This is a genomic window from Enterococcus sp. DIV0170, from assembly GCF_051710765.1.
Classification (GTDB): Bacteria; Bacillota; Bacilli; order Lactobacillales; family Enterococcaceae; genus Enterococcus_A; species Enterococcus_A raffinosus.
Genome location: NZ_JBIOLG010000001.1, coordinates 1 through 57,671 on the forward strand (window position 1 = coordinate 1; position 57,671 = coordinate 57,671).

Below are 57,671 nucleotides of genomic sequence, written 5' to 3' on the forward strand. Positions count from 1 at the left end.
TTGACCTCATTGGACAATTTCTGGCAGGAATTGAAGGACAGCTATAAAAATGACCTCAATCCTGCCAGTTATGATGCCTGGGTAGGCACAGCTAAACCCTTAGCTTTAACAAATAATCAACTAACAATTGAAGTTACTAGTGATCTACATAAGCGTTATTGGGAAAAACATTTAGCCGCGAAAATCGTCGAAATTGGGTTTAAAGTGACAGGGGATGAAATAATGCCTTTGTTTGTTACACCAGATGAAGCACCGCCCGTCAGCATTGTGGAAAAAGAGGAGACACCCAAGTTAGATACAACAAAGCGTGCCATGCTTAATCCAAAATACACCTTTGATACCTTTGTCATCGGAAAAGGAAACCAAATGGCTCATGCAGCGGCCTTGGTTGTAGCAGAAGAACCTGGTTCTATCTATAATCCGCTCTTTTTCTATGGTGGCGTTGGTTTAGGTAAAACACATTTGATGCATGCCATCGGGCACCAGATGTTAGCAATCAATCCCGACGCAAAAGTAAAATACGTTTCTAGTGAAACTTTTGCTAATGACTTTATCAATTCCATAAAAAATAAAACGTCGGAAGAATTTAGACAAGAATATCGAAAAGTAGATTTGCTATTAGTAGATGATATTCAATTCTTTGCGGATAAAGAGGCGACACAAGAGGAGTTTTTCCATACTTTTGAGAACCTATATAATGACAACAAACAAATCGTTCTAACTAGTGATCGTCTGCCCAATGAGATCCCTAAATTACAAGAACGTTTAGTGTCGCGTTTTGCTTGGGGGTTGTCGGTGGATATTACTCCGCCAGACTTGGAGACACGTACTGCAATTTTGAGGAAAAAAGCTCAAGCGGAAAACCTTGAAATTCCAGATGATACCTTGAGTTACATTGCCGGACAAATTGATTCAAATATCCGTGAACTGGAAGGAGCATTGGTTCGTGTTCAGGCTTTTGCAACAATGAATAGCGCAGATATTACTACCAGTATCGCAGCAGATGCCTTAAAAAGTTTAAAAGGCACGAGCAATGCACAACTTTCTATTGGAAAGATCCAAGACGAAGTGGCTAAATTCTATCATATCCAAGTAAAAGACTTGAAAGGGAAAAAACGTGTGAAAGCAATTGTAGTTCCCCGACAAATTGCTATGTACTTAGCTAGAGAAATGACTGAAAGCTCGTTACCAAAAATTGGCGCAGAATTTGGTGGAAAAGATCATACAACCGTGATCCATGCCCATGAAAAAATCAGCCAATTGATGAAAAATGACAGCAGTATCCAACAAGAAATAGCAGAGATCAAAAATCTACTTCTTGGCTAGCCTGTGGAAAGAACGAAAAAGAGAAGTTTGTTTTTCCACACCTTATCCACAAGTGGAAAACTTGAATTACCAAGCTTTTTTCTTTGTTTTCCACATGATTAACAAGACCTACTACTTTTATTACTTAATTAACTAAAATAAATAAAAAGAATAAACTGCTGATCAAAACAAAAAACGTCTTCTTTAGAAGATCGGTATCCTGTAAAATAAATTTATCGAAAAAAATAAAAAAGGAGTTCTATCATGAAATTTACGATTAATCGCGCTCGCTTTATTCAAGAGTTACAAACCGTACAACGGGCCATTTCCACTAAAACAACCATTCCTATCTTAACTGGCGTAAAAATAGAATTAAACAATGAAGGATTGAATTTAACTGGGAGTAATGCGGATATCTCGATTGAAACTTTCCTAGCTACTGATGATGAAAAGGCAGAGCTGCAAATTGCGGAATTAGGAACAATTGTTTTACAGGCTCGCTTTTTTAGCGAGATTATTCGTCGATTGCCTGAAAAAACATTTACTTTAGAAGTCCAAGACAATTATCAAGTGCTAATCACATCTGGAGCTGCTCATTTCACTGTCAATGGATTAGATGCTGACAATTATCCACATCTTCCTGTCGTAGAAGAACAAAATCAATTAAAATTACCTGTCCACATGTTGACAAAATTAATTGGTGAAACTGTTTTTTCTGTTTCTCAGCATGAAAGTCGCCCAATTTTAACTGGCGTACATTTCACCATGTCTAATGGCCAATTATTAGCTGTTGCTACGGATTCTCACCGTTTGAGTCAGCGTGTTGTCCCTGTGGAAAATGCAAATAAAGATTTTGATATTGTTATTCCTGGTAAAAGTTTAGTTGAATTGTCCCGTTCGTTATCGGATGAAGAAGCAGAAGTTGAAATCAGTATTATGGAAAACCAAGTATTGTTCAAAACACCGACAATGTATTTCTATTCTCGACTACTAGAGGGAAATTATCCTGATACAAATCGTTTAATCCCAACGAGCTTCAATACAGAGATCACATTCTCTGTGCCAACATTTTTAGCGGCTATCGAACGGGCATCATTACTTTCTCATGAAGGACGTAATAATATTGTACGATTGGCAATTGCGGATAATTCAGTAGTTCTTTATGGAAATTCTCCAGAAATCGGTAAAGTGGAAGAAGAGTTGGTTTACGAAAAGGTAAGTGGAGACCCCTTGGAAATCTCGTTCAATCCTGATTATATGAAAGATGCTTTGCGTGCTTTTGGTGATATGAGTATTAAGATTCAATTTATTTCAGCCATTCGTCCATTTACTTTGGAACCGAGTGAAGGGGATGTTTCCTTTATTCAATTAATCACTCCAGTAAGAACAAACTAGAAAAAAATAGTGAGTTTCACAAATTTTTTGAAAAATATGAAAAAAACATGTAAAAAACAGAACTCCAGTAAAAGGTCTTAAAATCGATTTTAAGACCTTTTACTTTTTTTTGAGTGAATTAATTAAAACAGCATAAAACTTCTTAAAACGAAAAATACAATGAGTTAATTTGTTTTATCTATTAAAAAAGGGTATAATAAAGAGGTGTTTCTAGCATGAAAATGAGGGATGAATGTGAAACAAAAAATTTTTTTAGAAACAGAGTTCATGACACTTGGTCAGTTATTGAAAGAGATCAATCTTATCTCTAGTGGTGGACAAGCCAAGTGGTTTCTAGCGGAAGAAACAGTATTTGTAGATGGTGAGTTGGAAAACCGCCGCGGCCGAAAGCTCTATCCAGGAATGATGATTGAAATTCCTGAGGTAGGAACTTTTTTTATGGTCAAAAATAAGGAAGAACAAGATGCGGCTGAATAAGCTTGAGTTAAGAAATTATAGAAACTATCAAGAACTTGTCTTGGAATTTCCCAACCGTTTGAATGTCTTTCTAGGAGAGAATGCGCAAGGAAAAACCAATCTTTTGGAAAGTATTTATGTTTTAGCATTGACCCGCAGTCATCGAACCAGCAGCGAACAAGAACTAATTGGTTGGCAGGATGACTTTGCTCAGATTAAAGGACGGATTGAACGAGGAACTAGCGGTTTAGAATTAGAATTATTGCTGACCAAAAAAGGCCGTAAATCGAAAGTCAATCACATTGAACAAAAAAAATTGAGCAGTTACATAGGTCAATTAAATGTCATTTTATTTGCACCAGAGGATCTTTCTTTAGTGAAGGGGAGTCCGCAAATCAGAAGACGATTTATTGATATGGAGTTAGGCCAAATTAATCCAGTCTATCTCTATGATTTGGCTCAATATCAGCAGACGCTAAAGCAGCGTAATCTTTACTTAAAACAATTATCTGAAAAGAAACAGACCGATGAAATATATCTGGATATCTTAACAGAACAATTAGTTGATTTTGGCAGTAAAGTTTTAGCGAATCGTTTGCAATTTGTCAAAAAACTAGAATATTGGTCTAACGATCTTCACAGCAAGATTACAAATCAAAAAGAAAACCTTGCGATAGAGTACGATGCTAGTATTTCGTTAAAAAGTGAAGACGTTGAAGAGATACGAAAGGTGTTTCTAGATGAGCTGCAGAAAAATCGTAAGCGAGAAATCTTTAAAGGCAATACATTTTTAGGGCCTCATCGAGATGACTTGATATTCAAGGTTAATCAGCAAAATGTACAGACTTATGGCTCACAGGGACAGCAACGTACTACGGCATTAAGTGTCAAATTGGCTGAGATCGATTTGATGAAAGAAGAAACAGGAGAATATCCGATTTTACTATTAGATGACGTCATGAGTGAACTGGATGATAGTCGCCAGATACATTTGTTAGAGACAATTGAAAACAAAGTACAAACGTTTTTAACAACGACGACGTTGAATCATGTTAAAGGAAAAATGACGGTTCATCCGGATATTTTTTATGTCCATCAAGGACAGATAGAAAGGAAAGAAACGTAGATGACAGAAGAGGAAAAGAGTTTACTAGAACGTGCGCAAGAGTACGATGCCAGTCAGATCCAGGTACTGGAAGGGTTAGAAGCCGTTCGGAAACGCCCAGGAATGTATATTGGCTCGACAAGCACGGAAGGGTTGCATCACCTGGTATGGGAGATTGTAGATAATTCCATTGATGAAGCGTTAGCTGGCTTTGCGTCACATATTCATGTGGTGATTGAAGAAGATAATAGTATCACTGTCAGTGACGATGGTCGTGGGATTCCAGTAGATATTCAAGCGAAAACTGGACGTCCAGCGGTTGAAACTGTTTATACAATCCTGCATGCTGGTGGGAAATTCGGCGGTGGCGGATACAAGGTATCTGGAGGGCTTCACGGTGTAGGAGCTTCCGTTGTTAATGCTTTGTCTACAAGCTTAGATGTACGTGTCTTCAAAAACGGTAAAATCTATTTCCAAGAATACCGTCGAGGTGCGGTTGTAGATGATCTTAAAGTGATAGGAGAAACCGAAAAGCATGGAACAACGGTTCACTTTATCCCAGATCCTGAGATTTTTACTGAATCAACGATTTTCAATTTTGATAAATTAGCAACACGTGTACGAGAGTTAGCTTTCTTAAATCGCGGATTAAAAATTTCAATTGAAGATAAACGTGAAGAAACGCCTGTTTTACGCGAATATCATTATGAGGGCGGAATCAAGAGCTACGTTGAGCATTTAAATCACAGTAAAGCTGTAATTTTCGATGAGCCTGTTTATGTAGAAGGCGAGCAGCAAGATATTACGGTTGAAGTTGCGATGCAGTATACAGATGGCTATCACACTAATATCTTAAGTTTCGCTAATAACATCCATACCTATGAAGGTGGTACGCATGAGTTTGGATTCAAAACCGCTCTGACAAGAGTAATAAATGATTATGCTCGTAAACAAAAAATAATGAAAGACAATGACGAAAATCTTTCTGGTGAAGATGTCCGTGAGGGATTAACAGCTGTAATCTCTATTAAACATCCAGAACCACAGTTCGAAGGGCAAACAAAAACAAAACTTGGTAATTCTGAGGTTCGAACAGTTACTGATCGCTTGTTCTCAGAGAATTTTATGAAGTTCTTGATGGAAAATCCATCTGTTGGGCGACGAATTGTGGAAAAAGGCATGTTAGCTGCTAAAGCACGTCTAGCTGCTAAGCGGGCTCGTGAAGTAACACGCCGAAAAGGTGCATTGGAAATAAGTAATTTACCAGGTAAATTAGCCGATTGTTCAAGTAATGATCCAGAAAAATGCGAATTGTTCATTGTCGAAGGGGACTCCGCTGGTGGTTCTGCGAAGCAAGGACGCAGTCGAGAATTTCAAGCAATTTTACCAATTCGCGGGAAAATTTTGAATGTTGAAAAAGCATCAATGGATAAAATTTTAGCGAATGAAGAAATCCGTTCGTTGTTTACAGCAATGGGTACTGGATTTGGCGCAGATTTTGATGTTTCAAAAGCTCGCTATCACAAATTAGTCATTATGACCGATGCCGATGTCGACGGTGCGCATATTCGAACATTGCTATTAACCTTGTTCTATCGTTATATGCGTCCGATCGTGGAAGCTGGTTACGTTTATATTGCTCAGCCGCCATTGTATGGGATTAAGCAAGGTAAAAATATCACTTATATTCAACCAGGCAAAAATGCCGAAGAAGAATTGGTCCAAAAAATATCAGAATTACCTGCGACACCAAAACCAAACGTTCAACGTTACAAAGGTTTAGGTGAAATGGATGATCATCAACTATGGGAAACAACAATGGATCCAGAAAATCGACTGATGTTGCAGGTCAGTGTCGATGACGCGATCGAGGCCGATCAAGTTTTTGAAATGCTGATGGGAGATCGAGTAGAACCACGTCGCGCGTTTATCGAAGAAAATGCGCATTATGTTAAGAACTTGGATATTTAGTAAGGAGGATCAATTTGGAAGATCGCAGAGAAAATATACAAGCCGTCAATCTAACCAGTGAAATGAAAGACTCCTTCATTGATTATGCAATGAGTGTTATTGTAGCTCGGGCTTTACCAGATGTACGGGATGGATTGAAACCCGTTCATCGTCGAATTTTATATGGAATGAATGAATTAGGGGTTACACCAGATAAACCCCATAAAAAATCTGCTCGTATCGTTGGGGATGTAATGGGTAAGTATCATCCTCACGGCGATAGTGCGATTTATGAATCAATGGTGCGGATGGCTCAAAGTTTCAGCTACCGCAATATGTTAGTCGATGGTCATGGAAACTTTGGTTCTGTCGATGGTGACGGCGCTGCAGCAATGCGTTATACTGAAGCACGTTTAAGCAAGATTGCGATGGAAATGTTACGAGATATCAATAAGGATACTGTTGATTTTCAAGGAAACTATGATGATAGTGAGCAAGAACCGATCGTTTTACCAGCACGTTTCCCGAATTTACTAGTTAACGGAGCAACTGGTATCGCAGTAGGGATGGCAACAAATATTCCACCTCATAATTTGCGGGAAGTCACAGCAGGCATCGAGTTATTAATGGAAAATCCTGAAGCAACCACGCAAGAGTTGATGGAATGCATCCCAGGACCAGATTTTCCAACGGGCGGCTTGGTTATGGGGAAATCAGGTATTCGTCGTGCTTATGAAACGGGTAAAGGATCGATCACGGTACGCGCGAAAATCGAAATTGAAGAACAAAAGAACGGCAAAGAACGTATTATTGTAACCGAGTTACCATACATGGTTAACAAGGCAAAACTGATTGAACGTATTTCTGAACTGCACCGGGATAAACGGATAGAAGGAATAACTGATCTGCGTGATGAATCTTCTCGTGAGGGGATGCGTATCATTATTGAAGTTCGACGAGATGTTAGTGCTTCTGTTATTTTGAATAACTTATACAAAATGACTTCTTTGCAAACTTCGTTCAGCTTCAACATGTTAGCAATTGAAAAAGGTGTTCCAAGAATTCTGAACTTAAAACAGATCTTGGAAAATTATATCGAACATCAAAAAAATGTAATCACTCGTAGAACTATTTTTGATAAGAAAAAAGCTGAAGCACGTGCACACATTTTAGAAGGACTGCGAATTGCGTTAGATCACATTGATGAAATCATTGCGACTATTCGAAACTCAGCGTCAGATGATATTGCAAAAGCCACTTTAATTGAACGCTTTGAGTTATCTGATCGTCAAGCACAAGCAATCTTAGACATGCGTCTGCGCCGTTTAACAGGCTTAGAACGTGAGAAAATCGAAAATGAATATCAAGAGCTGCTGAAGACAATCAGCGACTTAGAAGACATTCTAGCGCGTCCTGAACGTGTAGAAGAAATTATACGTACTGAATTAGCAGAAGTTGCTGCTAAATTTGGTGATGATCGTCGAACGGAGTTATTAGTCGGTGAAGTTTTAAGTTTAGAAGATGAGGACTTGATCGAAGAAGAGGATGTTGTTATCACTCTAACCAATAATGGGTACATTAAACGAGTGGCTTCGACAGAGTTCCGTGCACAACGTCGTGGCGGGCGTGGTGTTCAAGGAATGGGAATTCACGATGATGATTTTGTAAAAACTTTGATTTCTTGTTCGACGCACGATACCTTACTATTCTTTACTAATAGTGGACGAGTATACCGTGCGAAAGGCTATGAAGTTCCTGAATATGGTCGTACTGCAAAAGGTATTCCAATTATCAACTTGTTAGGAATTGATTCAAATGAAACCATTCAAGCTGTGATCTCGGTTAATGGGCAAGCAGAGGACGGTCACTTCCTATTCTTCGTAACGAGAAAAGGGACCGTTAAGCGGACGACTGTCACAGCCTTTTCAAATATTCGTGCTAATGGCCTAATTGCAATTGGATTACGCGAAGGTGATGAATTGGTGAATGTGATGTCAACTGAAGGTGATGAAACCATTATTATTGGTACTCACGATGGCTACTCAGTAACATTTAAAGAAGAAGCTGTTCGCGATATGGGACGTACAGCAAGTGGTGTTCGTGGCATTCGCTTACGCGATGAGGATTATGTGATTGGCTCCGCTGTATTGAAAGAGGAGCAAGAAGTTCTGGTCATCACTGAAAAAGGATATGGTAAACGAACAAAGGCTACAGAGTATCCAGTTAAAGGCCGTGGTGGTAAAGGAATCAAAACAGCGAATGTAAAAGATAAAAATGGACCATTAGCTGGGTTAACTACTGTAAACGGCAATGAAGATATTTTACTGATCACTGACAAAGGGGTCATTATTCGCTTCAATGTCGGCGGTGTTTCACAAACAGGTCGAGCTACTCTAGGTGTACGTCTGATGAAGATGGAAGAAAATACGAAAGTTGTGACTATGGCAATCGTTGATACAGAGGACGAAGAAGCTGATGATGTAGAAACGACGAATAATATTGAAACATCTGAGGATATTACAAAGGATACAGAAGAATAAATTTTTAAAGACTGAGAGCAATCTCAGTCTTTTTTCGTAACTTTAGATAAAGAAAGATTTGATTTTTGTAGGACGATTATGTATAATGAATATTTGTGAGTAGTCTATATATTTTTAGATCGCTCTCCTTGCTCTTAAGAAAGTTAAGAGCCTTATAGTCCATAGGGAGGTGAAAATCAATGAGTCAAAACACGAAGTATGAAATCACATACATCATTCGTCCGAACATTGATGAAGAAGCAAAAACTGCTTTAGTAGAACGTTTCGATACAATCTTGAAAGATAATGGAGCAGAAATTATCGATTCAAAAGATTGGGAAAAACGCCGTTTCGCTTACGAAATGAACGGATTCCGTGAAGGCATCTACCATATCGTCAATGCAACTGCGCCAACAACAGCTAGTGCAGTTAACGAATTCGATCGTCTTGCAAAAATCAACGACGATATTATTCGTCACATGATCGTTAAGATTGAAGAATAATTGTTTCACGTGAAACAATTGACGAGAAGGGAGCTGGCTTTACTTTGATTAATAATGTTGTACTAGTTGGTCGTTTAACAAAGGATCCTGATTTACGCTATACAGCAAATGGGACAGGTGTTGCAACGTTTACTTTAGCAGTGAATCGTAATTTTACGAATCAAAGCGGTAACCGTGAAGCAGACTTTATCAACTGTGTGATTTGGCGGAAATCAGCTGAAACTTTAGCTAATTATGCGCGTAAGGGAACTCTTTTAGGTGTGACTGGCCGTATCCAAACACGAAATTATGAAAATCAGCAAGGACAACGGGTCTATGTGACAGAAGTTGTTGCTGAAAATTTCCAATTACTGGAATCTCGTACTGCAAGTGAACAACGTCAGCAGAATCCAAGTTCTGATGATAGCTTCCAAGGCGGGGGAAATAATTTTAACAACAATTATAATCAATCCTCTCAGTCAGCTAAGAACACTATGCCTGACTTCGATAGAGATTCTGATCCATTTAGTGGGTCCTCCATCGACATTTCAGATGATGATTTACCATTCTAATAATTGAATAGGAGGGAAACGGAATGGCACAACAAAGAAGAGGTCGCAAACGTCGTAAAGTAGACTATATTGCTGCTAATCATATCGAATATATCGATTATAAAGATATCGAATTACTAAAACGTTTCATTAGCGAACGTGGTAAAATTTTACCTCGTCGTGTAACTGGAACAAGCGCTAAAAACCAACGTAAATTAACGATCGCTATTAAACGCGCACGTATTATGGGCTTATTAGCATTCGTTTCTGAAGACTAAATTGTTATTTAAAAAGAAACTTCATTATTGGGGTTTCTTTTTTTTGGGCTCTTCGTCAATGAGTGTTGGTGAAGAAATTCAATAGAATAATCAAGTCATTCACACGGCTAGGCAGCTCTTCTGTCTAGCCGTGTTGTCGTTCTGGTCTTGTTCATTTGGGTGGTTTTCTTGAAATACTTTCCGCGATACAAAAAGATTCGTTCTCGGTAGTTTTGGAAGTTTCTAAAGCCATAGGCCATTCGTTTTAGTACTTTGATATGGTTGTTCAAACATTCCAGTGGCCCGTTGGAATAGGGAACCCGCAACGCGCGTTTGATTTCTGTTTGGTACTTTTTGAAGGTCGTAATCACTGGTTGGTAGTGTTCTGGTAACTCTTTGTAATTTTCCTTTAAAAGCTTCGTGAAATCAGGAACATCTCGTCTTCTGATAGCGGACAGAAAGTGCTGATAGACTTCGTAGCCTTGCTTTAAGGAGTCATCGTAAGACAACAGGCGATCGACGATTTCTGCTTCCGTTAGATGTGCCCGAAAAGAAGGTCGCCAGTAGCGGTGTCTCCCCTTCAATTCCCACGCATTCTTCTGAAGCAGTTTCCAGTATTTCTTTAAATGTTTTGATCGACTGTCGCCCTTTCTAAAGGACTTCATTATCTGAATTCGGTGATTGGTAAATGCTCGGCCAATGTGTTGACTGATATGAAAGCGATCGGCGACGATTCGGGCATTCGGAAAACAATCTTTCACCAATGTACGATAAGGTGTACAGAAATCTGAAACAACCAAGCGTACCTGTTCCCGTACCTTTCTGGGATAACGCAAGAAATAGTCGCGTAAAGGATCGAGTTGACGATTTTCCACAATGTCGATCAGTTGATGGGTTTTGCCATCCATCATGACAAAGCTCATAGCACCCGAGACATTTTTCACTGATTTGAATTCATCAAAACACAACACTTCTGGCAGTGGCTGGTTCAAAGAAATGGTTTTAGGCCGAAGGCTGCGAAGGATCCGAATAACCGTTGTTGGAGAAACGTGTTTCATGCGTGCAATCAAGGACATAGAAAGAGGCTCACTTAATAGTTCGAGAACGGCTTGTTTGACTCTGCGGGCAATGGAGCAGTGACGATCACTAACCGAATCTTCGGCTAAAAAAGTTTTTCCACAGTGTTTACACTTAAAGCGTTGCTTGTTTATCCGCAGAATCGTCTTGTAGTTACTGACGTCATTTAATAGGATAGAGACTTTCTTCCAGCCCCATTTAATGATCGTTTGATCATTTTCATAGCGGCAATGAAAGCATTCCTCTGGTCGATAGGTTAATGTGCCATCAAAAACAAAACAGGTCTCGTCCTTGATTCGCTCTTTGCGAAAGGCATTCTCATGAAAGGTAAGATTTAGGTCTAGAATATCTAGTAACTCTTTGGTAAACTCTGAATAGGACATCTTGAAACACTCCTTTGAATGGTTTTCGTCGACTTTATTCTAAAGGATTTCAAGGTGTCTGTTTGCGTTTATTAAAAAAAAGAAAAAGTGTTGGCAACAGAAGGTGTCACCAACACTAGATATTATAGAGCCTTTTTTTGTTTCACGTGAAACATTCTAGAAAGTCGCTTGCTAAAGGATAGTGTGATAAAATTACACTAGTTGAAACCAAGCTATAGCTATTTGAACTTTATTTAGATAGAAAGTTACTCGATAAATTAAATAGAAAATAGCTGCAAACGAATAAATTGGGAGAATATAGATGAAAAAGAATCCTAGTGTTAAATGGTCCTTCGTCTTTCTCTGTTTACTGATGATTCAATTAATTGCAATCTTCGTGCTACCCTTCACTTTTATAACGGCAGGAATTGTGATAATAATCGATCTTTTGTTATGGATTTATACAATCATTTTGCGTAATCGTATTGAGGTAACAAATCAACAAACAATTCAATATGCTTCTCGCCATGCTGAAGAAGCATTAGATTATGTTTCCGAGGATATGCCAGTAGGGATTATTACTTGGGATGAAAGCAATATGTTTACTTGGACAAATCCAGCAATAACAGAAAGTGTTCAGCAATTAACAAAAGCTGATCAACAGGATATGATTAATGAATTGCTTCAACGTGCAGAAAAAGGAAAAAGTATTTATAAGATAGGAAATATTCTTTATCATTTTGATCTGAATAAAGAAAAACGCGTTGTCTACTTAATAGACGTTACAAAGGAATATGTATTAGAGAATAAAGAAAAGTTGCAACAGGCAGTGGTTGGCATTCTTTCAGTAGATAATTATGATGATGTAATTGACCGTCGAGACGACAAAGAAATATCCAACTTGAATTCGTTTATTACAACAATTATTTCTGATTGGATGGACTCCTATCGAATTTTTTATAAGCGTGTAAATGCGGAACGTTTTTTCTTTTTTGCACGGTACGATGATTTGGAAAAGATGATAGAAAATAATTTTGATCTGTTAGAACATATTCGTGTCTCTGCTGAAAAACAAGACATGCTGATTACAATAAGTATGGGAATTAGTTACGGGACGGAGACTTTAGAAGTAATTGGCGATGAAGCGCAAAATAATTTGGATATCGCATTGGTAAGAGGCGGCGATCAAGTAGTTGTAAAGAATGCAGCGGAAGATCAAAAACCGATTTTTTATGGCGGAAATTCTGCTAGCGCCGCTAAACGAACAAGGGTGCGATCTAGAGCTATGTCGACAGCTTTAAAAAATGTATTCAATCAAACAGGAAATGTATTTGTAATGGGGCATCGTTTTCCTGATATGGATGCGATTGGTTCTGCTTTCGGTGTGGCTTGTTTGGCACGATATCACGATAAAAAAGTGCAGATTGTAATTAATGAAGAGGAGACCATTCCTGATGTGGAACGTTGTCTGGAAGAGATTCATAAAAATGGGGAGTTAGAGGATCTTTTAATTTCACCAGATTCAGCAAAAAAACAACGTAAGCCAGGAGATTTATTGGTCATGGTTGACTATCATCGCCCATCGTTATCGATTGATCAGGAGTTGTATGACCAATTTGAGAATATTGTGATTATTGACCATCATCGCAGAGGGGAAGAGTTCCCTGAGAAATCTTTATTAACCTACATTGAGTCTTCAGCATCCTCAGCATCTGAATTGGTCACAGAGTTGATTCAATTCGAAAGTAATGAACGGCAAAAAATGAGCAAAATGACCGCAACCTTATTACTTGCTGGGATTACGGTAGACACTAAAAACTTTGCCGTGAGGACGACTGCTAGAACATTTGATGTGGCTAGTTATTTAAAGACTTGTGGAGCAGATGCTTCTTTAGTACAATACTTATTGAGTACTGATATTCAATCTTATTTGGAAATTAGTAAATTAGTCGGTGAAAGTGATTATGTCAGAGATGATATCGTCGTTGCTACGGGAACTGACAATCAAGAGTACGACAGTGTAACGGCTGCTAAAACAGCGGATACGCTGTTATCGATGGTAGACATCAATGCGGCTTTTGTAATTATCAAACGAACGGATGGTGTAATAGCTATCAGTGCGCGTAGTTCCGGGACGATTAATGTCCAGACAGTAATGGAAGCTTTAGGCGGCGGCGGTCATTTTACAAATGCGGCCACGCAGCTGGACGGCAGTACCATTGCAGAAGCAAAGAAACAATTACTTGATGCCATTAATAAACAGTTGACGGAGGGGACAGAAGAATGAAAGTAATTTTTTTACAAGATGTTAAAGGTAAAGGAAAAAAGGGCGATATTAAAGAAGTCCCAACAGGTTATGCACAAAATTATTTACTAAAAAATAAATTAGCGAAAGAAGCAACCAAAAGCAGTATTTCTGAATTAAGCGGGCAAAAGAAAGCACAAGATAAGAAAGCGGCTGAGGTATTGGCAGAAGCTAAAAAACTAGCAGATTTTTTGGCAAAAGAAGACACGGTAGTAGAGATCAAAGCAAAAGGCGGCGAAGATGGCCGACTATTTGGCTCCATTCCTTCTAAACAAATTGCCGAAGGGTTAAAAAAGCAATATGATTTAAAAATCGACAAACGCAAAATTGAGCTAGAAAATCCGATTCGTACCTTAGGGTATACTAAGGTTCCGGTAAAGCTTCACACAGAGGTTGAAGGAATCATTAAGGTACATGTGATCGAAGAATAATTTTTTAAACGAATAATTACAAGAGAGTATGAGCGTTCTTGAAATTAAGAGAATTGCTTATACTCTTTGTTGTATTTAACGGGCAGATTTTGTAAAATAGATGGACGAAGAGGAGCGTAAAAAGACATGAGCGAAATGTTACAAGATCGTGTGCCACCCCAGAGCATTGAAGCCGAACAAGCAACTTTAGGCTCTATTTTTTTGGAGACTGATGCTTTGATCACGGCCATGGAGTACATAGTTCCAGAAGATTTTTATCGTCGCGGGCATCAACTGATTTTTCGTGGAATGATTCAGCTGAATGATCGTAATGAAGCGATTGATGTAGTGACGGTGAAGGAATTACTGGAACAGCAAAATCAGCTGGAAGACGCTGGTGGTTTAAGCTACCTATCCGAACTTGCTTTGAGCGTTCCGACGGCGGCTAACGTAGGGTATTATGCAAAAATTGTAGAAGAGAAATCTTTGCTGCGAAATCTTATCCAAACGGCTACAAATATTGTAACCCAAGGTTTTGAGCAAGGAGACGACGTACAGACGATTTTAGACGCTGCCGAACGGAATATCATGGAAGTGTCCGAACGTCGCAATAAGAGCGGTTTTTTGACCATCAGCGAGGTCCTGAATACCGCCATTGAAAATATCGATCAATTAGCTAGAAACGACGAAGAAATCACAGGATTGCCAACAGGATATGCAGCTTTAGATAAAATGACTGCCGGATTACAAGCCGAGGAATTGATTATCTTAGCAGCTCGTCCCGCAGTGGGTAAGACGGCCTTCGCTTTGAATATTGCTCAGAATGTTGGAACAAAGACAGATAAATCCGTTGCTATTTTTAGTTTGGAAATGGGTGCGGAGTCACTGGTTAATCGGATGCTTTGTGCAGAAGGGTCGATTGAAGCCAGTCATTTAAGAACGGGACAGCTATCTGAAGAAGAATGGCAGAACCTGATCGTTGCAATGGGAAGTCTTTCTCGAGCCAATATTTTTATTGATGACACACCAGGAATTAAGGTTTCTGAGATCCGAGCGAAATGTCACAAGCTGGCAAAAGAAAAAGGCAATCTTGGTCTGATTCTGATTGACTATTTGCAATTGATCGAAGGAACTGGACGAGAGAATCGACAACAAGAAGTATCAGAGATTTCGCGGCAATTGAAGAAGCTGGCAAAAGAATTAAAAGTACCGATCATTGCTTTATCACAGCTTTCTCGTGGCGTTGAACAACGTCAGGACAAACGACCAGTACTGAGTGATATTCGTGAATCTGGATCAATCGAGCAGGATGCTGACATCGTAGCCTTTTTATACCGTGATGATTATTATGAACGTGAAGGAGAAGAGGATGAAGAGTCAGCGGCAAACCGAAATGTCATTGAAGTTATCATCGAGAAAAACCGGAGTGGTGCTCGAGGAACGGTTGAATTGCTCTTCATCAAGCAGTACAATAAATTTTCATCTTTATCACCAAGAGAAGAATTTTGACGCAGGTCTTAAACTTGCGTCTTTTTTTGTCTTTTTTTAGGATTTCAAAAATAATGTTCGTGATTTGCTTGGATTTTGAAATCTTCATATTTTAATATTCGAATTTTCATTGAAGTATTGTGCTATTCTTGATACAATGATGCAGGATTAAATAAAATTAAACGAGGTGTTCAGATGTCATCTGTAGTAGTTGTAGGGACGCAGTGGGGCGATGAAGGTAAAGGAAAGATCACGGATTTTTTGAGTGAGAATGCAGAAGTCATTGCTCGTTACCAAGGTGGAGACAATGCAGGTCATACAATCAAATTTGACAATGAAACATATAAATTGCACTTGATTCCTTCTGGTATTTTTTATAAAGAAAAAACCAGTGTCATCGGAAATGGTGTGGTAGTCAATCCGAAGTCATTAGTAACGGAATTAGCTTATTTACATGAACGTGGAATAACAACAGACAATTTACGAATTTCTGATCGTGCCCATGTTATCTTGCCTTACCATATCAAATTGGATCAATTACAAGAAGACGCTAAAGGTGAAAATAAAATCGGTACAACAATCAAAGGGATTGGACCGGCTTACATGGACAAGGCAGCTCGTGTGGGGATCCGGGTAGCGGACCTTTTAGACAAAGAAATTTTTGAAGACCGCTTAAAAATCAATCTGGAAGAAAAGAACCGTCAATTTGTTAAGATGTTTGATGACGAAGCGATGAGTTTTGATGATATTTTTGAGGAATACTATGAGTATGGTCAACAAATTAAACAATACGTAACAGATACATCGGTTATCCTGAACGATGCGCTTGATCAAGGTAAACGGGTGTTATTTGAGGGTGCCCAAGGCGTTATGCTGGATATCGATCAAGGAACCTATCCATTTGTTACTTCTTCGAACCCAGTTGCCGGTGGGGTAACTATCGGTAGTGGTGTAGGACCTGCTAAAATCGACAAAGTTGTCGGTGTTTGTAAAGCCTATACTTCACGCGTAGGTGATGGACCTTTCCCAACTGAATTGTTTGATGAAGTTGGAGATCAGATTCGTGAAGTCGGTCGTGAATATGGAACGACTACTGGTCGTCCACGTCGTGTGGGCTGGTTTGACTCGGTTGTGATGCGTCATTCAAAACGTGTTTCTGGGATTACGAATCTTTCTTTAAACTCGATTGATGTCTTGAGCGGTCTGGATACAGTGAAAATTTGTACAGCGTATGAGCTGGACGGAGAACTAATTTACCATTATCCAGCAAGCCTAAAAGAATTAAATCGTTGTAAGCCCGTTTATGAAGAACTACCTGGTTGGAGCGAAGATATTACAGGCTGCCGTGATTTAGCTGATCTACCGGAAAATGCGCGTAATTATGTACGTCGCGTTTCTGAACTTGTGGGTGTGCGTATCTCGACCTTCTCCGTTGGACCAGATCGTACACAAACCAATATTATGGAGAGTGTTTGGGCTCAAATCTAACATATTATGAGACAAGCAACCAATTATCTAGTAGAATAGATTTACTAATAAGCGGGTGTTTGGAGGATTTTAAAATGTATCAGATTCTGACAGATTCATGTTGCGATGTGCCTTATGAATTACTAGATGAAAACAACGTTGATTTTATTTCGATGTACGTCACGATAGATGGGACAGAATTCGCCGATGATTTAGGGCGCAGTTTTAAAATTGATGATTTTTATCAACAAATCAAAGAAGGTGCGATGCCAACGACATCGCAGGTTAACGTTGGCCGTTATGTGGAATTTTTCCGCAGTTATGCTGAAAAAAATATTCCAATTTTGTATATCTGTTTTTCTTCTGGAATGAGCGGCTCTTATCAAAGCGCTATTCAGGCAGTGGAACTGTTGAAGGAAGACTTACCAGAAGCAGAGGTCTATGTAGTAGATTCCTTAGCTGCTAGCGGTGGCGAAGGATTGATGGTCTATGAAGCGGCTAAAAAGCAGCAGGCTGGGATGCCATTAGAAGAACTATATCATTGGCTAGAAGAAAATAAACTGACGTATCATCATTGGGTGACCGTCGATGATTTGAATCACCTGCAACGTGGCGGACGTATTTCTAAAACAAGTGCAGCGATTGGCGGTTTAATGAACATCAAACCAATTATCACAGTGGATGTTGATGGCAAGTTGCAAAATGTTGAAAAAGTTCGTGGACGTAAAAAAGCGTTGCAGCTAGTAGCTGATAAAATCAGTGAAGCAACAACAGATCCAGCAAATCAAACAATTTTTATCACAACGAGTGCCGATCAGGAAGGTGCAGAAGAAGTGAAGCGTCATTTAGAAGAAAGTATTCAGCCAAAAGAGGTCCGAATCTTTCCACTAGGAACGACGATCGCCAGTCATACTGGTTTGGGCTGTATCGCGGTCTTTACTCGTGGAGACAAACGAAATTAATAAAAAAGTGAGGAGATCTTTTTGATTTCCTCACTTTTTTATTGTTCATTTTGTTGACTAAACCCGCGAATCAATTCAATCAATTGCCCACGAATGGTTGAATCCAACACTTGATCCCGCTGGACAAGTGAGATTATAAACGTAGGCTGAGGCTGATCAGTGATTGGAATCATGACTAAATTATCTTCAGGCAAGATGGCTAGTTCAGCTAAAAATCCGATGCCGATTTGTTCACGAATCATCCCTTTTAAAATATTCAAGTTACTATTTTGATAAATAATTTGTGGGTCAAAATGAGCCTGCTGCGCCATTTTTTTAAAGGCGGTTGGATGAACATAGTGTTCATTTAATAATACAAAGGGTTCCTCTTTTAATTCAGAAAAAGCGATCTCTTTGCGTTTGGCTAATGGATGATGGGGACTAACGACAATCATGAATCTTTTTTCGATCAATATTTCACTAGTTAACTCATCATCTCGAATAGGTTGTGTTGACCCCAGCAGGGCAAGATCGATTTTGCCACGACGTAATAGGCTGTAAAGATCTCTTGAACCGCCATCCACTAAGTGAATATGACGCATCAAATTATTCTTAAAAAGATAAGAAGAAAGCTTAGGAAAGTAAAAATTTCCGATAATAGGCGGCAGCCCGAAGTCTAAAGTTTCCTCTTTTAAGCGGTCAATTTCAGTTACTGCGATAGTAACCTCTTTTAAAATGTTTGAAATATGACGAGAAAGGACGATCCCGGCTTGAGTGATGATCAATTGCTTGTGAGATTGATCTCGATAAACCAGTTCTGTTCCTAGTTCATCCTCTAATCTTTTTACTGCATAGGTAATGGTTGGTTGGCTCACATGGAAGTCGTTGGCGACCTTTGTAAAGCTCTTTTCTCGTACTAAACGTTGGAAATATTCTAAGTCTTTAAAGTTCATAACAATCTCCTCTTGTGAAATTAGATTATCATATAAATAAAATTTATCCTAAGCTTTTGTTTTGACTATAGTTGGCGAATGCGTGTAATGTGCTAACTGTAATCAATAAGGAGGAGAAAAGTATGAAAGGAATCGAAATTTTAAATAACCCATTTTTAAATAAAGGAACCGCATTTACAAAAGAAGAAAGAAAACAATATGGTTTAACAGGCATGTTGCCATCCAAAGTGCAAACCTTGGAAGAACAAGCGGATCAAGCTTATGGTCAATACCAAAGCAAAACAACGAACTTAGAAAAACGTCTCTTTTTGATGGAAATCTTTAATACGAACCGTACACTATTTTATAAATTAATGGGACAACACGTCGTGGAATTTATGCCAATTGTTTATGATCCAACTGTGGCGGATTCAATTGAACAATACAATGAACTCTTTGTTGAACCACAAAATGCCGCATTCATCTCAATTGATGATCCAGAAAGCATCAAAGAAAGCTTGAAGAATGCAGCTGCTGGCCGTGATATTCGCTTAATCGTTGTTACAGATGCTGAAGGAATCTTAGGTATCGGTGACTGGGGTGTTAACGGAGTAGACATCGCGATTGGCAAATTGATGGTTTACACTGCAGCCGCAGGAATCAATCCAGCACAAGTCTTGCCTGTATCCATTGATGCTGGAACGAATAACCAAGAATTACTAAATGATCCATTGTACTTAGGGAACAAACATGAACGTGTTTATGGGGATAAATATTACGAAGTGATCGATCAATTTGTCGAAGCTGTAGAAGAACTATTCCCTGAGGTATTACTTCACTGGGAAGACTTCGGTCGTTCAAATGCAGCGAACATCTTGGAAAAATACCAAGACAAAATCACGACCTTCAATGATGACATCCAAGGAACTGGGATTGTTGTGTTAGCAGGTGTTCTAGGTGCGTTGAACATCTCCCAAGAAGATTTAACCAAACAAACCGTAATGACTTTTGGTGCTGGAACTGCTGGTGTTGGAATTGCGAACCAATTGCTAGATGAAATGAAACGCCAAGGCTTGTCTGAAGAAGAAGCTCGGAAACACTTCTATATGGTTGATAAACAAGGTGTTTTATTTGAAGATACGGAAGATTTAACTCCAGGTCAAAAAGACTTTGTCCGTCAACGCAGTGAATTTTCAAATGCGGATGAATTGACGAACTTAACGGCGGCTGTTAAAGCGATCCATCCAACAATTATTATCGGTACTTCCACTCAACCAGGTGCCTTTACCGAAGAAATTGTCCGAGATTTAGCTGCTCATACAGAGCGTCCGATTATTTTCCCATTATCTAATCCAACGAAATTAGCCGAAGCAACGGCGGAAGACCTAATCAAATGGACAGATGGTAAAGCTCTGATCGGAACAGGGATTCCAGCAGATGACGTCAAATATAATGGTGTCACTTATCAAATCGGTCAAGCCAACAATGCACTGATGTACCCTGGTTTAGGACTTGGAATTATTGCTTCAACTGCGAAACGTGTGAATGGTGAAATGCTCTCCCAAGCGAGTCATGCACTAGGAGGAATCGTTGATACAAGCAAACCAGGAGCTGCTGTGTTACCACCTGTATCAAAATTAACTGAATTCTCTCAAACAATCGCTGAAGTAGTTGTGAAAAGCGTAGTTGATCAAAACTTAAACAAAGAAGAAATCAAAGACATCAAACAGGCTGTTGAAGAGATGAAATGGTATCCAGAATACCAACCGCTTGATGTTGATTAAAGTATTTATACAGTTAAAAAAATAGTCTTTACTTATGAAAAAGGGGGAAGAAAAGATGATTTTCTTTCAATCAATCCAAAGTGTTTTAAGCATCATTATTATGATTGCTTTAGGATATATCTTGAAAGGTCAGGGTTGGTTTGATGATAGCTTTGGAAAAAGTATTTCATCATTAATCACACGTGTGGCTTTACCAGCCTCCATCTTTGTATCCGTATTAAAAAATTTAACAAAAGAGAGCTTGTTCCAACTATCGGGTAGTTTAATCTACCCAGTTGGGGCAGTCATTATCTCTTATATCTTAGCTTATGCGTTAGTGAAAATTTTAAAGATTCGTCCGGGACGTCGTGGGATATTCATGAATGCGGTCGTCAATGCGAATACGATCTTCATTGGGTTACCTTTAAATATTGCTTTGTTCGGTGAAAAATCATTGCCTTACTTCTTGGTTTATTATGTGACAAACACCGTTTCTACTTGGGCGTTTGGGGTATTCTTAATCTCTAATGATGACCCAACGAAAGTAAAAGGCGAAAATAAAGCGAAATTAAACTGGAAGAAATTGTTGCCACCACCGTTACTTGGATTTATTGTCGCCATCATCTTCTTGTTGGTAGGCATTCCAGTACCAAGCTTTATCAATGCGACACTTGGCTATGTAGGTAGTATTGTAACGCCATTGTCCTTGCTTTATATTGGGATTGTTTTGTATGACGCTGGCTTGAAGAGTATTCGTTTTGATCGCGATACGATCGTAGCGTTATTAGGACGTTTCGTCTTGGCACCAGCAGTTTTAGTTGCTTTGATTGCTCTGGGATCAAATGCTTTTGGCGCAAGCTTAGCACCTTTATTGAAACAAACATTGATTGTACAATCTGCGACACCAATGTTAGCTGTTTTGCCAATCTTAGCAAATGAAGCTCATGGGGATGTCAAATACGCAACCAACTTGGTTACAACAAGTACCGTATTATTTGTGATTGTCGTTCCTATCTTGATGGAACTTGTACAATTTATTTAATAGAAAAAACCTTCGCGAGAAAAAATCGCGAAGGCTTTTTTTAATACAATTTACTTAATTGCTTTTGAACTTCTGGGTTTTCCAGGAATTCATCATAGGTTGTTTCCGCACGATCCACAACGCCATTTTCAGAGATAGCGATGATACGGTTGGCAATCGTTTGGATAAACTGATGGTCGTGAGAAGCAAATAGTAGCGATCCTTTGTAAGCGATCAGACCATCGTTCAATGCTGAAATCGATTCTAAGTCTAGGTGATTGGTTGGATCATCCATGACTAAGACGTTTGATTTTGACAGCATTAGCTTCGATAACATGCAGCGAACTTTTTCACCACCGGACAAGACATTGACAGGCTTCATTACTTCGTCACCTGAGAAAAGCATGCGCCCTAAGAAACTGCGTAAGAAGGTATTATCGTCCTCTTCTTTGCTGGCGTATTGGCGTAGCCAATCAAGAATCGGCATGTCACTGTCGAATTCTTTTGTCGTATCTTTTGGCAAGTAAGCCTGGCTAGTTGTTACACCCCAACGAATCGTTCCCGTATCAGGTTCAAGATCTCCCATGATGACTTTGAACAAGGTCGTTGTGATTAAGTCATTTTCAGCGATGAAGGCAACCTTATCATCACGATTCAAGGTAAAGGAGATATTGTCTAAAATTTTCTTGCCATCAATCGTTACACTGACATTGTCTACCTGTAGTAAATCATTCCCGATTTCTCGTTCAGGTTTGAATTGTACGAAAGGATACCGACGTGAAGAAGGCTGGATATCGTCTAATGTGATTTTATCCAACATCTTTTTACGAGAAGTTGCTTGCTTAGATTTTGACGCGTTAGCGCTGAAGCGAGCGATAAATTCTTGTAATTCTTTGATTTGTTCTTCTTTTTTCGCATTTTGTTGAGATTGTAATTTTGCTGCTAACTGGCTTGATTCTAACCAGAAATCGTAGTTTCCGACATATAATTTGATTTTACCGAAGTCTAAATCGGCCATGTGAGTACACACTTTGTTTAAGAAGTGGCGGTCATGGGAGACGACGATTACGGTATTTTCAAAGTTAATCAAGAATTCTTCTAACCAGTTGATGGATTGGATATCTAGTCCGTTCGTTGGTTCATCTAGTAATAGAACGTCAGGCTTTCCAAAAAGAGATTGTGCCAAAAGAACTTTGATCTTTTGCCCAGCAGTTAATTCACTCATTTTTTGCTGATGCAATTCTTCAGGAATGTTTAATCCCTGTAATAAAACAGCGGCTTCTGGTTCAGCTTCCCAACCATCAAGTTCTGCAAATTCACCTTCTAGTTCTGCTGCGCGAATACCATCTTCGTCAGAAAAATCTTCCTTCATATAAATGGCGTCTTTTTCTTGCATGACTTGGTATAAGCGTTCGTGTCCCATAATGACTGTTTCTAGAACATTATATTCTTCGAAATCAAAATGGTTCTGTTTTAAAACAGCCATCCGTTCATTTGGTCCTAGGGTAACAGAGCCAGTAGAAGGCTGAATATCGCCTGCTAAAATCTTAAGAAAGGTTGATTTTCCGGCACCATTGGCACCAATCAACCCGTAACAATTGCCGGGAGTGAATTTAATATTTACGTCATCAAATAGTTTACGATCAGGAAACTGTAAACTAACGTCACTTACTGTAATCAATGATTTTCCTCGCTTTATCAGTATTGGCGCAAGGCCTCTTTGCATTATATCGGGGAACATCTGAAGTTTCAAGTCAACCGTTAAGAATTTACTTGGGAATTAAAATAGGATAGACTTGGCAATGAAGGGATGTGTCAGTATGATCGGGATCATTATCGCGACCCACGACCATTTAGCGGACAGTCTGTTAAAGACAGCGGAGTCCATTCTAGGTGAGCAAAGCTGTGTGGAGACTTTAAATATCGAACCAGGGGCTACAGGGCTGCAAGAAAATATTGAGGACTATGCTAAAGAATTATTAACGAAAGTGGATGAACTTGTTTGGCTGGTGGATATGTTTGGCGGTACACCCTTTCGCTATGCCAGCTTCTGTGTGATGAGTGATTCACGTCAGTCTCTAGTGACGGGAGTGAATTTACCAATGGTCCTGCAGGCGTTGGTCAATCGAGAATTGCCAGCAGATGAACTGACCAAGCAATTAGAAAAAGAAGCAAAACAAACGATTCGCAGAATGTAAAAAAGGTTGTGCCAAAAATTTAGGCACAACCTTTTTTGTCTATTACTAGTCTGCTTTTCCAAAAAGGATCACACAAACAATATTCATTTGGTCTATTTTAGGATTTCACGCAATGTTGGCATATCGTGTACTTGATATTTTTCTTTGAAGGCATTGATTTGTTCGGCAGAGAATTTTTCTGGTTCAAGCTCTAATGCTTCCACTGGTAAAGGACGTTCATCCTTGATTTTAACATCAATAACAACGGGACGCTTGCTTGCTTTGGCCGCGGTGAAGGCGGGTTCTAATTGGCTATATTCAGTGATGGTAAACCCATCAGCGCCAAGTGCTTCCCCAACTTTACCAAAGTCAGCTCCTTCTAAGAAAACACCAAATTTTTGTTGTTCAGTATCTTCTTGTTCAGCTTCAATAAAACCAAAAGCATTATTTGAGAAGACCACGTTGATAATTGGTAAGTTGTATTTTACCTGAGTAATGATATCCTGCATCTGCATCGCAAAGCCACCATCACCGCTGAAGGTAAAGACTTGCTTCTCTGGATAAGTTAATTGTGCGGCAATTCCGCCTGGAACACCATTTCCCATTGTTGCGAACCAACCGGAAGTTGTAAATTGCTGTTCGCCATTCATTTCTAAGTGACGGATAGCGTTCAACGTAACATTTCCGACATCGGCAACATAGACGGCATCTTCTTCGGCAATTCGATTTACTTCCTTAAAGACAGGTTCTGCACGTAGGGGCATTGATTCATCATTATAGAAGCTCTTACGCCAAGCATGCCAGTTGCGAATGTTTTCTTGATTGGCTTTAAGCCATGCATCCGCTGGACGTGCGTTTCCTAGTTCGACCCAACGACGTAAAGCAGTCGCACCGTCACCTAAAACCGATTGATCGACTTGGTGACGACGACCAAATTTCGCCGCATCAATGTCGACTTGGATAAATTTCGCATCTGGGTTAAAGAAGTAACGGCCAAATGGAAAATCGCTGCCGACAAATACGATTAAATCGGCGTCAGCTAAAGCCTCATTTGCAGGTTTTGTTGCAACACGCGCCGCAAAGCCTAAGAAGTTTTCATAAAGATCAGGGACAATTCCTTTTGCTAAAACAGCTGCTGCAACAGGCATTGAAAAATGTTCAGCAAATGCTTTGATTGCATCAAAGCCACCGCGCACGCCTTGTCCAATATAAAGAACAGGTTGTTTCGCTGCTTCAATCAATGGTAAGGCTGCTTTGAGATCTGCTTCGTCGGGAAGTAGCACACCTGTTTTATGATTTTTGGCTGTTGCGATTTCTGTTTCTTCAATTTCTGCAAAACCAAGGTCAACAGGGATAGTAACAACTGCTACGCCTTTTTGTTGGTAAGCCGCTTTAATCGCTTCATCAATCACATGAGGCAAACTTTCCGCTGTCATCACCGTCCGATTGTAGACACTAACATCTGCAAACATCGGATTTTCATTTAATTCTTGGAAAGCATTATAGTTCATAGCAGTAGAGGCGACTTGTCCCAATAAAGCCAAAACAGGAACATGATCCATTTGCGCGTCATAAAGACCGTTGATCAAATGACTGGCACCAGGACCAGCAGAACCAAAGACAGCACCGACTTTACCAGTTAGTTTTGCATCAGCTGCGGCAGCGAGAGCGCCCGCTTCTTCGTGACGTACTTGAATATATTTAACGGATTCGCGTTCATGATACAAGGCATCCATTGTTGAGTTGAATGATCCACCGGGAATACCATAGATATGATCGATTCCCCAAGCTTCTAACACGTTGACCATTGCAACTCCTGCGTTAATTTTTGACATTTTTTTCACTCACTTTCTTTTTGTAAGTTTCCTACCCAAAAAGTATAACGCGTCTTAAAAAAACCAGCAAAGAAAGTGTCTCAAAAGAAGTTTACAGGCTCGCCTAAAACATGATAAAGTAATTTTGAACAAACGTTTTCAGGATACCCATTCATTTTAGGCAGATAAATTTTTTTCATCTCTTGAGGACAGATTCTTGAAATGGGTGCTACTAAAAGAAGAAAGAATAATTGTTGAAAGTAGGAGGTTCACATGGTTGAGTGGATATTAAGCTTAGCAGTATGGCAGCAAGCGTTAGTTGGGACGCTATTTACTTGGGGAATGACTGCTCTAGGTGCCGCATTGGTTTTTTTCTTTAAAAATATCAATCGAAATGTATTGAATCTGATGCTGGGCTTTGCCTCAGGCGTGATGATTGCGGCGAGTTTTTGGTCTTTATTAGATCCGGCCATAGAAGCTGCCAAGGAAAATGGCTCGATTCCCTGGCTAGTGGTTAGTCTTGGTTTTGGTTTGGGCGGATTGTTTCTCTATCTTGCGGACAAAACAATCCCGCATATGCATTTTGGACCAAACAAAGAAAAAGAGGGCTTTCCTAGTCATTTAAAGCGAACAATTTTATTAGTATTTTCGATTACTTTGCACAATATCCCAGAAGGATTAGCTGTTGGAGTTGCATTTGGTGCTGCTAATGAAGCCGCCAATCCAACTGCGGCAGTCTTGGCAGCAATATCAGTATCATTAGGTATTGGGATACAAAACTTTCCAGAAGGAGCGGCGGTGTCAATTCCTTTACGTCAGGAAGGGTTAAGTCGGACCAAATCATTTCTTTACGGCCAAGCTTCGGGTTTGGTCGAACCGATCGCCGCTGTAATTGGTGCATTACTAGTGACAAGTGTTGAACCACTATTGCCCTATGCACTATCTTTTGCTGCTGGGGCCATGATCTATGTCGTAGTAGAAGAGTTGATCCCAGAAGCACAAGCAACAACGGATAGCAAGCATCATTATGGTGTGTTTGGTGCGATGTCTGGATTTATTATTATGATGATTTTAGATGTAGCGTTGGGGTAATACCAAAAAAATCGTCGAAAGCTTAGCTTTCGACGATTTCTGTTTTTTTAATATGTCCGTCCACGACGTTTTGTCAACCAGTTGACTAAGAAGTAAGCAATCGCTAAAGGAATGGCGATTCTAAAGAATAAGCCAATTAATCCAGAAAGGATTGGACCAACGATACTTAAAATCAAACTAGCAACTAAGAAAAAGCCGACAACAGCTAAAATTCGTACAACCATAGGGTATTCTTTCATCATTTTAAATTCCTTCTTTCCATTTGTTTTAACTTAAATACAGTTTAGCAAACTATTTTCTCACTTACGTCCAACTTAAGACGTATTTATTGGCAAACGAGGCTCTTTTTTGGTTAAATAGGAGTCGAAGAAACTAATTTTTAGTAAGTATTGAATGGAGTTAAGAAAAATGCCAAAATCTCGAATTGAAGCTTTTACAGATGCGGTCATTGCTATTATTATGACTTTGCTGGTTTTAGAATTACATGAACCAAATGGACCGACTTGGTCTGCCTTTCTACATATGGAGCATAAATTTATTGTGTATCTGATCAGTTTTGTTAGTTTAGCGATTTATTGGAACAACCATCATCACCTTTTTCAATTAGTGCATAAAGTAGATGGCTGGGTTCTTTGGGCAAATAACTTTTTGATTTTGATGATGACCTTATTTCCCTATGTGACTGCTTGGGTCGGGGATTATCCTTTTTCATGGGCACCACAGGCGTTGTATGGTTTTGTCACGTTAGGTACTGATTTTGCCTATTACTTGTTAGTGCGAGCACTTGTAAGAGCAAATGGAAAAGATTCTAAGATTGGACAACTATTTAAACATTATCCGAAATTGTATTTATCTATAGGTTTAGCAATTGTGGCACTGATCCTAGGGAAATTGATTGCTCCAATTGCAGTATTGATTGTCAATGTCCTGATTTTATTAATGTGGTTCATTCCAGAAAAATCGATCGAAAAGACATTGTAAGAAAACATATTTCTCAAAAAGAGGCTATCTTTATAAAGATATATATATCCCTGTACCTGCGATTATTGATAAAGTCGCAGGTGTTTTTTTATTGTCATAGATTACGCTCGACCGATGATTGATCAGTGCGATGATCACCCCACAAAGAGCGGAGCGAGGACCTATCGAATCAGCTCGCTCAAGGTGCATCACCTCCTCTCCGGAGTGGAGGCTGACGACGCAAGCAAGAGACTTACACATAATTTATTTGAGAAGGGCAGAATTTAAGTGTGTAAATCACCATCTCGTGAACGGATGTCTGGATCGTCCTTGTTGCGATTCTTCCTTCGACGAAGCCAAGCAAAGAAGCCTTTTTGCGTAGCGTGTTGTTTTGGAACTACCGCAGGCGTGGCTAAAGTGGGTGAAGTTTCACTTACAGAATTCGTTTCTACTGACGGAATCGTCTTTTTTCCGATTTGTGGTGCAGGTATGATTAATGAAGGCGAGACGTTTTTCGTTTCTGCTGGTCCTTCGAGCTTTTCAGCAAGGGCAGTTCGGGATGCATCGAATAAATAGTTATAGCTGTTTTCGGTTTTAACAGCTGGAATTTTGGTTTCTTTCTCAATCTTTGGAAAAGGAACCATTTTTTCTTTATCGCAAGGGATTTCTTCTTTGGACTCCTTTTCTTTATCGAAAATCTCGGTTTCTGTGGTGGTGATGATCTTTGCGGTGACAACTTTATCAAATAGTTTTACGCCATTTTCTTCAAAAATATCCAACGTGGTTAAGAGTTCGCAAGCTTCTTTGATGACGGGGATTGGCAGATCACTCTTTAGATTGCTGTATTTCCAGTCGTGTGTTGCACCCAGACCGTTGGTAAATGTTGCCACTAAATCCTGTCTCATCATTCCATTTCCTTTCTCAAATTTTTTTGCGTAGAGTATCTTCTATCAAGGTTCTGTAGTTTCATCTGGACGGATTTTAGAAATCAAGGAACGGACAAGGGACACGGCTTTTTCACCAAAGTTACGGATAGGGAATGTTCTCAGTTTTAATGCTTGCCATTCAGGTGTCATGAAGTAATCCTGAAAATAATAAAAGAAGCGCTTCATGGTGCGAGTGGCTTTGGTGTTCATAAAAATCTCACGGACAAGATCCTTCAGAATGAAGGCAAACTCCTCCGCACCTAGCTGGTGCCGTACTTTTAAAGTGAGAATGTATTTGATGGTTAAACTGCTGTTTTGTGTACTGTAGTAGTAGTCTTTGATGCGTTTTTCTAAGGTTGTTGATTTTAAGTTGAACAATTGGCGGTACGAAAGAACTTGTTCATTCATGGGATGTCCTCCTTATTTTTAGTTGAGAAAGAGAGAAGTGAGTTTCCTTTCTCATATGTTTTCTTCAAAAATTACTCGGCCGATGACTATAAGATAAAGCATTTTAAAAATAAAAGCGAACCGCAAAATCGCACTTTACCCCTCAAATTCGAAGGTTTGAAACGAAGAATTAGGCTTTGTAGAATGTAAACAAGCTATGTTGAGGGGCAAATGGAAATTTCGCGGTTTGAAAAAAGAAGGTGAACTGTATTATAATAGAAAGTTTCATTGAAAATATATTTTTAAGGGTGGATAAACTTGTTTTTGTCTCTTTAAGTAAAAGAATCCAGTTCCATTTATCGAAAATCCTATGGTAAACTATTTTGAGAATGTCTATTGTCAATTTGAGGTGCGGTGCCTCTTATTTTTCAATGAATGAAGGAAAGGTCAAGGAGGGTATCTATGCTAGAAGCGATTATTTTCGATATGGATGGTGTATTAGTAGATTCAGAATATACGTATTTTCAAAGTAAATCACAGATCTTAAAAGAGGCCGGGCATGAAGTAGAAGAAAGCTATCATTTTCAGTTCATGGGAACGACTAGTGAGTATATGTGGGAACAAATGAAGCAAGAATTTTCACTGCCTTTATCTGTAGCAGCATATGTTCAGCGTATGACTGATTTGCGCCAAGCAATGATTAAACGCGATGGAATAAAGGTAATACCTCACGTACAGGAGTTCGTGAAGCGGTTGTATGATGGCGGCTTAACATTAGCCGTAGCGTCATCCTCCTCGTTAGCAGAGATCAAGGCAAATTTGACGGAAATAGGCTTGTCTGAGTATTTTTCAGAAGTCGTCAGTACAGAAGAGGTAACCCATTCAAAACCAGCCCCAGATGTTTATCTAGCCGCGGCAGAGCGAATAGGTATAAAGCCTGAAAATTGTTTAGGTATTGAAGACACGAAAAATGGTGCCGGAGCGGTTCATAATGCGGGAATGGTTTGTGTGGGTTTTGCTAATCCAGCTTTTCCTAAGCAAGACTTGGCCTTTGCGGATGTCGTGGTTTCGACATTTGCTGATTTGGATCCGAATGCACTGACTCAAATTTATCAAGAAGTGAGGGATCAGCGTGCCTAAAGCAGCGATTACCAGTAAAGCTTTTTTGATTGAGGGTGGGTGTAATGCCTGCGGTCTGCAAAATACGGAGAACTTCACTATTCATTTTGAAGATCAACGATCCTCTGTGCTGGATCAGTTTGATGTTCCATCACTTGTCCAGACGATCGCACAAAAAAATGGTTGGCGGGAGACTGCCATTCCAGTAGGGATCGGAGAAGAAGAGATTGTTTTGAAAAAGGATAATGATGTGATCCAACCGAAATATCTTGGGGACCAAATAATTTATCAAGCAGGCAATCAGCGAATTCAAGCAAAGCAACAGTATGATGACAATCAGGAATTATTTGAACAGGTAAACAATATTTTGGTTCAGCTGTTCAAAATTGACCCGTATGACATAAGAATAGCTGTTGAGTAAATCCTAGAGAAATGAAGTGCCCCCAATAGTCGGACTTTTTTCGGAGTAGAGAAATCTACTCCGTTTTTGTTTGTTAAAATTAGTGATTATGCTACTTTCTGTGTTGTTTCTTGTACCTGAATAGGGCTTTTCTAATGCATTTTCCATTTTTCTCTGAGCCGTAATTTTGCATTTTATTGAAAGCGTATTCTATGATGGGAAGATACAAGAGAGGTGGATGAGAATGGAAAAACAATTCGAAAATCAATTTATTGGCGGAGAATGGAAGGTGGGTAATGACTTAGAACACGTAAATGAGGACAAAAATCCCTACACGCAAGAGACGATCCTGAGCATACAAGGTGCGAATACAGAGGATGTAGATGAAGCCTATCGAGCCGCTCAAAAAGCACAGAAAGAATGGATGCAGCAATCGCCTCAAGAGCGTAGTACCGTTATAAAAAAGGCAGCTGAGCTGATGGCAGAAAAGCAAGAGGAGATTATCGACTGGCTAATTAAAGAAGGCGGCGCAACAAAAATTAAAGCAGGGCTCGAAGTTAATTTGGCAAAAGGGATTACGGAAGAGGCAGCTAGTTTCCCAATGAGAGTAGAAGGAAAAATCTTACCTACGAATACCGCTGGAGAAGAAAGTTTTGTGATGCATCGACCTTTAGGAGTAATTGGAATCATTAGTCCTTGGAATTTTCCATTTCATTTGACGATGCGGTCGTTGGCGCCAGCACTTGCTGCTGGGAATGGGGTTGTGATTAAACCAGCCAGCGATAGTCCAGTAACTGGCGGTCTTTTGCCAGCAAAAATTTTCGAAGAGGCTGGTGTTCCTAAAGGCTTAGTCAATGTCACGGTTGGCAGTGGTAGTGAGATTGGGGACTATTTTGTTGGGCATGCGATCCCAAGTTTCATTTCCTTTACCGGGTCAACGCCTGTTGGCAAGAATATCGCTAGCCAAGCAATGAGTGGGGAAAAGATTAAGCAGGTAGCTTTGGAATTAGGAGGGAACTCTCCTTTTATCGTATTGGCTGATGCGGATATTGAAGAAGCGGCTCATGCGTTGATTGTCAGCAAGTTCATGCATTCTGGTCAAATCTGTATGGCTGCAAATCGTGCGATCGTTGTTGAATCCGTGTTTGATGAATTTGTTGATAAAGTGGTTGAACGAGTGAAAAAATTAGTTTCTGGAGATCCTGCCGATGAACAGACAGTTATTGGTCCGATCATCAACCAAAAACAAACAGATCAAATCGAAAAAATGATTCAGCAGGCGCAAGAATCTGGAGCCGAATTTTTGGTAGAAGGGACGATTGAAGGGCAGGTCATTGAACCATTTGTGCTCGTTTCCGAAGATCCGACCTTAGAGATTTTCCATGAAGAAATTTTTGGTCCAGTACTTCCAATTCTGAAAGTAAAGGATACACAAGCAGCCATAGAAGCAGCAAATGATACGGAATACGGGTTGTCCAGTGCTTTATTTACCAAAGACTTAAATCAGGGCAGAATCATAGCCAATAAAATCGAATCTGGGATGTGCCATATTAATGGATTGACTGTCGATGACCAGCCAAACGCCCCCTTTGGCGGAGAAAAAAATTCTGGTATCGGCCGTTTTAATGGCGAATGGGTATTAGAAGAGTTTACTAGAGTTCAATGGGTAACCACCAAATCAGGAAAAGGACGATATCCATTTTAAAATTTATACCAATCTTTATAAAAAATACTGAAGTGACTTAAAAGAGTTACTTCAGTTTTTTTTGAAGGTAAATAAAGTACAAATTCACTCAGAACGTTTATTTTAGCAAGCAACCTAATTTTTTGACGAAAAAACAGTAAAGTCTAGCTTACATAAAAAACAGACAAATAATGAGACTCTTGCTAAAATGAGTAGAGAACGAGAGTACCAAGTTGCATAATGTGTGATCAAAAACAGAAACGTTAACGTGATTTTTCATCGTTATTTAAGGGTTTTTAGTTTTTGATCAATTTTTTTTGTGAAAGAAAGTATTTGTAAGCACCAAGTTGCATAAAGAACACCGAATTAATTGGGAACAAAGAAGGTAGAAATGTAAGCGTTTTTCATATAAATTGAAGAGGTAAAGAGGGATGACAATGAATTTAGAAGAACGGACAAATCAGATTTTTGTTGAATTAGTTAACAACCCACAAATTACTAGTAAGGCGTTATGTGAGAAGTTTGATTTGACGCGAGGGCAATTGAATTATGCGTTGAAAAAAATCAATGATTCCTTATTAGAAGAAAAGCTGAGCGAAATCAAACGAACCAAAAATGGTCATTTTCTCATCGCAAATGAGATTCTTTCAAATTATAAGGGTGGTGATGAGCAGCTAGGGGAAACAGTGGAAAGTTATGTATTCTCCGGCAAAGAGCGAGCAGCCATAATTGAATTGATGCTATTGAGTAAAGAGGATTATTTATCACTAAATCATTTTATTGATGAATTGAAGGTCAGTCGGAATACCGTGCTGCGAGATTTGAAGGCGGTCGACCAAGAATTGCAGCAACATCAATTAACGTTGAAGTATACCAGGCAAAAAGGTTACTTCATTCAAGGAGATGAATGGAATAAGCGGAATGTTTTATCCGACTTGTTGAATAATTTAGCAGTGATGTACAACGGAATCAACTTCATCATCCAATTTGCTAATATTGATCCGCAACAGATCGACATTTTCCGCAAACGAGTAGAGTTGGTGGAGGAAGAGCTAGAGGTACAATTCACGGATGAACGACTAAAAACCTTGCCGCTATTGATTATTCTAATGATCCGACGGGCGCAAAAAGGGAAACTGATCTCCTATAGCTTTAAAGTGAATTATCGAGAACTGGCAGATACAAAGGAATATTTAGCAGCAGATCGGGTCATTTGGGATGTTGATGGTTTAAGTGAGAATGAACGAGTTTATGTAACGATGCTGCTGTTGACTACTAATCTTTCTCGGGGCGACATTTTATCAGTAAAAGAGATCAACAAGATGAAGGAAGCTCTGGAAAAAGTGATTGCTAATTTTGAACGAATTGCCAGTGTCAATTTAGAAGAGAAGGAAAAGCTTTTAGAACGTTTGCTAGTCCATATGAGGCCAGCCTACTATCGAATCAAATATCACTTGAATCTGCAGACTCGTTTTTATCAAGAAAACAAAGATGCCAATTTATTTTCACTCTTTTATTTAGTCAAAGAAGCGAGTGGACCGTTGGAAACCTATTTTGGACAATCAGTACCAGATGCAGAATTATTTTTCATTTCACTGTTTATCGGAAGTCATATTGTTGAAAGCACAGAAATTGTCCATCCAGAAAATCGTAAACGGGCAATCATTGTCTGTCCCAATGGTATCTCAATCGCTGTTTTATTGGAGAACACATTGAAGAACCTGTTGCCTGAAATTGACTTTATTATGTCAATGTCTGCGCGGGAATTCTATCGAAAGGACTACGATGTCGATTTTATTTTCTCGGCGGTACCGTTAAAAACGGAAAAGAAGGTATTTGTAGTCAATAACTTTCTCTCAGAGCAGGAAAAACGCCAACTAAGGGAAAGAGTTCTGCGATCTACGGCAATCATCCAGACAGAAATTGTTACTCCAGAGAAAATTTTAGCAGTGGTAAAAAAACATGCGGAAATCATAGATGAAGCAAGTCTTTATGAAGAATTACTCAGTTTGTTTGCTCCTAAGGAATCGAAAATTTTAGCAAAGAAACGACCGCATTTGATTGATCTTTTAAAAGGGGAAACGATCCAGATCTTTGAAGAAGAGATCAGCTGGTCGGAGGTTTTAGAAGCATTAGCTCGTCCTTTAGAACGGCAGCAGGTGATCACGACAGAGTACATCAACGCATTGAAAAAAGAAATGCCGACATTGCCAGCATACACCGTCTTACGCCATAAAATTGCGTTGCCCCATACTGTGAGTGAGGCTGGAGCAATCGGCGTAGGTATTAGTCTAGGACTCGTGAGAAAAGGAATTCCGACAGAGGATGGTAGAAAAATCCATACGGTCATCTTATTGGGATCTAATGATAAAGAAGAACATTTAGATTTGATTTTTGAAATGATGAGTTTAGCTGGAGCGAACGAGTTAACACAATTAGAAAAAGCAACTACGAAGGAAGAGATTCGGGAGGCGTTGATTCGTTTCAACGATGAGTATTGGAGGGCAAAATAATGACAGAAACGACACTAAGTTCTTACGTAAAGGAACCACTAGTTTTTGCGCAAGAAAATTTTTCTAACCAGGCAGAATTATTTGAGCAGGTAGCTCAGAAGGCTTTGGATCTAGGCTGGATAAGGGATGATTTCCTAGAACGGATCAGAAAACGAGAAGAGACATTTCCCACAGGCATTCAATTGATGAACTTCGGGGCAGCGATTCCCCATACAGACGCTGAGTGTGTATTGGAAGAATTCGTAGCGGTGATTACGCTTCAAGAGCCGGTTGTTTTTTACAGTATGGAAGACAACAGTACCCAAGTAAAGGCTCAAATTGTCTTTGTTCTAGGATTGAATCAACCTCATGCCCAGCTGGAAATGCTGCAATCGTTGATGGGATTATTGCAAAATGAAACGGTTTTATCAGAACTTTTATTAGCCACCACAGAAAATGAGTTAATTAGCACGATTAAAAAAAATCAATTGTAGAAAAAAAGGAGAGAAACATTATGAAAACAATTCGAGTATTAGTAGCTTGTGGAGCAGGGATCGCAACATCAACAGTCGTTATGAAAAAGGTAGAGGATTTATTTGCCAGAAATGATATGCCGGTGGAAATCACACAGATCAAGATCGCAGAAGCAGCTGGAAAGCAAGATGAAGCAGACATGTTGATTTCAACGACCATGTTGCCGACTCAATACAAAATTCCTGCGATCTCAGCAATGGCCTTTTTGACGGGTATCGGAACCGAAAAAGTTGAGAATCAAATCATCGAAGCAGCAAAGGGTATTCAATAATTTTTTAACTACATGTATGTTCGTTCCGCGTTTTGCGGATCAATAGAATTTTGCAATTTGCGGAAAGGACGTATGTGGTAAGACGCTGATTTATTTTTAGTTTAAAAATAAATACATTTAAACAAATTAGGAGGAATGAATGAAATGGATAGCTTAATGGATGTGGTACAGAGTATTTTAGGTGCTGGACCGAGTGTCATGCTCCCTATTATCATTTTCATTGTCGGAATTATTTTTAGGGTTCCAGTGAAAAAAGCAATTATTTCCGGAATTACAGTTGGTATCGGAATGATCGGGATCAACTTGGTTATCACGGTATTGACCACAAATGTAGGCCCAGCAGCACAAGCGATGGTCGAGCGGTTCGGTCTGAACTTGACGATCATTGATGCTGGCTGGCCAGCAGTCTCAGCCGGGACATGGGCGCAACCAATCGCGGCTGTGATGATTCCAGTGATCTTGATCGTAAATTTAATTATGTTGGCATTAAATCGAACGAAAACACTGAATATTGACATCTGGAACTACTGGCATGTTAGTTCTGTGGCAGCAACTGGTTATATTGTAACAAAAAGTTTTTTCTTTGGCATCCTGTGCGGGATTTTGTTTACAATTATTATTCAAATCATTGCAGATAAGACAGCACCTAAAGTTCAAGAATATTATGGCTTAGAAGGAATCAGCATCACCACAGGTTCGGCGCAAGGTTATGCAGTTTTAGCTTTACCGGTCGGTTGGCTGGTGGATAAGATTCCCGGTATCAATAAATTAGATGTGAAACCTGAAACAATTCAAAAACGTTTTGGGATTTTCGGTGAACCGATGATCATGGGGATCATTATCGGGATGTTCCTAGGCTTGCTGGGAGGCTATGACTTTATCGGCATCCTGCAAATCGGAATGAATATGGGCGGTGTCATGTTCTTGATGCCACGTATGGTAAAAATCTTGATGGAGGGATTGATCCCGATTCAAGAAGGTGCGCAAAAATTACTGCAAAGCCGTTATGGAGATCGCGAAATTTATTTAGGAATGGATGCTGCATTAGCAACAGGTTCACCAGCGGCATTGTCCACCGGTCTTTTGATGGTGCCGATCACCTTGTTCTTAGCAGTAATCTTACCAGGAAACCGTGTGTTACCTTTTGGAGATTTGGCAACCATTCCTTTCTTTGCAGCCTTGGTTGTTCCTAGTCGCAAGGGAAATATTTTACACTCCGTGATTTCATTGACGGTGGTCATGGCAGTAGCGTTATTGATGGCGACAAACTTCGCACCAGTTATTACCGAAATGGCGCAAGGCATCGTGAAATTCCCAGACGGGGCAGCAGAAATCACGAACTTAGATACTGGTGGGAACTTCTTAAAATGGATCTTCTTGAAACTCTCAGAATTAGTTGCACAAGTAATGTAGGAGGCTTATATCAATGAGTAAAACAATGAAGGGTGTTTCCAAACAGGCACCTGGCTATGACCAAATGGAATTTATTGACTTAGCAGTACCTGAAGCAACAGAGGATAAGGTATTGATTAAAGTAGCTTACACGGGTATCTGTGGGTCAGACATTCATACCTTTAAAGGCGAATATAAGAATCCTACCACGCCTGTCGTACTGGGACACGAATTTTCTGGTCAAGTGGTTGAAGTAGGAGAAAAAGTTACTAAGATCAAAGTAGGCGATCGCGTGACTAGTGAGACGACCTTTTATGTCTGCGGTGAATGCGACTACTGTAAGGAAAAGCAATACAACTTATGTCCGCATCGTAAAGGAATCGGCACGCAGCAAAATGGTTCAATGGCCCATTATGTATTGGCACGTGAGGAAAGTATTCATTTATTGCCGGATCATTTGAGTTATGAAGGTGCGGCGATGAGTGAACCATTGGCATGCTGCGTACATGCGATGTATCAAAAGAGTCATTTAGAACTGAAAGATACGATCATTATCATGGGACCTGGTCCTATTGGCTTGTTCTTGTTACAGATTGCCAAAGAAATTGGGGCATTCGTTATTATGACGGGTATCACGAAAGACGCGCACCGTTTAGAATTAGCGAAAAAGCTTGGGGCGGATGTCATCGTGGATACGATGAAGGAAGATCTGGCTAAGATCGTTAATGAAGTGACGGATGGCTATGGAGTGGATAAGGTTTATGACGCCTCTGGCGCAGTACCTGCGGTGAATGCCAGTCTGCCATTGATCCGCAAACAAGGGCAATTCATTCAAGTTGGTCTATTCGCGAACAAAATGGTGGATTTGGATACGGAATCCATTATCCAACGAGAGATAGAATACATTGGCAGTCGTTCGCAAAACCCATATGATTGGCCAATCGCGATTCATCTATTGGCGAAGGGTGCGATTAATATCGAAGAAATGATCACGAAAAAATATCCGTTGACAGATTGGCGTGAAGCCTTTGATAAAGTGATGGAGGGCAACGAGATCAAAGTAATGATCGAATCAAATCCAGGAGAATTTTAATAAAACGAAGGAAGTTGCACTGTTATTTCAGTGCAACTTTTTTGTTATTTTAAAATTCTTTCAAAAAGAAACCGTTTACTATTTTTCTTGTTCAGGCTAGACTAAAGGAAAAAATGGCAGACAGGAGGGAAACAGATGGACCTTGATAATCGGAGTGTTCAGGTTTTACAAACCGTCGCTTCTACAGTAAAAATTTCTTCCAAAGAAATCATGGAAAAATACCGACTCACTCGCAATCAATTAGATTACGCACTGAAAAAAATAAATGACTATCTGGAAGAGAATAGCTACCGAAAGATTATTCGATCACGCAATGGGAGTTTTGTCGTTGATACAAAGGTGGTGGATGACTTTTCGGGAATCATGAATAGTGAAAGTCAATTACAGGCAGATGAAAATAGTTTTCTAGATGAGGATCATCGATTGCTAGTTATTTTATTATTGATTTTTTCCGCAGACTATCTCTCGCTTTATCACTTTTCGGAAAGTTTAGAGGTGAGTAAAAATACGATTGTCTCGGACATCAAGAAACTCAAGAAACAACTGAGCAGACATAAGCTGACCATCGATTATTCTAGAAAGGGTGGATACTATTTTCGAGGAGATGAGGAAGCGATTCGTGGATTGATTCTTGTTGTAACGGATCAAGTGATGGAATCGATTTACAATCGCCTTATTTTTGAAAAATATTTGGACATTCAGGTAACGGAAATTGAGGCCCAGAGAAGAATGTTGCGCTTGGTGGAAGAAGAACTGCAAGTTCAGTATACCGATAATAGAATTCAGACAGCTCCTTATTTCTTAGTCTTGCTGGATCGTCGAGTAAAGAACGAGCATCTTATTGAGCAGCGTTTTGGCTTGCTGGCAAAAGAAATTATGGATACCAACGAATATGCGGCAATCGTAAAAGTATTGGCTGGACAAAGCATGCTCCCGAAATCCTATACGGAACATCTTTATCTGTGTCTTTATATCCTGTCCTTAAAAATTACTGATTTAAGCAATATCTTTTCACTTAATAAAGTGGAGCTGCGAAAACACATCGAATTGTTTATTGCTCAGCTAGAAAAAAATACAATCATTCAACTGAATGACAAAGCCCAATTAATTGAGAATTTAGCGTTGCATTTAACCCCCGCCTATTATCGCATTCGCTATGGTTTGACTTCCGATTATACGCTTACAGATATCGTTAAGAACCAATTGGATCCGCTGTTCTTTATTGTGAAATCATCGATTGCGCCCTTAGAGGAATTTTTTGAAGAACGAATTCCCAACGATGAAATATATCTGATCACTATGTTCATTGGCGCGTATATGCAAAAGGAAAAACCAATCAATCTTGATAATACGATTGTCAAAGCTGCGGTAGTTTGCCCGAACGGTATCATTAGTTCAAAGCTACTGGAAAAAACGTTAGATAACTGGTTTCCGATGATTCATTTTGTCAGCTCTTTTTCGATTCGTGAATTTTACGAAAAAGAGGAGTGCCTAGAGGTTCAATTGATCTTCTCAACTACGCCTTTAACGACAGAGTTCCCGGTGATCGTTGTAGGCAATGATCTTTCAGCGATGAACAAAACGTTAATCGTCAATGAAGTGATTCAGCTGATCTATAAGATCGATAGTTATAAGCTGCAGCCGGATCACATCCTGTCCATCGTCAAAAAACACCTTCCTATGGATGATGAGACAGAAGGAAAGATTCGTAAAGAATTAATGATCTCCTACAATTCGATTTTCCAAATTCAAGATCAAGAAATTTTGACGAATGAAACGAAGTTGAATTTAAGTGACCTGATTACGAAGGAAAGTATTGTCATCTTACCGAATAAACTAACTTGGCTGGAAATATTGCAGGCAGCCACACAAAATTTGATTGGTCGTGGAATCGTTGAGGCGAGCTACTTAAGCCATCTTGAGGAACAGTTTCCGGAGGTCACTCCCAGTATCGTATTGGGAAATCAGATCGTGATTCCCCATACCATTCCTGAAAATGGTGCTCGTGAACTGGGCATGTGTTTAGCCAAAATCCCACAGGGTTTCTCCAGTCAAGGACAGTGCTACCGATATGTAGTGGTTATTTCAGCGATTGACAAAAAAATGCATATCCAACCAATGATGCAGCTATTGAAAATCGCAAGCGATCCAAAAACGATTCAACGATTGGATCAGGCGCAAGATAAAGACGCGCTTTTAGCGGTTATCCAAGATTTCAAAAAATAGTAAAAATGAAATCCTCGTTCTTCTAGAGAGCGGGGATTTTTGTATGATTGAGCAGTTTAGCTAATAAATGACAGAGAAAACACTTGTGAAATCAATGTTTTCAGCAAGTCATACAAATATTACGGAATAGGTTCAGTAAAAAATGAGTTCAAAAGAAATTCAAAAGAAAGCGTTTCCGTGCTATCTTTTGGTTAAGCAAGAAGCAAAAAAACAGAATAGGAGGGATCTAGTGATCAAACGAGAGTTGCTTTTTAGCAAAATGAAGCCACAAGATTACGAAGAGATGATTTCATTCTTGGGTGGGAAAATGGAAGAACTAGGTTACGTCAAAACAACCTATGTTCCAGCAGTTTTAGAAAGAGAGAAAGGCTTTCCTACGGGATTGCAGATGGGCGATTATGGGATTGCGATTCCCCATACGGATCGTGAGCATGTATACCAATCCGCTTTAGCAATCGCGACTTTAGCAGAACCAATCGAGGTCTGCTCAATGATCAATCCAGAAGAAAAAGTCTGTGTATCATTGGTCATTTTAATGGCGGTGGAGGACCCCGATGGTCAAGTTAAGATGCTTAGCAAGCTGATGGGACTTTTTCAAGATGTGGAAACATTAAAGCGTTTAGAGCACGCATCGTCTGTGGAAGAGATGTATAACATCGTGGCAAAAATGGAATTAGAAATCGCATAAAGCGAAAATAAAAGGAGGAGCAACAATGAAAAGATACAATGTATTGTCCGTATGCGGATCAGGAACGGTGACATCATCAATGGTGGCGGAAAAATTAAGAGAAACGTTGGAAGAAAAAGGATATATCGTTGATACCACAGAGGCAAATCCGAATGAAGCGTTGTCTCTAGCAAAGACAGGAAAGTTTGATTTTATTACGTATACAAGTCCTTTACCAGATGGGGATTACGGAATTCCAGTAGTAAATGCCATCGGTTTCTTAACCGGGTTTGGGGAAGAAGAATTTTTAGAAGAAGTAGACGGCGTTTTACTAGCCTTGGAGAATTAAACGTTTAAGAACAGGTTGTTTTTGGTTTCTTGCGAAGAAGTGATACACAGGTATTGGTTTAATTGAGTTTAGGCATGTTGAAAATTAAATACATTAAATTGAAAAAGGAGTAATGAGATGTTAGAAACATTAAAAAGCGTTTTTGATACGTTTGGATCGGCTGTATTTGTTCCAGTGATGATTTTTGTCGTTGCTAAAGTATTGAAAGTGAAGACGCAAAAGGCATTTTTATCTGGATTATATGCAGGTGTTGGGCTGATGGGCTTTACTTTGATTTTGAACTCATACACCCCAATTATTTCGAAAGTCGTTCAACAAATGGTCGATCAAACAGGAATCAATCTTCCGGCCTTTGATGTAGGGTGGCAGGCAACGGCATTGGTGGCCTATTCAACGGAAGCGGGTATGATTTATCTAGTGATCGCCTTACTTTTACAAACGGTTCTTTTCCTTGTGAAATGGACAAATGTATTTCAGCCTTCTGATTTATGGAATAACTATTCTTATATGGTTTGGGGCTCGATGGTGTATTTAGCTACAAAAAATATGATCTTAGCAGTTGTCTTAATGTGTTTATTGAATATGTACAGCCTATTATTATCGGAAATGTTAGCCAGAAGATGGTCAAGCTATTATCACTATCCAAATTGTACGATCATTGCTATGCATAATATCGAGCCGGGAATCTTTGCTCTCTTGATGGACCCGATTTGGAACATGATCGGTTTGCATAAGGTGCGTCTGAATCCTCAAGGCTTGCAGAAGAAGTTAGGGTTTCTTGGCGAACCAATCTCATTAGGATTGTTCTTAGGTCTATTTTTAGGGATTTTAGGAAATATCAGCAATTTGGTAGAGCTATCTGCTTGGGGACAGATCACAGAAGTAGCGATCGCGACAAGTGCGGTGATGGCGATCTTCCCGAAAGTAGCGGGAATCTTCTCACAAGCCTTCAACCCGATCTCACAAGCAGCGAGTAAAAATGTTCGCGGCAATAACGAGGGACGCGAATGGTATCTTGGCGTAAATGATGCGACAGGCTATGGTGAACCAGCAACGTTGATCTCAGGAATTCTTTTGATCCCAATTATGGTATTCATCGCAATGATTTTACCAGGTAACCAAACATTGCCAGTAGTTGATTTATTGGCTATTCCGTATATGGTACAAGCTTTAGTATGTTTATCAAACGGAAATATCGCCAAAACACTGATCAATGGAGTGATTTGGTTCAGCCTAGGATTGTACATGTGCTCTTACACTGCGCCAATGTTTACTGAGATTGCACAAACGGTAGGGGTTACTTTACCAGCCGGCGCATTGATGGTAACCAGTTTCAATATTTTAGGAAAACCAATTTTTGGACTAATTTTCTTAGCCTTTTTAAGTCAGAATCCATTGTGGATTGGCTTGACGATCGTCGCATACTTTGTTGTTTACTTCTTATTCCGTAAAAATAAAGAAGCCTTTTATGGATATGTTGAACGAGCTGCAGCGAAAAACAGCGGTGAAATTCCAGAAGCCAAAACAAAGGTAGCTTAGTAGAGAAGGATGAAAGAAAAGATGACAGAAAAGATGAAAGCAAGTGTATTAATAAAACCCGGTGTTTTGGAAGTTCAAGAGGTAGAGATTCCTGATATCGGTGAAGAGGAAGTATTAGTAAAAGTCGCTTACGCGGGGATCTGCGGCTCAGATGTGCCCCGCGCAAACTTAGAAGATGGTGCAAGAATGTATCCGCTCATTTTAGGACATGAATTCAGTGGAACAGTTGATCGGGTAGGATCACAGGTCACTAAAGTTCAAGTCGGAGACAAGATCGCTGTTGCACCATTGATCCCGGACCCTAATTCTGAATATACAAAAGAAGGCTCCTATGGTCTCAGTGATAATTATAACATAATCGGTACAGGCAGTAATGGAGCTTTTGCTGAATACGTGAAGGTTCCCGAAGCACACTGTGTGGTAATGCCGGAAGATTTGGATTTGTTGTCAGCGGCAGGGGTAGAGCCGGCGACAATTAGCTGGCATGCAATGCAGCGGGCGAACATGAAGGTTGGTGATACAGTAGCAGTTCTTGGCTGTGGACCGATCGGACAATTTGCGATTCAAATCGCGAAAATATTCGGAGCAAAAAAAGTCATTGCCGTCGATATTTTTGATGAAAAATTGGCATTAGCAAAACAACTCGGAGCAGATGTAACAATCAACAGCAAAGAGCAGGATCTGGAAAAAGCTATCAAGGCAGAAACAGGCTTAGGCGTCCATGTTGTGATCGAAACGGCGGGGAGTAAATTCACTCAGAAGCAGGCCTTATTGATTACACGTAAACATGGGACGGTAGTATTGGTAGGCATCTCCCATCAGGATCTGCCCTTGTCTGAACATGAGGCAGAACGCATTATGCGTGCAGAGCTGACAATTACAGGCTCATGGAATTCCTATACCGCGCCTTATCCTGGACGTGCATGGGAAGCGACATTAGAAGAAATGTCCAAACGCAGAATCAAATTCAAAGAAATGGTGAGTGATGAGATCACGTTAACGGATTTGCCAGATGTGCTGCCTAAAATGTTTAAGCGTGAGCTTGCTTATAACAAAATCGTTGTTGCAGTCAATCCAGAGTAAAAGGGGACCGAATCAATGTTAGAACAATTAAAAGAAGAAGTATTTCAAGCGAATCTAGCCTTACCTAAACAGGGGTTAATTAAATATACCTGGGGAAATGTCAGTGCCTATGATCCTGAAACAAGCTATTTTGTCATTAAGCCTAGCGGTGTCAGTTATGAAGAAATGAAGGCGTCTGATATGGTAGTCGTTGATTTAGAAAATAGGGTAATCGAGGGAGAACTGAATCCATCATCAGATACGCCAACTCATGCAGTATTGTATAAGGCATTTCCAGAAATTGGCGGAATCGTTCATACACATTCGACTTGGGCAGCAGCTTGGGCACAATCAGGTTTGGATGTTCCAGCAATGGGGACGACTCATGCGGATACCTTTTATGGCTCTGTTCCATGTGCGCGCTTCTTGACCAAAAATGAAATCGATGAAGGCTATGAGCATGAGACGGGGAATGTCATTGTCGAGACCTTTAAGCAGCGCGAAATCAAGCCTTTGGAAGTTCCGGGAGTACTGCTCCATGGACACGGCCCATTTACTTGGGGAAAAGATGCTCATAGTGCAGTTATGAATGCTGTGGTTTTGGAGGAGGTATGCAAGATGAATTTATTGACTCGTCAATTAAATTCTTTTGCAGAAGAACTGCCACAACGTGTTTTGGATAAACACTATTTACGTAAGCATGGGGCGAATGCCTATTATGGACAGAACTAACGAATAACGAGAAAGGAGGATGACGATGATTAGCGATTTATTTGTTTTGATTGGATTGGCATTCTTTATCAAAATCTTTTTTGATGGCGCAAAAAGGCTGGTTATTGGAGCCAATGGAGATATTGTTAAAAGTAAAACGTACTGGATCCATGGCGGCTTGGGGATAGCTTTTCTGATCGTTGCGCGACTAATTACGCTCCTCCTTTAACCTTGTAATAACGGAGGGTGATGGAATGAAGATTCATGAAATCAGTCAAGCACCATTTATTCGAGAAATGTGCGAAGCGACTCATCAGCTATGGGCATATGGCTGGGCCGAACGAAATGGCGGCAACATTAGTTATCGATTGCCGCAGGAGGAGGTACAGTATTATCTCAATGTCCATCAGGTAAAAAAGACCATTGCGTTAGATTTTACTGTAAAGAGTTTAGCAGGAGAGATTTTTCTAGTTTCCGGTTCAGGCAAGTATTTCAAAAATGTCCAAAAGAATCCGGCGGATAGTTTAGCGATTATTCGAATTACTGCCGAAGGTGACAAATATGATTTGCTGTGGGGATTAGAAGGAGACGATTTACCTACGAGTGAGTTAGCATCGCACCTGCAATGTCATGCGGTACGTCTGGCACAAGATCCAGAGCATCGGGTAATCCTGCACACGCATGCAACTGCGATATCGGCAATGACCTTTATCCATGAGCTAGATGAAAAGAAATTTACTAAAACGCTCTGGCAGATGATTACAGAATGTATTGTTGTCTTTCCTGATGGTGTATCGGTTCTTCCATGGATGATTGCAGGGACAAATCAATTAGGGACAGCCTCCGCTGAAAAAATGCGAGAGTCACGAATCGTTATTTGGCCCCACCATGGAATTATGAGCGCAGGACAAACCATGGATGATGCCTTTGGACTAGTTGAAACAGCAGAAAAGGCCGCTCAAATTTATTTACAGATTTGCTCCACCAGACAGGATATTAAGCAACAGATTACTGATCAGCAGCTTATCGACCTAGCGGCAAAGTTTCACGTGAAACCTAAAGCAGGGATATTGTCGGAAGAAGGTCAGCAAAATGACTAATGTAGTGGTGATTGGTGATCCATTTGTTTCGGCAGATAACTTAGCTAAAGCAGCAGAGGAATTGAAGCTTGATCCACCAATCAATATTCAAAAATTCGAATGGCAAGCAGAAAAAACTCGATCGGAATTTCGTGAGGTAATTAAGGTTTTAGAGCAAGACGGACCTAACAATTTTGAGTGGTCATCGGAATTATTGTCCGCAGTATCCAACGCCGAGTATTTGTTAGTACATCTAGCGCCTGTTTCAAGAAACTTATTAGCTCATGGGAATAAGCTTAAACTTATCGGCACCTGTCGCGGCGGATTAGAGCATATTGATTTAGAGGCAGTGAAAGAGCTGGATGGTCTATCGGTGATTAATGTCATTCGTAATGCAGAACCTGTCGCTGATTTTACCATTGGTTTAATGTATGCTACCGTTCGCAACATTGCTGCATCTGCGATCCAAGTGAGGAACGGCAATTGGCCGCAAAATTTTTCGAACGACGCCTACAAAACCTCTTTCTCGAACCTAAAGGTCGGTCTGGTTGGATTGGGGCATATTGGAAGGATTGTGGCAAAACGATTAACTGCCCTCGGACTAGAGGTTAGCGCCTATGATGCTTTTACAGATCAGGAAACATTGGATCAAGAAGGCTATCAAGTGGAGCTAAAGGAATTAGAGGAAATTTTTAGCGATTCGGATGTGGTATCCCTGCATTTAAGAGTTGTTCCAGAGACGAAAAATATCATTGACCATGCGCTATTAAAACGGATGAAGCCAAGTGCCTATTTAATCAATACAGCGCGACCAGATATCATTAATCGAAAAGATTTGCTCGAGTGTTTAACAAATAAAACGATCGCCGGTGCAGGAATAGATGTTCTATGGGAGGAGCCAATTACGCCTAATGACCCTTTACTGAAATTGGACAATGTGGTGATTACCTCACATATTGCGGGGGATACGATTGATGCGATTGAGCGTTCTCCACAATTGCTGCAAAAAGAAATGAATAGCATCCTAGAAAAAGCTTAAGTAGAATCGTCTACTTAAGCTTTTTTGTTCACTTTTCACAAATTAGTGCACTTTTTTTTTCTGACTGAAAAAAAAGAGCGTATTAATCATTTTCAATAAGCGTTTTATACTTGGCGTGTAATTAAGAGGAGGGGACGTAAATGTCAGATTGGTTAGACGTTGCAGGAAAAAAAGTGATTGTAACAGGAGGGTCTTCAGGTATTGGTGCAAGCATCATTGATGAATTATTAGAGCAAGGAGTAGTAGTAGCAAACTTTGATCTTCAGCCTGGAAAGGTCGTTCATGAAAATCTTTACTACTTTCAGACTGATATCTCAGACCGACAGCAAGTAGAGGAAAATGTTACGAAAGTGATTGAAGAATTTGGTCAGATTGACGGCTTAGTCAATAATGCGGGTATCAATGTTCCGCGTCTATTAGTGGATGAGGAGAATCCCCACGGGCAATTTGAGTTATCCGATGAGGTATTTGACAAGATGATGGCAATTAATCAAAAGGGATTATACCTTATGACGCAGGCAGTGGCAAGAACAATGATGCCAAGGCATGAAGGTGTCATTATCAATATGTCTTCAGAATGTGGACTAGAGGGATCAGAAGGCCAAAGTCCTTATGCAGCAACGAAAGCAGCCGTCAATAGCTTTACACGGTCTTGGTCTAAGGAGTTAGGCAAGCAGGGCATTCGCGTAGTAGGAATCGCCCCTGGAATTATGGAAGAAACTGGTTTGCGAACGGAGGCTTATGAGACTGCGTTAGCTTACACACGGGGGATTACGGTTGAAGAGCTTCGTAAAAACTATGATAAAACAACGACAATCCCCTTGGGGCGCAGCGGGAAGCTCAGTGAAGTCGCTGATCTAGTATGCTATTATTTATCTAATCGGTCTAGCTATATTACAGGCGTTACGACCAACGTTGCCGGAGGAAAAACACGAGGCTAAAAGAAGGTGGGGTAATAAGATGGCATTAATCAATCGCTGGTATCAATTATTACAGCATTTTATTACTCATGATCGGCTGAGTTTGAATGAATTGCAGAAAATAACCGATACAAGTGCACAAACCACCAAAAAAGCGATTCAATTATTGAATGATCAAATGGAACAAATTGCGGTGATTGAGGAAAAAGACACGAGCTACTCGTTAAAAGTGATGGATTCGCAACAGTTTTCGGAAATCATGAACGGTAGCTTAAAGCAGCAAACAGATTTCAATTCTAGCACAAAGCGGATTGCCGTCTTAATCGATTGTTTCATGAAGCAAGAGGGCTACATCGTCATTGATGATTTATCAGAAGTGTTAGGAGTCAGTCGTTCAACGGTTAATAAGGATTTACGAAACTTAAAACAGTTGATGACCAGATATCAAATTTCTTTGATTGGTACACCCAATAAAGGCTTGAAGATCGCAGGTACAGAATCCCAATTGCGGCTGCTCTACCTGCACCATGCCTATGATTATTTGGAACAGCCTCCGTTAACAGAGGATTTACTGCAGTCCATTGACGAAATCGCACTAAGTAAAAAATTGGATTTTCGGACATTAGGCTTATTACAAAAGACGATCAATTTAACAATTCAACGGATTCGATCCGGGAAGCCATTGGTACAGGCAGTTGCTTATTATGTTAATTATTTTTCTGACGACAGTTTATTGGAAGAATTATTTGTTAATTTGGCAACCGATTATCATTTGACAATCAGTAAATTTGATTTTGATTTTCTCTGCTTTCCCTTAAATATTTTCAACAATAATTTGGTTCCAGAGGATCAAGCAGATACACCAGAAGTAAAAACCTTATTTGATTACATGATGAATCAAATCAATGAAGCCGTGATTATCAATTTAGATCAAGAAGAGTTGTTTCGAAATATGCGTGCTCATTTTATGTTTTTGATTAATCGCCTTATTTTTCAAGTTGAAACCTATGATATCTTTCGTGAAGAGTTTAAACAAAAACATGCTTTTGCCCATGAGCTAGCGGAAATAGGAATCGCTGCATTAGCCAATTATCTACAGAAACCTTTTCAGAGAGCCGAACTTTCATACTTAGCGATCTATTTTGAATTGGCGCTGAAACTAGATACTCAACCTAAAATGAAAGAGATCGCCGTAGTCTGCAACACTGGTAAAGGAACCGCTTTAATGATCAAGCGTCAGCTGGCAACCGTTTTAGGACCGAATATTCGAATCGCTCATTATTCAGAGGAAGAATATGAGACCAAGGACTTGGATCGCTATTTCGCAGTATTTACCACAGTGCCCTTGAAACATACGAAGACAACAACAGCCATCATAAAACTGACTGATTTGTTTAATGAGAACTGGTTATTGAGTGAATGGAAACGAATTGTCGCTTCCAAGGCAGCAACTTTTGAGCATATTCAGTTTTCTTTTGAACAATTGGATAAGCAGTTGGCTTATGAAGAGAATTTGATCCTTTTATTGGAAAAGCTGCGAGTCAGACAATTAATCGATGATTCTTTTAGAGACTACATTTTGACGAAGGCTCAAGAAGAGTCAGCAATCATCGATAATGGCATTGCCTTTCCTCATGGAATTAATCGGCAGAGTGAGGAAATTCTTGTGACGATCGGAATTTATCCAGATGGGTGTTCTACAGAAGATATTGAGTTGATTTTTATGGTAGCGATTCCAGAAAATCTGACTTTAGCAGTGGAGGAAGAGCTGTTAAGTTTTTATGACACGATTTTTGTTATCTCCTCCAGTGAAACGTTAAGAGAACAGGTGAAGCAGATTCAAACTAAAGAAGAATATCGTCAGTTATTGGTAAATGGATAAGAAGAATCTCATATATCAGGAAGGAGCCATATATGAATATTTTTGTTTTAGGAGCAATCGCAATTATTGCATACATTCTCCAAATTTTTCTAGGGATGAAACAAATCAAGAATTTTAATTCTGTCTATATTCGAATGAAGCGAAAAGGGAAGGTTGCGATTGGACGACGCCCTGGGAAAATCGCTTCGGGAACGATCTTGTTGTTAGGCGTTGACCAAAGAGGAACGATTCAAGAAGCTGAGATGATGCAAGGGACTTCAATCCTAGCACGCTTCAAGCCGCGTCCACAATTTGTTGGTATCGATATTCATCAATTGACCGATTCTCCTGTGCTGATCAAGGAGAATAAATTGACCCGTCAAGCGGCGGCTAATGCACAAAAAATTTATTTAGAAGTGGAAAGAGGCAATCATCAAGAGAAAGCCCCCGTATCACCGATTTTCAATGTAGGAAATCAATTATCTCTAATGAAGCTTTCGATCCAAGAAAAATTCAGGAAAAGCAACTCACAAATATAAGAAGGAGTGTTAATGATGGATTATATTACAAAATTTGCGGAAGGCTTTATGAGTCTCTTTCAAACAGGCGCTGAAACATTTATTAGTTGGATGACAGGGATCGTTCCGGTGGTTCTAATGTTGATGGTAGCAATGAATACACTGATTGCTTTTCTAGGAGAAGAGCGCGTAACAAAGGTTGCGAAAGTATCTTCTAAAAACCCATTCACACGGTACCTAGTATTGCCTTTCGTTTCTGCATTTATGTTAGGAAATCCAATGTCCTTTACGATGGCGCGCTTTTTGCCAGAGTTTTATAAACCAAGCTATTATGCTTCAAACGCCCAATTTTGTCATACCAGTAATGGTGTTTTTCCCCACATCAATCCAGGAGAATTGTTCGTATGGATGGGGATCGCCCAAGGAATCACGCAATTAGGTCTCAATTCAATGGAATTAGCGATTCGTTATATGTTTGTTGGTCTAGTCATGAACTTTATCGGCGGCTGGACGACAGACTTCACTACTGCCTTTGTCTGCAAACAGCAAGGAATTAACCTGAGCAAAGAAGTCGATGAAGTTGCATTAGCAGACTAGGCTAGCATAGTGGAAAGATATACGTGATGAGCATCAGCCTTATTTTTCAATTAAGAAAAATAAATACTTTGAAACGAATTAGGATGTCAGTTCCACTTTTTGCAGCATATGAAATGACCCCAGTATAGTGGAAAGATATACGTGATGAGCATCAGCCTTATTTTTCAATTAAGAAAAATAAATACTTTGAAACGAATTAGGATGTCAGTTCCACTTTTTGCAGTATATGAAATGACCCCAGTATAGTGGAAAGATATACGTGATGAGCATCAGATTTATTTTTCAATAAGAAAAATAATTACTTTGAAACGAATTAGGAGGAGCGAAAATGGCTTATAATAGTATTAAAATTGTAAAAGGTTCAGGGGGATATGGCGGACCGTTAGTTATTACACCAACGGATGAGAAACATAAATTTGTCTATGTGACTGGTGGTGGAGATAAACCGGATATTGTTGATAAAATCGAAGAATTATCTGGAATGGAATCGGTAAATGGGTTTAAGACATCTATTCCTGATAATGAGATCGCTTTAGCAATTATTGATTGTGGTGGCACTTTACGTTGCGGAATTTATCCTAAAAAGAATATCCCAACAGTCAATATCGTCCCAACTGGAAAGAGTGGTCCGTTGGCACAATACATTCATGAGGATATTTATGTATCCGCAGTTGGGAAAAATCAGATCATGCTAGCAGAGGGATCAGAAGCGGCTGATAAGCCTGCCTTCGTTACGGAAGAAAAACCAGAGCGTGAATTCAAATATTCAACGGATAAGAAAATTACGGAACAAAAGGCGGAACAAAAAAGTTTTATCGCTAAAATCGGAATGGGTGCCGGAAAAGTGGTAGCGACCTTCAATCAATCGGCCCGTGAAGGTGTGCAGACGATGATCAATACGGTCATTCCTTTCATGGCTTTTGTATCCTTATTGATTGGGATTATTCAAGGTTCAGGAATAGGGACAGTATTTGCGAACCTGATGAAACCTTTAGCTGGAAATGTCATTGGCCTGATCATTATTGGCTTTATCTGCTCACTACCGTTTTTATCGCCATTGTTAGGACCTGGAGCGGTGATCAGTCAGATCTTGGGAACCTTGATCGGGGTAGAAATAGGCAAGGGGAATATCCCACCGCAATTAGCCTTACCTGCTTTATTTGCTATTAATACGCAAAATGCGTGTGATTTTATTCCGGTGGGCTTGGGCTTGGAAGAGGCGGAAGCAGAAACGGTTGAAGTTGGCGTACCCTCTGTTTTGTATTCACGTTTTCTAAATGGTGTCCCACGAGTGGTTGTTGCTTGGTTAGCAAGCTTTGGTTTATACAGTTAAAAATGTTTGGAGAGATGAAAGATGATTTTTGAGACGCAAGTGACGAATATTGGACCTGAGGCAGAGATGTTTCAACAAGAAAAGATGCTGATTTTTTTCGGCAATGATGCGCCGGAGACATTAGCGGATTATTGCTACAACATCCAATTGACCCCCTCTACGGATGAGATTACAACGGGAATGCATTTTTTCTTTGATAATCAATCCTATAGAATTACGGCAGTTGGAGAGGTAGTGAAAAAGAATCTCGATGATTTAGGGCATATTACCTTGCGCTTCGATGGTTCGGAAACAGCGGAGCTCCCAGGCACGCTTTATGTGGAAGATAAAGAAATGCCAACGATCTCTGTTGGGACAAAGATTGCGATTAGTTAAGAACATTCATCTAAGAGTTGCATTTACCCAGTTTAAATGTACACTTTTAGATGAGTGTTTTTTTTCGTCAGACAGGTCTTTTATAGATTGATTAGGAGTATGAAAGCATGAGGCGCATCCTTGTTGCTGCAATGAATTGTGCTGTGGTGAAAAGCTGGATCATTTAAAAAAATGCCCCTTAGAAACGAGGAACAAACTCGTTTTTTTGTGGTGAAGAGAATTTCTAATAAAGAGAAGGCTGTCAGTAAACTAGGGAGACGAAGGAATGGATAATTTTAATGAATGAGGCGATAATATGAAAGTCACACCGAGGGAAACGGTGGCGTATCAAGAGCACTTTTTAATGGATACGCAAAAGATCAAACAATATGTAGTGGAAAAATTAGGGGCATTTCCACCAGAAGCACCATTAACCGTCACTGAAATTGGGGATGGGAACATCAATTATGTTTTTCGTGTCGTGAATGAGGCAACTCAGGAAAGTCTGATTATTAAACAAGCAGACGTCTTGCTGCGCTCTTCTGGACGACCTTTGGCAATTGATCGTAATCGCATCGAAGCAGAAATTTTACGTTTGCAAAATGAATTAGCGCCGCAGTTTGTACCAGAGGTTTATTATTATGATCAAAAGATGTATGCTTTGACGATGGAAGATGTTTCAGAGTATCAGAACATGCGCTATGAACTGATTGCTAAGAAAACTTTTCCTAAGTTTAGTGAAGAGATTGCGGAGTATCTTGCGCGAACCTTGCTTTTAACAAGTGATCTTGTTTTGGATCGGGGAGAGAAAAAGCAGCGTGTTAAAGCATTTATCAATCCAGAAATGTGTGACATCAGCGAGGATTTGGTATTCACGGAACCTTATGATGATTACAAGCAAAGGAATATCGTAACTTCTGGAAATGAACAGTTTGTGAGAGAAAATCTTTATGAGAATGTGCCCCTTCAAGTAGAAGTCGCGATGCTGCGAAATAATTTTATGAACAACGCCCAATCGCTGCTGCATGGCGATCTTCATACAGGTTCAATTTTCATCAATCAAAGAGGCTTGAAGGTGATTGATCCTGAGTTTGCCTTTTATGGTCCAGCGGGGTATGACATAGGAAATGTCTTGGCACATCTCTATTTTCCGATGGTCAAAAATCTATTTGATGAAACTGTGGATCAAGATTTCCATCAATGGAGTATGGCGACTATTGAAGCCGTTTATGATCAGGTTTTTACGAAATTATCCGTTGCTTACGATGAAGCGGTGTCCTTTTCTCTGTATCATCATCATGCCTTTAAGGATACGATGCTGCAAGGAATTATGTCAGACGCGGTGGGGTATGCCGGTACAGAGATTATTCGCAGAGTGGTAGGCGATTCTAAGGTGGAGGAATTGTCTCTGATTGCTTCCGAGAAAAAAATTGTCGCAGAGCAAATGCTGCTGAAATTAGGTATACAAATGGTCATTAATCGTCAGCACATCACTAGCGGCAGACAGCTAGTAGATGGAATCGATGAATTAACGGCCAGCACTATAGATTAGAAGGTGAAGAGGTTGGAAAGACAAGATTACACGATGCCAACGCTATTACAATATGAGAATGTTGCGTGGTATGAAAACGGAAAGGTGCGCATTTTGGATCGTCGGATCTATCCGACTCGGATAGCGTTCGTTGAATGTGAGACCCATCAAGCAGTGGCGCAAGCCATCACAGACATGGTTACACAAAGCGCAGGACCTTATACTGCGGCAGGGATGGGAATGGCGTTAGCCGCTGAGGAAAGTAAGGCTTTGGGGCCAAAAGATCAGATCGCCTATCTAAAAAAAGCCTCCCATACGATCGCCAATGCCCGTCCCACGACTGCGAATCGTATGACATTGATCACTGAAAAGTGTGTGGAAGTCGCAGAGGACGCATTGGAAAAAGGGATGGATCCGACAGAAGCGATTAAACAAAATACGATCGATTCGTTAAATCGTCGCTACTATACAATGGATCAAGTAGCAAAATATCTGATTGAAAAAATTCCAGACAACGGAACTGTTTTGACCCAATGTTTTGGTGAAACGATTATTGGGATGCTTCTGCGAGAAGCGATCGAGCAGAAAAAAACGCTGCGATTCTTCTGTGCGGAAACGCGACCCTACTTACAAGGCGCACGTCTAACCGCCAGCTGCTGTGCAGAAATGGGCTTTGACACGACGGTTGTTTCCGATAACATGATTGCTTATTTAATGGAGCATGAGACGATTGATTTATTCACATCCGCTGCTGATACGATTGCACAAGATGGCTATATCGCTAATAAAGTCGGCACTTATCAAATTGCCATTTTAGCTCAACGATTCGGTATTCCCTATTTCGTTACTGGCATTCCAGATATGGATAAGAGGAATCACGAAAGTATTAAGATTGAGATGCGCGATCCAGAACAAGTGATGGAACTAAATGGAATCAAGCATACCTTGACCGGAGTCAAAGCGATCTATCCATCCTTTGATATTACACCACCAGAATTGATTGGAGCAGTCGTTACGGATCGTGGAATATTTTCTCCGTATGATCTGAAACGCTATTTAACTGAACAGCCGGAAAACAATTTTTATTGATTGGAGCAGAAAATGAGACATCTAAAAGAACGTGCGTTAATCGTCGAATACGGAAAAAAACTTATTACCGAAAAGCTAACCACAGGAACAGGCGGCAATATCAGCATTTATTTACCTGAAGAGGAAGTGATGCTGATTAGTCCAAGCGGCATTCCTTATTTTGAAACAAAGCCGGAGGATATTGTTTTGATGGATTTGCAGGGCAATATAGTAGAAGGTGAGCGAAAGCCATCAAGCGAATACGATCTGCACAGTATTTTTTACGCAAATCGTCCAGATGTCCGATCGGTTGTCCATACGCATTCAGAATACGCAACAACCTTTGCCTGTCTACAGCAAGAAATTGAGCCGCTGCACTATATTATTGGCTCAGTTGGTGAAAAAGTTCGCTGTTGCGAATACAAAACCTTTGGTACACGGGAATTAGCCGAAGAAGCGTTTCGTTTTATCCATGAAGATAATGGTATTTTGCTAGGGAATCATGGAGTTTTGACGATTGGATCAGATTTAGCGAGTGCTTTTGGAGTCGCTAAGGATATTGAATTCTTGGCTAAGCTTGATTATCGAGCACGCTGTATTGGTACGCCAAAGCTATTGAATCAAGAACAAATGAAAGAAGTCTTGGAGAAATTTGAGACTTATGGACAGCAATAATAAACAGCAACTTTAGTGAGAGCTAAAGTTGCTGTTTTTGTTTTTTCTCTTAATGAAGAAAAAGAAAAAAGGTGGGAGATTTTATAGCTCGTGAATTCACAAACAGATAGTACATTTCTTTTTATTAATTGGTCTATTATCTAATTTTTAATTGCATTACAGATTTTAAACACAAAATAAAGCGCGGTTTATTGTGAAATACTAAGCAATAAGATTTCGGTCTCTCATTTAAATAGAATTATTCAAAAAAGAGAAATTTCAATAGTTGTTATTTAAAGAATGTGCAATTTCAAAAAAGTTGATTTGTTTAGCTTTTTTTAAATAATAATCATTCTTCTTAAACTATTGATATATCACGTTTTTTACGATTTATCATTCTGGTGTGACATATGTTCCAAATGATAAAAAATGATAGTTTGTGAAAAGAAAGCGTTGACATGTGTTGATACGGTGTTATACTAAAGGTGTCTTAAGGCATATGTCAAAGGCTTTGTCATATGTCAAAAAAGTATGGAGGGGTAATAATGACACTTTATGGGAAGCTTTTGGAAAGAGAAAAAAATGGTGCGCCAATCAAGGTTGGGGTAATTGGTGCAGGTCAAATGGGTTTTGGGATGATTGCTCAGATTTCGACGATTCCAGGGATGGCAGTAACAGGTATCAGTGATATCAACAAAGACGCTGCACAGCGAGCAGCAGATGCGTACAATGCAAGCGCAGAGAAAAAGGTAGATATTCTAGTCAGCTCAGATTTTAAAGAAATCATTCATTCGGATAAGGTGGAAGTTATTGTTGATGCGACTGGAGTACCTGAAGTAGGCGCACAAATTTCGTTAGAAACATTGTTAGCGAAAAAACACATTGTCCTATTGAATGTGGAAGTTGACATTACAATCGGACCATTGATGAAGAAAATGTACGATTCAGCAAACTTGGTTTACACAGGGTCTGATGGCGATGAACCGGCTGCAACGACCGAATTATTTGAATTCGCGAAAAGTATGGGAATGGAAGTTTTAGTCGCAGGTAAAGGAAAGAACAACAAGTTGAAGGTCAGCGCGAATCCAGATACTGCTCAAGCAGAAGCGGATTCAAAACAAATGTCTAGTCATATGCTAGCTGCTTTCCAAGATGGTACAAAGACCATGGCTGAAATGAACTTATTATCAAATGCCATCGGCTTTATTCCTGATAAAGTAGGAATGCATGGAATTAGCGGAGACGTTGATTCAGTCGTTAAAGATTTAGATTTAAAAGAAAACGGCGGGGTTTTAGATAAGTATGGTGTAGTAGAATACGTGGATGGCTTAGCACCAGGTGTCTTCGTAATCGTTAAAGGACAGAATGATGGTGCTCGTCATGAATTAAGCTACTTAATGAAGAAGGGTGATCGTGACCATCACATTTTATATCGTCCATATCACTTAGCAAGCCTAGAAACACCGATCACGATTGCAAAAGCAGTATTAAATCATGATCATGCGATCGTTCCATTAGGCGCTCCTATTTCTGAAACCGTTGCAGTAGCGAAGAAGGATATTAAAGCTGGAGAAAAAATCGACGGGATCGGCGGCTATTGTGTACGCGGAGTGTTAGAAACACATGCAGATCTAGTGAAGAACAACAATGTACCAATAGGGTTAGTTGGCGGATCATCTGTGGCAAAACGAGACATTAAGGATGGTACTTTCTTAACTTATGATGATATTGAAATTGATGAATCAACAACGGTTTATCGTTTACGTAAATTACAAGATTCGACGTTTGGTGAGTAAGGCAAATTGAAGCAGATGGGGTTTCCCTCATCTGCTTTTGGAGAGGATGTAGCTTATGAGCGGCCTAGTTATTGTGTTGATCATTTTAATGCTTAGTCAAAGTCTTTTAAGTCTTGTTCAGGTGAAATACTATCAGAGCTTCATCAAAAAAATCACCACTGAACAAGCAGGAACCGAGTATGAATTTTATACCGAGGTTGTTAAGGGAAAAGTACTGCGGACAATTGTTGCAGTCGTTGT

At 39.8% G+C, this 57,671-nt stretch carries 55 protein-coding genes (1 of these 55 running past the window's edge); 47 read left to right on the top strand and 8 right to left on the bottom strand.

Going from position 1 to position 57,671, the window contains the following annotated elements; all coding sequences use genetic code 11:
* The 9 genes from dnaA (at position 1) to rpsR (ending at position 10,041) form a co-directional block, all read left to right on the top strand.
* Positions 1–1,326 carry a chromosomal replication initiator protein DnaA gene (dnaA, locus tag IGI50_RS00005; RefSeq protein ID WP_010747419.1) on the top strand — a complete coding sequence of 442 codons (1,326 nt, stop codon included), beginning with the start codon at positions 1–3 and terminating at the stop codon, positions 1,324–1,326.
* A 243-nt stretch (positions 1,327–1,569) separates the two neighbouring features.
* Positions 1,570–2,700 (top strand): DNA polymerase III subunit beta, encoded by a 1,131-nt coding sequence (dnaN, locus tag IGI50_RS00010; RefSeq protein ID WP_010747418.1) that lies wholly within the window; start codon positions 1,570–1,572, stop codon positions 2,698–2,700.
* A 234-nt stretch (positions 2,701–2,934) separates the two neighbouring features.
* Entirely contained in the window at positions 2,935–3,177 is a 243-nt protein-coding gene (gene yaaA, locus IGI50_RS00015) for a S4 domain-containing protein YaaA (RefSeq protein WP_010747417.1), read from the top strand.
* Positions 3,164–4,282, top strand: a complete 1,119-nt coding sequence (recF, locus tag IGI50_RS00020) for a DNA replication/repair protein RecF (RefSeq protein WP_222226168.1) — start codon at positions 3,164–3,166, stop codon at positions 4,280–4,282. The genes yaaA and recF overlap by 14 nt, the downstream gene beginning before the upstream one ends.
* Positions 4,283–6,232, top strand: a complete 1,950-nt coding sequence (gene gyrB, locus IGI50_RS00025) for a DNA topoisomerase (ATP-hydrolyzing) subunit B (RefSeq protein WP_218256259.1) — start codon at positions 4,283–4,285, stop codon at positions 6,230–6,232.
* A 14-nt stretch (positions 6,233–6,246) separates the two neighbouring features.
* Positions 6,247–8,751, top strand: coding sequence for a DNA gyrase subunit A (gyrA, locus tag IGI50_RS00030; RefSeq protein ID WP_218256260.1), 2,505 nt, complete (start codon positions 6,247–6,249; stop codon positions 8,749–8,751).
* Positions 8,752–8,930: 179 nt separating this feature from the next.
* Positions 8,931–9,233: a 30S ribosomal protein S6 gene (rpsF, locus tag IGI50_RS00035; RefSeq protein WP_010742561.1), complete on the top strand. Its 303-nt coding sequence runs from the start codon at positions 8,931–8,933 to the stop codon at positions 9,231–9,233.
* A gap of 44 nt (positions 9,234–9,277) precedes the next feature.
* Positions 9,278–9,784 carry a single-stranded DNA-binding protein gene (gene ssb / locus IGI50_RS00040; RefSeq protein WP_010747413.1) on the top strand — a complete coding sequence of 169 codons (507 nt, stop codon included), beginning with the start codon at positions 9,278–9,280 and terminating at the stop codon, positions 9,782–9,784.
* A 23-nt stretch (positions 9,785–9,807) separates the two neighbouring features.
* The gene (gene rpsR, locus IGI50_RS00045; protein WP_010747412.1) at positions 9,808–10,041 is read left to right on the top strand and encodes a 30S ribosomal protein S18; all 234 of its coding nucleotides are present in this window, start codon (positions 9,808–9,810) and stop codon (positions 10,039–10,041) included.
* Positions 10,042–10,148: 107 nt separating this feature from the next.
* On the opposite strand, the gene IGI50_RS00050 is transcribed toward rpsR, so the two are convergent.
* On the bottom strand, positions 10,149–11,480 hold the full coding sequence (locus IGI50_RS00050) for an ISL3 family transposase (RefSeq protein WP_438775664.1): 1,332 nt from the start codon (positions 11,478–11,480) through the stop codon (positions 10,149–10,151).
* Positions 11,481–11,781: 301 nt separating this feature from the next.
* Here IGI50_RS00050 and IGI50_RS00055 point away from each other — a divergent pair, with 301 nt between their 5' ends.
* The 5 genes from IGI50_RS00055 to IGI50_RS00075 all read left to right on the top strand — a co-directional run bounded on the left by IGI50_RS00055 (position 11,782) and on the right by IGI50_RS00075 (position 18,091).
* Positions 11,782–13,746 (top strand): DHH family phosphoesterase, encoded by a 1,965-nt coding sequence (locus tag IGI50_RS00055; RefSeq protein ID WP_218256261.1) that lies wholly within the window; start codon positions 11,782–11,784, stop codon positions 13,744–13,746.
* Positions 13,743–14,195: a 50S ribosomal protein L9 gene (rplI, locus tag IGI50_RS00060; protein WP_010747410.1), complete on the top strand. Its 453-nt coding sequence runs from the start codon at positions 13,743–13,745 to the stop codon at positions 14,193–14,195. The genes IGI50_RS00055 and rplI overlap by 4 nt, the downstream gene beginning before the upstream one ends.
* A gap of 126 nt (positions 14,196–14,321) precedes the next feature.
* A complete protein-coding gene (dnaB, locus tag IGI50_RS00065) occupies positions 14,322–15,683 on the top strand; it encodes a replicative DNA helicase (RefSeq protein WP_218256262.1) in 1,362 nt (453 codons plus the stop codon).
* Positions 15,684–15,857: 174 nt separating this feature from the next.
* Positions 15,858–17,150, top strand: coding sequence for an adenylosuccinate synthase (locus IGI50_RS00070; RefSeq protein WP_218256263.1), 1,293 nt, complete (start codon positions 15,858–15,860; stop codon positions 17,148–17,150).
* A 74-nt stretch (positions 17,151–17,224) separates the two neighbouring features.
* Positions 17,225–18,091, top strand: a complete 867-nt coding sequence (locus IGI50_RS00075; RefSeq protein WP_218256264.1) for a DegV family protein — start codon at positions 17,225–17,227, stop codon at positions 18,089–18,091.
* 38 nt (positions 18,092–18,129) lie between these two features.
* Here the strand turns inward: IGI50_RS00075 and IGI50_RS00080 are convergent, their stop codons facing one another.
* The gene (locus IGI50_RS00080) at positions 18,130–19,023 is read right to left on the bottom strand and encodes a LysR family transcriptional regulator (RefSeq protein WP_438775665.1); all 894 of its coding nucleotides are present in this window, start codon (positions 19,021–19,023) and stop codon (positions 18,130–18,132) included.
* A 122-nt stretch (positions 19,024–19,145) separates the two neighbouring features.
* On the opposite strand from IGI50_RS00080, the gene IGI50_RS00085 reads away from it, so the two are divergent.
* Together IGI50_RS00085 and IGI50_RS00090 are read left to right on the top strand one after the other, a co-directional pair.
* On the top strand, positions 19,146–20,786 hold the full coding sequence (locus tag IGI50_RS00085; RefSeq protein ID WP_438775666.1) for a malolactic enzyme: 1,641 nt from the start codon (positions 19,146–19,148) through the stop codon (positions 20,784–20,786).
* Between the two features lie 55 nt (positions 20,787–20,841).
* A complete protein-coding gene (locus tag IGI50_RS00090) occupies positions 20,842–21,807 on the top strand; it encodes an AEC family transporter (RefSeq protein WP_010747404.1) in 966 nt (321 codons plus the stop codon).
* 40 nt (positions 21,808–21,847) lie between these two features.
* Here IGI50_RS00090 and IGI50_RS00095 read toward each other — a convergent pair whose 3' ends face one another.
* Entirely contained in the window at positions 21,848–23,467 is a 1,620-nt protein-coding gene (locus IGI50_RS00095) for an ABC-F family ATP-binding cassette domain-containing protein (RefSeq protein ID WP_438775667.1), read from the bottom strand.
* A 139-nt stretch (positions 23,468–23,606) separates the two neighbouring features.
* Between IGI50_RS00095 and IGI50_RS00100 the strand changes: the two genes are divergently transcribed.
* The gene (locus IGI50_RS00100; protein WP_245001262.1) at positions 23,607–23,984 is read left to right on the top strand and encodes a PTS sugar transporter subunit IIA; all 378 of its coding nucleotides are present in this window, start codon (positions 23,607–23,609) and stop codon (positions 23,982–23,984) included.
* Between the two features lie 92 nt (positions 23,985–24,076).
* Here IGI50_RS00100 and spxB read toward each other — a convergent pair whose 3' ends face one another.
* On the bottom strand, positions 24,077–25,798 hold the full coding sequence (gene spxB, locus IGI50_RS00105; RefSeq protein ID WP_438775669.1) for a pyruvate oxidase: 1,722 nt from the start codon (positions 25,796–25,798) through the stop codon (positions 24,077–24,079).
* A 252-nt stretch (positions 25,799–26,050) separates the two neighbouring features.
* On the opposite strand from spxB, the gene IGI50_RS00110 reads away from it, so the two are divergent.
* Positions 26,051–26,869: a ZIP family metal transporter gene (locus IGI50_RS00110; RefSeq protein WP_438775670.1), complete on the top strand. Its 819-nt coding sequence runs from the start codon at positions 26,051–26,053 to the stop codon at positions 26,867–26,869.
* 47 nt (positions 26,870–26,916) lie between these two features.
* Here IGI50_RS00110 and IGI50_RS00115 read toward each other — a convergent pair whose 3' ends face one another.
* A complete protein-coding gene (locus IGI50_RS00115) occupies positions 26,917–27,111 on the bottom strand; it encodes a hypothetical protein (RefSeq protein WP_010747399.1) in 195 nt (64 codons plus the stop codon).
* A gap of 166 nt (positions 27,112–27,277) precedes the next feature.
* Between IGI50_RS00115 and IGI50_RS00120 the strand changes: the two genes are divergently transcribed.
* Positions 27,278–27,850: a TMEM175 family protein gene (locus IGI50_RS00120; RefSeq protein WP_218256272.1), complete on the top strand. Its 573-nt coding sequence runs from the start codon at positions 27,278–27,280 to the stop codon at positions 27,848–27,850.
* A 30-nt stretch (positions 27,851–27,880) separates the two neighbouring features.
* On the opposite strand, the gene IGI50_RS00125 is transcribed toward IGI50_RS00120, so the two are convergent.
* The 3 genes from IGI50_RS00125 to IGI50_RS00135 form a co-directional block, all read right to left on the bottom strand.
* Entirely contained in the window at positions 27,881–28,039 is a 159-nt protein-coding gene (locus IGI50_RS00125) for a hypothetical protein (RefSeq protein ID WP_438775671.1), read from the bottom strand.
* 74 nt (positions 28,040–28,113) lie between these two features.
* On the bottom strand, positions 28,114–28,734 hold the full coding sequence (locus IGI50_RS00130) for a DUF2922 family protein (RefSeq protein ID WP_438777554.1): 621 nt from the start codon (positions 28,732–28,734) through the stop codon (positions 28,114–28,116).
* A 45-nt stretch (positions 28,735–28,779) separates the two neighbouring features.
* Positions 28,780–29,163: a hypothetical protein gene (locus tag IGI50_RS00135; RefSeq protein ID WP_438775673.1), complete on the bottom strand. Its 384-nt coding sequence runs from the start codon at positions 29,161–29,163 to the stop codon at positions 28,780–28,782.
* A gap of 441 nt (positions 29,164–29,604) precedes the next feature.
* Between IGI50_RS00135 and IGI50_RS00140 the strand changes: the two genes are divergently transcribed.
* From IGI50_RS00140 to IGI50_RS00275, 28 genes are all read left to right on the top strand, one after another.
* Entirely contained in the window at positions 29,605–30,282 is a 678-nt protein-coding gene (locus IGI50_RS00140) for an HAD family hydrolase (RefSeq protein WP_438775674.1), read from the top strand.
* Entirely contained in the window at positions 30,275–30,682 is a 408-nt protein-coding gene (locus IGI50_RS00145; RefSeq protein ID WP_438775675.1) for a DUF4809 family protein, read from the top strand. The genes IGI50_RS00140 and IGI50_RS00145 overlap by 8 nt, the downstream gene beginning before the upstream one ends.
* A gap of 223 nt (positions 30,683–30,905) precedes the next feature.
* Positions 30,906–32,366, top strand: coding sequence for an aldehyde dehydrogenase family protein (locus IGI50_RS00150; protein WP_010747393.1), 1,461 nt, complete (start codon positions 30,906–30,908; stop codon positions 32,364–32,366).
* Between the two features lie 416 nt (positions 32,367–32,782).
* The gene (locus tag IGI50_RS00155) at positions 32,783–34,858 is read left to right on the top strand and encodes a BglG family transcription antiterminator (protein WP_438775677.1); all 2,076 of its coding nucleotides are present in this window, start codon (positions 32,783–32,785) and stop codon (positions 34,856–34,858) included.
* Positions 34,858–35,331 carry a PTS sugar transporter subunit IIA gene (locus IGI50_RS00160; RefSeq protein ID WP_438775678.1) on the top strand — a complete coding sequence of 158 codons (474 nt, stop codon included), beginning with the start codon at positions 34,858–34,860 and terminating at the stop codon, positions 35,329–35,331. Before IGI50_RS00155 ends, IGI50_RS00160 begins: the two co-directional genes overlap by 1 nt.
* 20 nt (positions 35,332–35,351) lie before the next feature.
* A complete protein-coding gene (locus IGI50_RS00165) occupies positions 35,352–35,642 on the top strand; it encodes a PTS sugar transporter subunit IIB (protein WP_010747390.1) in 291 nt (96 codons plus the stop codon).
* Between the two features lie 144 nt (positions 35,643–35,786).
* Positions 35,787–37,055 (top strand): PTS galactitol transporter subunit IIC, encoded by a 1,269-nt coding sequence (locus IGI50_RS00170; protein ID WP_438775679.1) that lies wholly within the window; start codon positions 35,787–35,789, stop codon positions 37,053–37,055.
* Positions 37,056–37,068: 13 nt separating this feature from the next.
* A complete protein-coding gene (locus IGI50_RS00175; RefSeq protein ID WP_438775681.1) occupies positions 37,069–38,127 on the top strand; it encodes a zinc-binding dehydrogenase in 1,059 nt (352 codons plus the stop codon).
* 135 nt (positions 38,128–38,262) lie between these two features.
* Complete coding sequence (locus IGI50_RS00180; RefSeq protein WP_438775682.1) at positions 38,263–40,353, top strand: PTS sugar transporter subunit IIA; 2,091 nt, start codon at positions 38,263–38,265, stop codon at positions 40,351–40,353.
* 229 nt (positions 40,354–40,582) lie between these two features.
* Positions 40,583–41,041, top strand: coding sequence for a PTS sugar transporter subunit IIA (locus tag IGI50_RS00185; protein WP_438775683.1), 459 nt, complete (start codon positions 40,583–40,585; stop codon positions 41,039–41,041).
* Between the two features lie 25 nt (positions 41,042–41,066).
* A complete protein-coding gene (locus IGI50_RS00190) occupies positions 41,067–41,369 on the top strand; it encodes a hypothetical protein (RefSeq protein ID WP_010747385.1) in 303 nt (100 codons plus the stop codon).
* Positions 41,370–41,486: 117 nt separating this feature from the next.
* The gene (locus IGI50_RS00195) at positions 41,487–42,908 is read left to right on the top strand and encodes a PTS galactitol transporter subunit IIC (protein ID WP_438775685.1); all 1,422 of its coding nucleotides are present in this window, start codon (positions 41,487–41,489) and stop codon (positions 42,906–42,908) included.
* 21 nt (positions 42,909–42,929) lie between these two features.
* On the top strand, positions 42,930–43,991 hold the full coding sequence (locus IGI50_RS00200) for a galactitol-1-phosphate 5-dehydrogenase (RefSeq protein ID WP_438775686.1): 1,062 nt from the start codon (positions 42,930–42,932) through the stop codon (positions 43,989–43,991).
* A 15-nt stretch (positions 43,992–44,006) separates the two neighbouring features.
* On the top strand, positions 44,007–44,702 hold the full coding sequence (locus IGI50_RS00205; RefSeq protein ID WP_010747382.1) for an L-ribulose-5-phosphate 4-epimerase: 696 nt from the start codon (positions 44,007–44,009) through the stop codon (positions 44,700–44,702).
* A 25-nt stretch (positions 44,703–44,727) separates the two neighbouring features.
* On the top strand, positions 44,728–44,910 hold the full coding sequence (locus tag IGI50_RS00210; RefSeq protein WP_010747381.1) for a hypothetical protein: 183 nt from the start codon (positions 44,728–44,730) through the stop codon (positions 44,908–44,910).
* A 25-nt stretch (positions 44,911–44,935) separates the two neighbouring features.
* Positions 44,936–45,781: a rhamnulose-1-phosphate aldolase gene (gene rhaD / locus IGI50_RS00215; protein ID WP_438775687.1), complete on the top strand. Its 846-nt coding sequence runs from the start codon at positions 44,936–44,938 to the stop codon at positions 45,779–45,781.
* A complete protein-coding gene (locus tag IGI50_RS00220) occupies positions 45,774–46,799 on the top strand; it encodes an NAD(P)-dependent oxidoreductase (RefSeq protein ID WP_438775688.1) in 1,026 nt (341 codons plus the stop codon). Before rhaD ends, IGI50_RS00220 begins: the two co-directional genes overlap by 8 nt.
* Positions 46,800–46,939: 140 nt before the next feature.
* Positions 46,940–47,740, top strand: coding sequence for an SDR family oxidoreductase (locus IGI50_RS00225; RefSeq protein ID WP_438775689.1), 801 nt, complete (start codon positions 46,940–46,942; stop codon positions 47,738–47,740).
* Between the two features lie 19 nt (positions 47,741–47,759).
* On the top strand, positions 47,760–49,601 hold the full coding sequence (locus IGI50_RS00230) for a BglG family transcription antiterminator (RefSeq protein ID WP_438775690.1): 1,842 nt from the start codon (positions 47,760–47,762) through the stop codon (positions 49,599–49,601).
* Between the two features lie 32 nt (positions 49,602–49,633).
* Complete coding sequence (locus tag IGI50_RS00235) at positions 49,634–50,119, top strand: transcriptional regulator GutM (protein WP_218256288.1); 486 nt, start codon at positions 49,634–49,636, stop codon at positions 50,117–50,119.
* Positions 50,120–50,134: 15 nt separating this feature from the next.
* Positions 50,135–50,695: a PTS glucitol/sorbitol transporter subunit IIC gene (srlA, locus tag IGI50_RS00240; RefSeq protein ID WP_438777555.1), complete on the top strand. Its 561-nt coding sequence runs from the start codon at positions 50,135–50,137 to the stop codon at positions 50,693–50,695.
* A 328-nt stretch (positions 50,696–51,023) separates the two neighbouring features.
* Positions 51,024–52,028, top strand: a complete 1,005-nt coding sequence (gene srlE / locus IGI50_RS00245; protein ID WP_218256289.1) for a PTS glucitol/sorbitol transporter subunit IIB — start codon at positions 51,024–51,026, stop codon at positions 52,026–52,028.
* A 21-nt stretch (positions 52,029–52,049) separates the two neighbouring features.
* Positions 52,050–52,403 carry a PTS glucitol/sorbitol transporter subunit IIA gene (locus tag IGI50_RS00250; RefSeq protein WP_010747373.1) on the top strand — a complete coding sequence of 118 codons (354 nt, stop codon included), beginning with the start codon at positions 52,050–52,052 and terminating at the stop codon, positions 52,401–52,403.
* Positions 52,404–52,698: 295 nt separating this feature from the next.
* The gene (gene mtnK / locus IGI50_RS00255; protein WP_438775692.1) at positions 52,699–53,934 is read left to right on the top strand and encodes an S-methyl-5-thioribose kinase; all 1,236 of its coding nucleotides are present in this window, start codon (positions 52,699–52,701) and stop codon (positions 53,932–53,934) included.
* 12 nt (positions 53,935–53,946) lie between these two features.
* The gene (locus tag IGI50_RS00260) at positions 53,947–55,002 is read left to right on the top strand and encodes a s-methyl-5-thioribose-1-phosphate isomerase (RefSeq protein ID WP_438775694.1); all 1,056 of its coding nucleotides are present in this window, start codon (positions 53,947–53,949) and stop codon (positions 55,000–55,002) included.
* A gap of 12 nt (positions 55,003–55,014) precedes the next feature.
* Positions 55,015–55,656, top strand: a complete 642-nt coding sequence (locus IGI50_RS00265; protein ID WP_218256292.1) for an L-fuculose-phosphate aldolase — start codon at positions 55,015–55,017, stop codon at positions 55,654–55,656.
* A 524-nt stretch (positions 55,657–56,180) separates the two neighbouring features.
* The gene (locus IGI50_RS00270) at positions 56,181–57,431 is read left to right on the top strand and encodes an NAD(P)H-dependent oxidoreductase (RefSeq protein WP_438775695.1); all 1,251 of its coding nucleotides are present in this window, start codon (positions 56,181–56,183) and stop codon (positions 57,429–57,431) included.
* A gap of 55 nt (positions 57,432–57,486) precedes the next feature.
* Positions 57,487–57,671 carry the 5' end (the start) of a transcriptional regulator GutM gene (locus IGI50_RS00275; protein ID WP_438775696.1) on the top strand. The gene runs 193 nt beyond the window's last position, so the window shows 185 of its 378 coding nt (coding positions 1–185); it begins with the start codon at positions 57,487–57,489; the stop codon falls past the right edge of the window.

Bases quoted from the DNA above. Each gene is read 5' to 3' on its own strand.
- dnaN (WP_010747418.1), top strand. From the start codon at position 1,570: ATGAAATTTACGATTAATCGCGCTCGCTTTATTCAAGAGTTACAAACC.
- recF (WP_222226168.1), top strand. From the start codon at position 3,164: ATGCGGCTGAATAAGCTTGAGTTAAGAAATTATAGAAACTATCAAGAA.
- gyrB (WP_218256259.1), top strand. From the start codon at position 4,283: ATGACAGAAGAGGAAAAGAGTTTACTAGAACGTGCGCAAGAGTACGAT.
- rpsF (WP_010742561.1), top strand. From the start codon at position 8,931: ATGAGTCAAAACACGAAGTATGAAATCACATACATCATTCGTCCGAAC.
- rpsR (WP_010747412.1), top strand. From the start codon at position 9,808: ATGGCACAACAAAGAAGAGGTCGCAAACGTCGTAAAGTAGACTATATT.
- IGI50_RS00050 (WP_438775664.1), bottom strand. From the start codon at position 11,480: ATGTCCTATTCAGAGTTTACCAAAGAGTTACTAGATATTCTAGACCTA.
- IGI50_RS00055 (WP_218256261.1), top strand. From the start codon at position 11,782: ATGAAAAAGAATCCTAGTGTTAAATGGTCCTTCGTCTTTCTCTGTTTA.
- rplI (WP_010747410.1), top strand. From the start codon at position 13,743: ATGAAAGTAATTTTTTTACAAGATGTTAAAGGTAAAGGAAAAAAGGGC.
- dnaB (WP_218256262.1), top strand. From the start codon at position 14,322: ATGAGCGAAATGTTACAAGATCGTGTGCCACCCCAGAGCATTGAAGCC.
- IGI50_RS00070 (WP_218256263.1), top strand. From the start codon at position 15,858: ATGTCATCTGTAGTAGTTGTAGGGACGCAGTGGGGCGATGAAGGTAAA.
- IGI50_RS00075 (WP_218256264.1), top strand. From the start codon at position 17,225: ATGTATCAGATTCTGACAGATTCATGTTGCGATGTGCCTTATGAATTA.
- IGI50_RS00080 (WP_438775665.1), bottom strand. From the start codon at position 19,023: ATGAACTTTAAAGACTTAGAATATTTCCAACGTTTAGTACGAGAAAAG.
- IGI50_RS00085 (WP_438775666.1), top strand. From the start codon at position 19,146: ATGAAAGGAATCGAAATTTTAAATAACCCATTTTTAAATAAAGGAACC.
- IGI50_RS00090 (WP_010747404.1), top strand. From the start codon at position 20,842: ATGATTTTCTTTCAATCAATCCAAAGTGTTTTAAGCATCATTATTATG.
- IGI50_RS00100 (WP_245001262.1), top strand. From the start codon at position 23,607: ATGATCGGGATCATTATCGCGACCCACGACCATTTAGCGGACAGTCTG.
- spxB (WP_438775669.1), bottom strand. From the start codon at position 25,798: ATGTCAAAAATTAACGCAGGAGTTGCAATGGTCAACGTGTTAGAAGCT.
- IGI50_RS00110 (WP_438775670.1), top strand. From the start codon at position 26,051: ATGGTTGAGTGGATATTAAGCTTAGCAGTATGGCAGCAAGCGTTAGTT.
- IGI50_RS00115 (WP_010747399.1), bottom strand. From the start codon at position 27,111: ATGATGAAAGAATACCCTATGGTTGTACGAATTTTAGCTGTTGTCGGC.
- IGI50_RS00120 (WP_218256272.1), top strand. From the start codon at position 27,278: ATGCCAAAATCTCGAATTGAAGCTTTTACAGATGCGGTCATTGCTATT.
- IGI50_RS00125 (WP_438775671.1), bottom strand. From the start codon at position 28,039: ATGCACCTTGAGCGAGCTGATTCGATAGGTCCTCGCTCCGCTCTTTGT.
- IGI50_RS00130 (WP_438777554.1), bottom strand. From the start codon at position 28,734: ATGAGACAGGATTTAGTGGCAACATTTACCAACGGTCTGGGTGCAACA.
- IGI50_RS00135 (WP_438775673.1), bottom strand. From the start codon at position 29,163: ATGAATGAACAAGTTCTTTCGTACCGCCAATTGTTCAACTTAAAATCA.
- IGI50_RS00140 (WP_438775674.1), top strand. From the start codon at position 29,605: ATGCTAGAAGCGATTATTTTCGATATGGATGGTGTATTAGTAGATTCA.
- IGI50_RS00150 (WP_010747393.1), top strand. From the start codon at position 30,906: ATGGAAAAACAATTCGAAAATCAATTTATTGGCGGAGAATGGAAGGTG.
- IGI50_RS00155 (WP_438775677.1), top strand. From the start codon at position 32,783: ATGAATTTAGAAGAACGGACAAATCAGATTTTTGTTGAATTAGTTAAC.
- IGI50_RS00160 (WP_438775678.1), top strand. From the start codon at position 34,858: ATGACAGAAACGACACTAAGTTCTTACGTAAAGGAACCACTAGTTTTT.
- IGI50_RS00165 (WP_010747390.1), top strand. From the start codon at position 35,352: ATGAAAACAATTCGAGTATTAGTAGCTTGTGGAGCAGGGATCGCAACA.
- IGI50_RS00170 (WP_438775679.1), top strand. From the start codon at position 35,787: ATGGATAGCTTAATGGATGTGGTACAGAGTATTTTAGGTGCTGGACCG.
- IGI50_RS00175 (WP_438775681.1), top strand. From the start codon at position 37,069: ATGAGTAAAACAATGAAGGGTGTTTCCAAACAGGCACCTGGCTATGAC.
- IGI50_RS00180 (WP_438775682.1), top strand. From the start codon at position 38,263: ATGGACCTTGATAATCGGAGTGTTCAGGTTTTACAAACCGTCGCTTCT.
- IGI50_RS00190 (WP_010747385.1), top strand. From the start codon at position 41,067: ATGAAAAGATACAATGTATTGTCCGTATGCGGATCAGGAACGGTGACA.
- IGI50_RS00195 (WP_438775685.1), top strand. From the start codon at position 41,487: ATGTTAGAAACATTAAAAAGCGTTTTTGATACGTTTGGATCGGCTGTA.
- IGI50_RS00200 (WP_438775686.1), top strand. From the start codon at position 42,930: ATGACAGAAAAGATGAAAGCAAGTGTATTAATAAAACCCGGTGTTTTG.
- IGI50_RS00205 (WP_010747382.1), top strand. From the start codon at position 44,007: ATGTTAGAACAATTAAAAGAAGAAGTATTTCAAGCGAATCTAGCCTTA.
- IGI50_RS00210 (WP_010747381.1), top strand. From the start codon at position 44,728: ATGATTAGCGATTTATTTGTTTTGATTGGATTGGCATTCTTTATCAAA.
- rhaD (WP_438775687.1), top strand. From the start codon at position 44,936: ATGAAGATTCATGAAATCAGTCAAGCACCATTTATTCGAGAAATGTGC.
- IGI50_RS00220 (WP_438775688.1), top strand. From the start codon at position 45,774: ATGACTAATGTAGTGGTGATTGGTGATCCATTTGTTTCGGCAGATAAC.
- IGI50_RS00225 (WP_438775689.1), top strand. From the start codon at position 46,940: ATGTCAGATTGGTTAGACGTTGCAGGAAAAAAAGTGATTGTAACAGGA.
- IGI50_RS00230 (WP_438775690.1), top strand. From the start codon at position 47,760: ATGGCATTAATCAATCGCTGGTATCAATTATTACAGCATTTTATTACT.
- IGI50_RS00235 (WP_218256288.1), top strand. From the start codon at position 49,634: ATGAATATTTTTGTTTTAGGAGCAATCGCAATTATTGCATACATTCTC.
- srlA (WP_438777555.1), top strand. From the start codon at position 50,135: ATGGATTATATTACAAAATTTGCGGAAGGCTTTATGAGTCTCTTTCAA.
- srlE (WP_218256289.1), top strand. From the start codon at position 51,024: ATGGCTTATAATAGTATTAAAATTGTAAAAGGTTCAGGGGGATATGGC.
- IGI50_RS00250 (WP_010747373.1), top strand. From the start codon at position 52,050: ATGATTTTTGAGACGCAAGTGACGAATATTGGACCTGAGGCAGAGATG.
- mtnK (WP_438775692.1), top strand. From the start codon at position 52,699: ATGAAAGTCACACCGAGGGAAACGGTGGCGTATCAAGAGCACTTTTTA.
- IGI50_RS00265 (WP_218256292.1), top strand. From the start codon at position 55,015: ATGAGACATCTAAAAGAACGTGCGTTAATCGTCGAATACGGAAAAAAA.
- IGI50_RS00270 (WP_438775695.1), top strand. From the start codon at position 56,181: ATGACACTTTATGGGAAGCTTTTGGAAAGAGAAAAAAATGGTGCGCCA.